Genomic DNA, 54,846 nt, shown 5'->3' with positions numbered 1-54,846 from the left:
TAGCGCATATCCCCTGTGGTATCCTTGAGGTTGCCGAAAGGACATGTTTTTATGCTTTTTGAGGTTGGCGAGACCGTCGTCTATCCGCACCATGGCGCTGCGACCATCATCGAGGTCAAGGAACGCGTCATCAAGGGCGAGACGAAGAAGTACCTGAAGCTCAACGTCACGCAGGGCGATCTCATCATCGAGGTCCCGGCCGAGAATGTCGACCTGGTCGGCGTTCGCGACGTGATCGGCAAGGAGGGCCTCGATCACGTGTTCGAGGTGCTGCGCGCTCCCTTCACGGAGGAGCCCACCAACTGGTCCCGCCGCTACAAGGCGAACCTGGAGAAACTCGCCTCCGGCGATGTCATCAAGGTGAGCGAGGTCGTGCGCGACCTGTGGCGTCGCGACCAGGACCGCGGGCTTTCCGCCGGCGAGAAGCGGATGCTGGCGAAGGCTCGTCAGATCCTCATCTCGGAGCTGGCGCTGGCAGAGAAGATCGACGAGGACAAGGCGGGCACCCTGCTCGACGAGGTCCTCGCCTCCTGACTTCTTCACGACGAAAGGCGGGTGCTGCGGCACCCGCCTTTCGTCGTCTCCGCCGGTAACGTGAAGGCGTGAGCATCGTTCCCGTCCCGCACACCGCGATCATCATCGTCGCCGCCGGCTCCGGCACCCGACTGGAGGCGCGCGCCCCGAAGGCGTTCGTCGGCATCGACAATCGCACGATCCTGCGCCACGCCCTCGACGGGGTGTTCGCGGCGCAGCCCCTGCAGGTCATCGTGGTCGCGCCGGCCGGGCACGAGGGCGATGCGCAGACCGAGCTTCTCGCCGCCGCGGGCGACCGCGCCGATCTCGGCCGCGTGGTCACGGGAGGCGCCACCCGTCAGGAATCCGTCGCCGCGGGGTTGGCGGCTCTCTGGGGAGACGTGACGACGGTGCTCGTCCACGATGCGGCGCGGGCGCTCACCCCGCCGTCCGTCATCGATGCGGTCGCCGCGGCCGTCACGGCGCAGGCGGCCGCGCTTCCGGTGCTTCCCGTCGTCGACACCCTCAAGCGGGTGGACGGCGGCGTCGTGACCGGCACCGTCGACCGCTCCGAGCTCGCCGCGGCGCAGACGCCGCAGGGCTTCCCGCGCGACGCGCTCGAGGCGGCGTACGCGCGTGCCGCCGAGGAGGGCGCGGAGTACACGGACGACGCGGCGCTGTTCGCCGCGGCCGGTCACACGGTCCGCCTCGTCCCTGGTTCGGAACGATCGTTCAAGATCACCACTCCCGACGACCTCGAGCGTGCCAGGGCTCTCCTCGCGACGGCGCCCCCGAGCACGGGTGCTCGGCGAGACCGCGGCGCAGGCGCTCTACCGCGCGTGGGCGTCGGAACCGACGTGCACGCGTTCGGCGGCGAGGGCGACCTGTGGCTCGCCGGGCTGGAGTGGCCGGGCGAACAGCCGCTGTCGGGTCATTCCGACGGCGACGCGGTCGCGCACGCCATCGTCGACGCCCTGCTCGGCGCGGCGGGGCTGGGTGACATCGGCACCCACTTCGGCACGGCGCATCCGGAGTATGCGGGCGCGCACGCCGACGTGTTCCTGTCGGCGACGCGGCGGCTGCTCGCCGAAGCCGGCTTCTCGATCGGGAACGTCTCCGTGCAGTTCCAGGGCAACCGTCCGCGGTTCAGCGCCCGCCGTGTCGAGGCGGAGCGCGCGCTGTCGGCGGCGCTCGGGGACGCTCCCGTGTCGGTCACTGCGACGACGACCGACGCCCTGGGCTTCCCCGGCCGCGGAGAAGGCATCGCGGTCACGGCCGTCGCACTCGTGGTGCCGGTGGACGGCCCGCACCGCTGAGCCGAGCGTATCCGCGACACGATCAGGAGCGCCGCGCGCCCGCCGAGTAGGCTTGACCGGTGACCCTCCGCCTCTACGACACCCGCGCACAGCTGCTGCGCGACTTCGTGCCTCTCGACTCCGAGAACATCACGATGTACGTGTGCGGACCGACGGTGCAGTCCGGACCCCACATCGGTCACGTCAGGGCCGCGCTGAGCTTCGACCTGCTGCGCCGGTGGCTCGAGCACCGCTACGGTCGCGTCACGTTCGTGCGCAACGTCACCGACATCGACGACAAGGTGCTGCAGAACGCCACACCGGAGGAGCCGTGGTGGGCGCTGGCGTATCGGATGGAGCAGGAGTTCACCGCGGCGTATGCGGGCATCGGCATCCTGCCGCCCACCTACGAGCCCCGTGCCACGGCCTCGGTGCCGCAGATGCAGGAGCTGATCACGCGCCTCATCGACCGCGGTCACGCCTATCCCGCGCCCGACGGCTCCGGCGACGTCTACTTCGACGTGCGGTCGTGGGCGCAGTACGGCGCGCTCACGCATCAGTCGGTCGACGCGATGGAGGCGGCGGAGGATGCGGACCCCCGGGGCAAGCGCAATCCGCAGGACTTCGCGCTCTGGAAGGCGTCGAAGCCGGATGAGCCGGCCGACGCCACGTGGCGTTCGCCGTGGGGTCTCGGGCGACCGGGATGGCACATCGAGTGCTCGGCGATGTCGAAGCGCTACCTCGGCGACGAGTTCGACATCCACGGCGGCGGGCTCGACCTCCGCTTCCCTCACCATGAGAACGAGCTCGCGCAGTCGACGGCAGCGGGGGACGGCTTCGCGCGGTACTGGGTGCACAACGGCCTGGTGACGGTGGACGGGCAGAAGATGTCGAAGTCGCTCGGCAACTTCACGCTCGCCCGTGACGTGCTCGACGCGCACGACCCGCTGGTGGTGCGCTATGCGCTCGCCGCCGCGCACTACCGCTCGAGCCTCGACCTGTCGGAGTCCTCGTGGGCGGAGGCGGAGGCGGCCCTCGGTCGTATCCGTACCTTCCTGGAGCGGGCGGCGCGTGTCGCGGAGGTGGACGCCGCCGAGAGTCGCGAAGACCTGCCGTCGGCCTTCGCCGCTGCGATGGACGACGATCTCGGCGTTCCCCAGGCGCTCGCGGTCGTGCACGAGACCGTGCGGGCGGGAAACTCCGCGCTCGACGCGGGAGACCGCGACGCAGCCGCGCAGGCGGCGCGCGCGGTGTCGGCGATGACGTCGGTGCTCGGTCTCCGACCGAGCGACGCCACGGCCGCGGGCGACGCCCGGGCGGCCGCACTGGACGCGCTGGTGCAGGAGATGATCACGCAGCGTGCGCAGGCGCGGGCGGACAAGGATTGGGCGGCGGCGGATCGCATCCGTGATGCGATCGCTGCCGCAGGAATCACGCTGGAGGACACTCCGGCCGGAACTCATTGGAGCATCGATGACTAAGCCAGGGCGCCCCGGCGCGAGCAAGGGCAAGAAGAAGGGCCCCACGAAGGGCACCGGTGGTCTCGGGCGCAAGGCGCTCGAGGGCCGCGGTCCCACCCCGAAGGCGGAGGACCGCGCATGGCACCCGGCCGGGAAGCGCAAGGCCGCGGCCGAGCGCTACGCCGCGGCGGGCGGTAAGGGCAAGCCCGGCGGGCGCCCGTCGGGTGGCAGCCCCAACCGCACGGCCCGTGCCAAGGACAACACCACCGACACCGAGACGGTGACCGGCCGCAACTCGGTGCTGGAGGCGCTGCGGGCCAAGATCCCGGCGTCGGCGATGTACATCGCGCAGCGTGTCGAGATGGACGATCGCGTCAAGGAGATGCTGTCGATCGCGACTCACCGCGACATCCCGGTGCTGGAGGTCACGCGCCAGGAGCTCGACCGCATGGCGGGTTTCGACGGCGTGCACCAGGGCGTCGCGCTGAAGGTGCCGCCGTACGAGTACGCGCACCCGCAGGATCTGCTCGAGCAGGTCATCGACCGCGGGGAGACGCCGCTGTTCGTGGCGCTCGACGGCGTGACCGACCCGCGCAACCTCGGCGCGATCATCCGCTCGACGGCGGCGTTCGGCGGCCACGGCATCATCCTGCCGCAGCGCCGTTCCGCCGGTGTCAACTCGGCGGCGTGGAAGACCAGTGCCGGTGCCGCCGCGCGCATCCCCGTCGCCCTCGCGACGAACCTCACCACGCAGCTCAAGGAGTTCAAGAAGCAGGGCGTGTTCGTGCTGGGGCTCGACGGCGATGGTGACGTGTCGCTGCCCGAGCTGCAGCTCGCGGATCGACCGGTCGTGATCGTCGTCGGCTCCGAGGGCAAGGGCCTGTCGCGTCTGGTGACCGAGACCTGCGACCAGATCGTCTCCATCCCCATCTCGGCGGCGACGGAGTCGCTGAACGCCGGGATCGCCGCGTCGGTCGCCCTGTACCAGGTGGCGACCGTCCGCGCGGCGGACTGACCGCACGAGAAAGGCAGAGCATGGCGCGCATCATCGTCCTCGGAGGAACCGGTTATGCCGGACGGCACATCGTGTCGGAGGCGGTGAGCCGCGATCATGCGGTCGTCGCGATCTCCCGCACGACGCCGTCCGACCCGGTCGCCGGCGCCGCGTACGTGCAGGGATCCGCCCTCGACGCGGCGTCGCTGCGGGAGGCTTTCGCGGGTGCGGATGCCGTGGTGTCCGCGCTGTCGCCCCGCGGTGACATGGAGGATCGGGTGCTCGAGGCCCTCACGAACGTCATCGACCTCCTGGACGGCACCGAAACACGGCTCGGTGTGGTCGGCGGTGCCGGCGGCAGCCTGGTCGCTCCGGAGGGGCCGAGGCTCTTCGACCTCGACTTCCCGGAGGAGTACAAGCACGAGGCACAGGTCGGCATCGACTCGCTCGCGCTGCTCGAGCGGACCGATCTTGCGCTGGACTGGTTCTTCGTGCACCCTGCCGAGGTCTTCGGCCCCTGGGCCGAGGGGGAGCGGACGGGTCGCTACCGCGACGGCGGCGACGTGCTGGTGCGCGACGAGGAGGGGAAGTCGTACATCTCCGGCGCGGACTTCGCCGTGGCCGTCGTGGACGAGATCGAGCAGGGCAACCACCACCGCGAGCGGTTCACGGTCGGCTACTGAGGGCGGCGTTCAGACGAGGTCGCGCCAGTCGACCTCGTCCTCGTCATCGGCGAGCGAGAGCGTGCCGGTGATCACCGGGAGGCTCATGGTCTCGGTCGGCGGTCCCATGATGGTCGCTTCGTCGCGGCGGTGGCGCAGCACGTCGTTGATGTAGCTGGTCAGGACTTCCGCGAGGGGGATCGAGCGGCCCTGCGCCTGCGACAGGTACCAGCGGTGCTCCAACACCTGGTGGAACACCTCGGCGGGCTCCAGCTTGGCGCGCAGGTCGTAGGGGATGGCGCGGACGACGGGCTCGAACACGCGCGTGAGCCACTCATGCGCGTACATCTCCTCGTCCGCCCACTGCTTGGTCGAGCGGGCACGGAACTCGTCGAGGTCGTTGAGCAGGCGTCTCGCCTGGTTCTCCTCCACGTCGAGTCCCGTCAGCCGGATGAGGCGGCGCTGGTGGTGGCCGGCATCCACCACCTTCGGCTGGATCTCGACCACCGTCCCGTCGGCGGTCGTGGACATGGACATCTCGTCGATGTCGAAGCCGAGCGCGTTGAGGCGTTCGACGCGCTCGGTGATGCGCCATGTCTCGGCCGCTGAGAACGACTCCTGCGCCGTGAGCTCCGCCCAGAGCGAGCGGTAGGAGGACACGATGCCGTCGGCGATCGCGACCGCATCCACGCCGTGCTCGAGCCGCCCGCCCGCGGCGAGGTCCATGATCTCGCCCGCGATGTTCGTCCTGGCGAGGTCGAGGTCGTACGCGCGCTGGCCGTCCGTCAGGCCCTCCTCGTGAAGCTCGCCGGTCTCCGCATCCACGAGGTAGGCCGCGAACGCGCCGGCGTCGCGGCGGAAGAGGGTGTTCGACAGCGACACGTCGCCCCAGTAGAAGCCGACGTTGTGGAGTCGTACGAGGAGCAGGGCGAGCGCGTCGACGAGTCGCGTGGCGGTGTCAGGGCGGAGCACGCGCGTGAACAGGGCGCGGTACGGCATGGAGAAGCGGAGGTGCGAGGTGACGAGCGCCGCGGGGAGGGGCTCGCCGGCGGCGTCGGTGCGCCCGGCGATCACGGCGACCCTGGCGACGCAGGGGACGTCGAGGCGGGCGAGGTTGCCGAGCATGTCGTACTCGCGCTGCGCCATCGCGGCGGTGGTCTCCTTGACGGCGACGACCCGACCGGAGAGGTCCGCGAAGCGCACGAGATGCCGGGACAGCCCCTTCGGCAGCGACACGATGTGCTCGGACGGCCACTTGGCGAGGCTGGTCGACCAGGGCAGCGCGAGGAGCCCCGGGTCGACGGTGCTGGCGGTGATGCGCAGCGACTCCTGCATGGATGCTCCTGAGGGGAAACGAGCGCGGCGCGGGCGACCGAAGTCAGCCCGCGCCGCGGATGGTGTGTCCGATCAGGCGGAGACGACCGGCTTGTCGTTCAGGCGGTCGCCCGTCTCCTGGTCGAAGGCGTGCACGTGACCGGCGTTGGCCGCGAGGGTCACGGTCTCGCCGGCGTTCGGGTGGTTGCGGCCGTCCACGCGGGCCACGAGGTCGGCGCGCTTGCCGTTGATCTCGGTGTGGCCGTAGAGGTAGCCGTCGGCGCCGAGCTCCTCGACGAGGTCGACGACGACCGACAGGCCCTTGCCGTCGGCCGGACCCACGGTGATGTCCTCGGGGCGGACGCCGACCGTGACCTGCGAGCCGTTGGCGCGGCCGACCGTGTCGCGGTCGAGCGGGACGACCTCGGTGCCGAAGCGCACGCCGCCGTCGGCGAGGTCCGCCGCGAACAGGTTCATGGCGGGGGAGCCGATGAAGCCGGCGACGAAGACGTTGTTCGGCTTCTCGTACAGGTCGCGCGGCGAGCCGACCTGCTGCAGCAGGCCGTCCTTCAGCACGGCGATCCGGTCGCCCATCGTGAGCGCCTCGGTCTGGTCGTGCGTGACGTAGACCGTGGTGACGCCGAGACGGCGCTGCAGCGACGCGATCTGCGTACGGGTCTGCACGCGGAGCTTGGCGTCGAGGTTCGACAGCGGCTCGTCCATGAGGAACACCTGCGGCTGACGGACGATGGCGCGGCCCATCGCGACGCGCTGACGCTGCCCACCCGACAGGGCCTTCGGCTTGCGGGTCAGGTACTGCTCGAGGTCGAGGAGCTTGGCGGCCTCCAGGACACGGGCGGCGCGCTCCTCCTTGCCGACGCCGGCGATCTTGAGCGCGAAGCCCATGTTCTCGGCGACCGTCATGTGCGGGTACAGGGCGTAGTTCTGGAAGACCATCGCGATGTCGCGGTCCTTCGGCGGCACGTCGGTGACGTCGCGGTCACCGATCAGGATGCGGCCGGAGTTGACCTCTTCGAGGCCGGCGAGCATGCGGAGCGAGGTGGACTTACCACAACCGGAAGGGCCGACGAGGACGAGGAATTCACCGTCGCCCACCTCGAGGTTGAGCTTGTCGACGGCCGGACGGGTTCCGCCGGGGTAGAGGCGGGTGGCCTCGTCGAAAGTCACAGATGCCATCGTGTTTCTCCTTCACCGGCAGGTACGTGCCGGACGATCCGTAGTGAATGAAGCGGCGGAGTGACCCGCCGTGACCCGCCATCGGGTCGGGTTCAGTATGGCACGATCGGCCGTACCTGGGTATTTCTCAGCCTCACTGACTAGCATCGAATCCGGCCGCGTTCTGCGGCGATCGTCGCCGGGCGACGGTCGGGGCCAACCCGGACCCCCCGAGACTCAAGAGGAACGATGTCGAGCGACGAAACGCCGAACGTCCCCGCACCTCGCAATTCCCGCGAGGTCGTGCGGGAGAAGGCCCAGAAGGTGCACGCCCAGCAGTCGAGGGCCCGCCTGATGAGACGGATCATCATCGGCGCGGTCGCGGTGATCGCCGTCGGGGCCATCGGCACCGCGGTGACCATGGCCGTGACGTCGCAGGTATCCAAGCCTCAGCTCAGCCCGAGCGGCATGGAGTCGGACGGCGTCGTGGTGACCGACATCTCGTCGATGGCCACCTCCGCCGAAGCCCCCGCCACGCCGACGCCGACGCCGTCCGAGGCCGGTGCCTCCGCTTCTCCCACGCCGGATCCGACCGCGTCTCAGGCTGTGGACGTGCACGTCTACGTCGACTATCTGTCGCCCGATGCGGGGAAGTTCGAGCGCGCGAACGCGCGACTGCTCGCGCAGTGGATCGAGGACGGCGCGGCGACAGTGAGCTATCACCCCGTCGCGCTGCTGACGGCCAGCTCCAACGGCACGAAGTACTCGCTGCGCTCGGCCGCAGCTGCGGCGTGCGTCGCGACGCACTCGCCCGACCAGTTCTACGCGTTCAATCACGACCTGCTCGACGATCAGCCCGAGGTCGGCAGCGACGGTCTCTCCGATCAGGAGCTGGCGAACCTCGCTGGAGCGGTCGGCGTCGACAACGGGAAGGTCGTCCGCAAGTGCATCGAGGAGGGCGACTTCGTGAACTGGGCGAAGGAAGCGACCACGCGGGCGCTCAAGGGTCCGCTCGCCGGTTCCGACGACCTGGTCCTCACCGCCGCGCCGATGATCGTCGTGAACGGCGAGGCCTATGTGGGGGCGCTCGACGACCCGCAGGAGCTGTCCACGTTCGTGATGTCGGTGGCGAGCGAGGCGTACTACGAGTCCACCTCGACCCCCACTCCGACGCCGTCGGCCACGTCGACGCCCGCGCCGTAATCGAGCGGCGCCTCCGCCATCGCTAAGCTGATGGCACCCGCCGACTTGGCGCAATTGGTAGCGCACCGTACTTGTAATACGGGGGTTACGGGTTCGAGTCCCGTAGTCGGCTCCGGACGGCAACGCCCGCCATCCCTGTATTTCCGGGGGATGGCGGGCGTTGCGTCTCACAGCTCGGCGGGGCTCAGGTAGTGGAACACGGTGCGGATGGCGGTGCCGTCGATGGTGTGAATGGCCAGCCCCGGCATCGCCGTGTCGTCGGCGATCGGATTGAGCCTGCTTCCCAGTCGCATCGTGGAGACGATGCCCGGGGCACCGAGCACCGGTACCCCGGCGAACGACGCGGCGAGGGCGGAGTGCACGTGCCCGGTCAGGACGCCGATGATTCGTGCGTTCCCCACGATCAGCGCCTCCAGGTCGCTCGTGTTCTCGAGATTCCACCCGTCGGCGACATCATGCCCGACGGGCACCGGTGGATGGTGCAGTGCGAGAAGGGCGGTGCCGGGGGCCGAGCTCGCTGCGTGCCGCGCGAAGTCGATCGTGTCCGGCGTGAGGTGGCCTTCGACGCGAGCATCGAGGTGCGAGTCCAGCCCGATGACGCGCACCTCGCCCACGTCGATGAAGCCCGACAGGGCCGGGTTGAGACCGGCCTGGGCCTGGGAGTGGAGCATCGTCTCGCTGTGGTCGTGATTCCCGGGTACGACGATCGTCGGTATGTCCGCCGGGAGGGTCGCGAACAGTTGGGCGTACTCCTCGGCGGCGCCGTGGTCGGCAAGATCGCCGCTGAGGACGATCGCATCGACGTCGGGGAGGGAGGACACCGCTGCGAGCACTGCCTCGAGCCGGCGCAGTCGGTGCGGAGATGTGTCCAGATGCGGGTCGCTGAGGTGCGCGATCAGAGTCATGAGTCGCCCTCCGGTCGCTGGGGTGCGTCCACGAGGCCGAGGAACCCGCGGACGGCGGCGCGCATCATCTGCTCGTCCCCCGTGGCTCGCGACAGGACATACCCGCCCTGGATCACCGCGACCGCGGCCGTAGCCCGGTCGCGCGCGACGCCCCCATCGAGTCCCTGCTCTTCGAAGACGTCGGCGACGAGACCGATGAGGTCGAGGAAGTAGCGGGCGACGGAGGCGCTGAGCTCCTCGTCGGCCGCGACGAAGGGGTCAGCCGTGAGGCGACCGATACGGCACCCCGAGGTCGCCTCGCGGGGACGTTCGAGGTACGCGGCGATCCTCGCTCGCGACTCGGTGTGGGCGTTCAGGGCGTCGGAGGACGATGCCAACGCTTCATCCACCGAACGGCCGACGGCAGCGAGCGCCAGGTCGCGCTTCGAAGGGAAGTGGTGATAGAGGCTCCCGTGTCCCACACCGCTTCGCTCGATGACTTGCCGCGGGGTGGTCGCCGCCACCCCGTTGGCGGCATACAGCTGTTGCGCCGCGCGTAGCAGGGATTCCCTCGCATCTGTGCTCATAGAAGGATCATGCCATACCTAGAGGTAGGTATGGCGAGGTCGTGCACTGCCGCGGCCGCGCCATTTGCGTAACACTTTGGCGAGTGTTATGTTACTTACGTGCAGGTGGCCGGCACCCCGCCCCGGCCACCTGCGCGCATCTGTTCAGGCCTCCTACGGCCGCCCCGTTCGCAGGAGGCTGACGATGGACGTTCCCGAGTGGCAGCAGGGCTACCCGTATTCGGAAAAGCTCTCCCGCGCGGAATACGAGACCGAGAAGCGCCTCCTCCAGATCGAGCTGCTCAAGCTGCAGGCGCATGTGAAGCACAGCGCGGAGCGGGTGTTGGTCCTGTTCGAGGGGCGCGACGCAGCCGGCAAGGGCGGGGCCATCAAGCGCTTCATGGAGCATCTCAACCCTCGCGGGGCCCGGGTCGTCGCTCTCGACAAGCCGACCGACGCCGAGCGCACGCAGTGGTACTTCCAGCGGTACGTGGCCCATCTGCCGTCCGGCGGTGAGATGGTCCTCATGGACCGTTCCTGGTACAACCGCGCCGGGGTCGAGCGCGTCATGGGGTACTGCACCGATGAGGAGTACCAGGAGTTCCTCCGAACCGCTCCGGAATTCGAGCGGATGCTGGTGGGCTCGGGCATCCGGCTGATCAAGCTCTGGTTCTCGGTGGGTGAAGCGGAGCAGCGCCGCCGGTTCGACCGCCGTCGCGAGGATCCGGTGAAGCAGTGGAAGCTGAGCCCCACCGACATCGCGAGCATGGACAGGTGGGCCGACTACACCACGGCGAAGGAAGCGATGTTCTTCCACACGGACACCCCGGTCACGCCGTGGATCGTGGTGCGCTCGAACGACAAGAAGCGCGCGCGGCTCGAGGCCATCCGCTATGTGCTGTCGCGCTTCGAATACGACGGAAAGGACGCGCGGGTCGCACACGCGCCGGACAGCCGTCTTGTCGGGCGTCCGTCGCAGATCTACGACCAGGGCGAGTCCGCCGCGTAACGACGGTGACGGAGCGGCGTCACACGGCGTCACGCGGGAATGCCGAGTATCGCGATCGGGGTTGTGATGAGCATGACCCGCATCGGCAGCAGTGACCTCGACGTCTTCCCCCTCGCCCTCGGTGGCAACGTGTTCGGCTGGACCGCCGATCGCGACGCATCCTTCGCCGTCCTCGACGCCTATGTCGACGGTGGCGGCGACTTCATCGACACAGCGGACTCGTACAGTGCGTGGGTCCCGGGGAATCGGGGCGGGGAGAGTGAGGAGATCATCGGGGAGTGGCTGGCTTCCCGCCGTCCGCGGGGTGTCGTCGTCGCGACCAAGGTGAGCCAGCATCCGGACTTCTCCGGGCTCTCCGCGACCACGGTGCGCGCCGCAGCGGAGGCGTCGCTGACGCGGCTGGGCGTCGACGAGCTGGACCTGTACTACGCGCACTTCGACGACGAGACCGTTCCGCTGGAGGAGACGGTCGCCGCGTTCGGCCAGCTGGTCAGCGACGGCCTCGTGCGACACGTGGGGGTGTCGAACTACTCGGCCGAGCGCATTCGCGAGTGGGTCGACATCGCCGGGCGGCTCGGGGTCGCGCAGCCGATCGCGATCCAGCCGCATTACAACCTCGTGCACCGCAACGTCGTGGAAGACACCATCATCCCGGTCGCCGAGGAGTTCGGACTCGGGCTGGTGCCCTACTACGCCCTGGCGAGTGGGTTCCTCACCGGGAAGTATCGCTCGACCGACGCCAGCGGCGAGGCGTCGCCGAGGGCCGCGGGTGCCGCGCGCTACGCCACCGACCAGGGCCTGCGCGTCCTCGACGCGCTCGGCGAGGTCGCGCACGCCCGCGGAACCTCGATCGCCGCGGTGTCGCTCGCCTGGCTCCGGGCCCAGCCGACCGTGGTCGCCCCGATTGCGAGCGCCCGCTCCGTGGATCAGGTGCCCGACCTGCTGGAGGGCGCACGGCTCGAGCTGTCGTCCGACGAGGTGCACCGTCTGAACGATGTCTCGGCGTGGACGCCGACCTCCGCCGCCTGAGTCGTCAGTCGCCGACGAGTCCGAGCCGATGCGCGAGGATGACCGCGTGGATGCGATCGCGGGCGTCGAGCTTGGCCAGCACCCGGCCCACGTGCGTCTTGACGGTGGACTCGCCCACATAGAGAGCGCGCGCGATCTCGGCATTGGTCAGGCCCTGACCGATCGCCAGGAACACCTCCTGCTCCCGGTCGGTCAGCGAGGCGTAGCGGGACGCATCCGCGCGGTCGGGCTCCGCCGGTGTTCCGGATCCGAGCCGCGGCCCCACGTGCTCGAGCAGCAGGCGGGTGATGCGGGGGGAGAGCGCGGCGTCCCCACGGTGCACGGCCCGCACCGCTGCGAGCATCTCGTGGCGTTGCGCGTCCTTGAGGAGGAACCCGCTCGCGCCGGCGCGGATCGCCCCGAACGCGTACTCGTCCAGGTCGAAGGTCGTGAGCACGAGCACGCGGGTCTCCGGGTGGTCGCGCACGATGGCCGACGTGGCGGCGATGCCGTCGAGTTCGGGCATCCGGATGTCCATGAGCACGAGGTCGGGCGCAAGGGCCGCGCTCTGGGCGATCGCCGCGCGGCCGTCCTTCGCCTCCCCGACGACCACGATGTCGGGTTCGGACTCGAGCACCATCCGGAAGCCGAGGCGGATCAGCTCCTGGTCGTCGACGAGGAGCACGCGGATCGGCGATGTCATGAGGGGTCCTCCGGGGTGGGTGTCGTCGCGGGGACGACCGGGCTGAGGGGCAGTCGGGCGTGCAGGCGCCATCGGCCGGGACCGTCCGGTCCGGAGTGCAGCCGGCCGTGGACATGCGCCGCGCGTTCGGTGAGTCCGCGGAGGCCGAAGCCGCCCGCGCCGACGTCGGTGCCGGAGACGCCGTCGTTGACCACCTCGACGCGGACCTCGTCGTCGGAATAGCCGATCGAGACACCGATCATCGAGACGGCAGGAGCGTGGCGCATGGCGTTCGTCACCCCCTCCTGCACGATCCGGCCCAGTGCGTGGGCGACGGACGGCGGGACGTCGGCGGTGCCCGTCACCGTGAGCGTCACCGGGTACCCCGCGCGCTGGGCGGCTTCGACCGCCTCCCGCGGCTGGGCGGGCTCGACCGGCGCGAGGGGGAGCGGCGAGTCGTCGTCGCGCAGTACGCCCAGCATCGATCGCATCTCCGTCAGCGCGCTCCTGGCCGTCTCGGCAGCGGTCGAGGCTGCCGCGCGGGCCTGCGTGTGATCGGGGGTCGCGGCCGCACCCTCCGACAGGGCGACGATCACCGTCAGCGAGTGCGACACGATGTCGTGCATCTCGCGGGCGATCCGCGCGCGCTCCGCGGCCGCCGCCAGCTGGGCCTGTTGATTGCGTTCGACCAGGAGTTGCCGCGATCGGTCGATCACCGCGTTGATGTATCGCTGGCGATTGCCGACGTTCACGCCGATCAGAGTGCCGATGAGACCGAGGACCACGGTGCTCAGGACCGTGTTGAGGCCCGACTGGAGGGTGACGCCACCGGTCAGCAGCAGCGCGCCGGCGACCGCCGACACCGCGGCGACACCCCAGCCGAAGGCCGCCCAGGCCGCGCGCGACGACCCGTGGACGGCGAGGGAGAAGCCCGCGATCAGGAGCAGCGGGCTGCTGCCCGGAGAACCCGCGAGCAGAAAGAACACGTCGAGTGCATACGCCGCGACCGCCGGGAGCAGCGGGAGCCGCCGCCGCCACAGCAGCGTGGCACAGGCGGCGAGGACGGCCAGGGGCCAGACGATCGCACGGACGACGGCCCACGGCTCCGGCAGAGCGTCCAGACGCGCGGCCGGTGTCAGCGTGAGCAGGACGCAGAGCGCCGTGAGGAGGACGTCGGCGACCACGGGGTGCCGCGCCCAGAAGCGTCGGAACACCCCGGGCGGACGCGGAAGCCGCAGCTCCTCGTCCTCACGGATCGAGTCGCTGCGGCTGCGCGTTCTCCTCACGGGCCGACTCTACGCGTCGCGCGTGCGCAGGACCGCCCATGCGGCAAGCAGCGCTCCGACCACCCAGCAAGCGAGCGTCAGAAAGGCGACGGGGGCCTCGATCGCCGCTCCCTCACCCGGGAGGATCGCGCTCTGCGCGGCCGCCACCGGAAGATAGGTCGCGGCATCCACCACCCACGCCCACGCCTCACCGGCCATCGAGAAGAAGTTCCCGACGATCGGCAGCACGAACAGCAGGCCGACCGTCGCGGCGATCGCGCCGGCGCCCGAGCGCAGGATGAACCCGAACGCGACGCCGATCAGGGCGAACACCGACATCGACAGGGATGCGACCAGGATCGGCAGGAACGACGCCGACGGGTCGGACCAGTCGATGCTCTGATCGCGGGAACCGACGATCATCCCGACCGCCACGGCCGCGACACCGAAGATCACGAGCGAGGACACGAACAGGAACAGCGCCAGCACGAGCGACTTCGCGAGCAGGACGGCCCCGCGCACCGGAACGGCCGTGAGCGTCGAGCGGATCATGCCGGTCGAGTACTCGCCGGTCACCGCGATCGCGCCGATGATGCCCGCCAACAGCATCGTGAACTGGATCGGCATGACCACGGCCTGGATGGGTTCGAACCCCGGAACGTCCACCGCCTGGGCGATCAGCATGGCGATGCCGATCGTGAGGACGGCGGCGATCGCGATGGACCACCACGTGGAGCGCAGCGTGGTGAGCTTGATGGTCTCGCTGCGGACGGCCCGGAAGAAGGTGAGCCGGCGACCGGTGTCGACGCGCGGTGTCGTGGCGACGGGGGCCTGCGTGGTCATGAGAGCTCCTTCGTGCGGTACTCGACGGCGTCGCCGGTGAGAGCGAGGTAGGCGTCCTCGAGAGAGCCGGTGGTGGGCGTGAGTTCGTGCAGGGGGATACCGCGTTCGGCAGCCAGGTCGCCGATGCGTGCGGCCGGGAGACCGACGATGTCGAGCAGATCCGGCGCGGAGCTGACGATCTCGACGTCCGGCGCCCCCACGGCCGCGGCGAGCTCCGCGGGACGCGGCGTGCGCACCCGAACGGTGTTCCTGGTCCACGAACGCACGAGGTCCGCGAGGGGAGCATCGGCGAGGACACGCCCGCGTCCCATCACGATCACGTGGTCGGCGGTCTGCGCCATCTCGCTCATCAGGTGGCTCGACAGCAGCACGGTCCGCCCCTCCGAGGCGGCGTGGCGCACGAACTGCCGCACCCAGCGCACACCCTCGGGGTCGAGACCGTTGACCGGCTCGTCGAGGATCAACGTGTGCGGGTCACCCAGTAGAGCCGAGGCGATCCCGAGGCGCTGGCCCATGCCCAGGGAGAACTTCCCGGCGCGCTTGCGGGCGACGGAGCCGATGCCGGCGAGGTCGATCACCTCGTCGACCCGCGAGTCGGGGATGCCGTGGGTCGCGGCCATCGCCCGCAGATGATTCCTGGCGGTGCGCCCGGTGTGCACGGCCTTCGCGTCGAGGAGCACCCCGACCTCGGTGAGCGGGGCGCGGAGCTTGCGGTATTCGCGCCCGCCGACGGCAGCGCGACCCGAGGTGGGCCGGTCGAGTCCGACGATCAGGCGCATGGTCGTCGACTTCCCGGCACCGTTCGGGCCGAGGAACCCGGTGACCGTGCCCGGCTGGACGGTGAACGACACGTCATCGACGGCCGTCTTGTCTCCGAACCTCTTGGTGAGGCCTTCTGCTGTGATCATGTCGTCCACGCTACGGACGGCGCCCGCCGCGCGCGTCCGCCCGCGGTACCTTTCCGCGCGCTCCGGATCCTCCCCCGGAAGGATGAGTGACCGCTTGCGCGGGGGCGCTGTCCGGGGCCACCATGCTGCGCCGTGAGCACCGTGGGCCGTCGGGTTCCGGGGCTCGGATAGGGTCGACGGGTGACAGACGCCCGTCGACTCCCCGCGCCCCTGGCCCTCGGCGGAGCCGTCGCCATCGGCGTCATGACCGCCATCCAGGCGCGGATCAACGGGGTGCTGGGCGTACGGGTCGACAACGGCATCGTCGCGGGCTTCCTCTCCTTCTCGGTCGGGCTCGTGGCGCTCGCGGTCGTGATCGCGCTCCTGCCGTTCGCCCGTCGCGGTGCCGTACGGCTATGGCGGGGGGTCCGCGGGCGCTCCGTCCCGTTCTGGATGCTCCTCGGCGGCGCGTGCGGGGCCCTCACGGTCTCGACGCAGGGGCTCACAGCGGGCGTCCTCGGCGTCTCGCTGTTCACGGTCGGCGTGGTGGCGGGGCAGACGCTCCACGGCCTGGTGCTGGACCGGATCGGCTTCGGGCCCGCGGGCGTCGTCGCGGTGACCCCCGGTCGCCTGCTCGGTGGGGCGCTGGCGCTCGCCGCGGTCGCGATCTCCCTGTCGGGCGACGTCCTGGCGTCCGCTCCGCTGTGGATGCTGGTGCTGCCGTTCCTCGCGGGAGTGGGCATCGCCTGGCAGGCCGCGACCAACGGGCGTTTGGCGCAGCGCGTGCAGTCGCCCATCGCCGCCACGCTCATGAGCTTCATCGCCGGGACGGTCGTGCTCGCGGTCGCCGCGGCCCTGAGCGTCGCGCTGCGCGGAGCGCCGGACCCCCTCCCGGCCGAGCCGTGGCTCTACCTCGGCGGGTTCCTCGGTGCCGCGTACATCCTGCTCGGCGCGTTCATCGTGGCTCACACGGGAGTGCTGCTGATGGGGCTCGGCTCGGTGCTGGGCCAGCTGGTGACCTCGGTGGTGATCGACGTGCTGTGGCCTGCGGAGGCGGGACCGGCGCTGTGGCAGGTGATCGCGATGGTCGTCGTCGCGGTGGCGTCGGTCGTCGTGGCAGTGCCGCGGCGTCGTGGCCGGTGACTACGCGGGGTTCTCCTTCGCGGCCTTCTTCTTCGCCTTCTTGGCGGCCTTCTTCTTCGCCTTCTTGGCGGACTTCTTCTCCGCGTTCGCCTCGGCCTTCTTCTCGTTCTCGGCGAGCTCGGCGGGCTCGGCGGCGGCGACGGCCGGTTGGGTCGAGGGAAGACGCGTCAGCAGTCTGCGCGCGTCGACGGCCTTGCGTCGGCCCGGCGACTTCCCCGGCGGTTTGTCGCCGACGTACAGCCAGCCCAGCAGCTCCTCGTCGTCGGCGAGGCCGTGCATCGCCGCGACCGGCTGCGACCGCGTGTAATGTCCGGTGCGCCAGATCACACCCCACCCTGCTTCGTCCAGCAGGAGGCTGAGCACGTGGGCGACGCCGGAGGCGACGGCCTCCTGCTCCCACCGCGGCACCTTCTCGCTCGGCTGGTAGCTGGCCACCACCGCGATCAGCAGGGGGGCGCGCAGCGGCTTCGTCGAGGGGGAGTCGTCGCCCTGCGCCTGGGCGATCGCTGCTCCGAGGGCCTCTCGATCGGCGCCGCGCAGCTCGATCAGCCGCCACGGTCGCAGCGAGGAGTGATCGGCGACGCGTCCGGCCGCGGCCACCAGGGCCAGCAGTTCTTCCCGCCCGGGCGCGGTGTCTCCGACCTTCGACCAGGACTGTCGTGCGCGGACGGCGTCGAGCGCGCTCACGACTCGTCTGGCGTGAAGTTCAGCGCGATCGAGTTCATGCAGTAGCGGTCGCCCGTGGGAGTGCCGAAGCCGTCGGGGAACACGTGCCCGAGGTGCGAGCCGCACGTCGCGCAGCGGACCTCGGTGCGCACCATGCCCAGGCTGTCGTCCTCCAGGAGCTCCACGGCGTCGGGCCGGATCGACTCGTAGAAGCTGGGCCACCCGCACCCGGAGTCGAACTTGGTGCCGCTCTTGAACAGCTCGGCGCCGCACGCTCCGCACGTGTACAGGCCGGCGCGCTCCTCGTCGAGCAGTTCTCCGGTCCAGGCGCGCTCGGTCGCGGCCTGGCGCAGCACCGCGTACTGCTCTTCGCCGAGCTCCTTGCGCCACTCGTCTTCGGTCTTGTCCACGCTGTACGACATTGCGTCCTCCTCGGGTCCTCTCCATTCTCCACGCTGCGGCGGTGTCTCGGCGCTGCGCGTCAGAATGGACGCATGACCGACCCGATCCGGGAGCGCTATGCCCGCTTCGCGCGCGACGAGGCCCCCGGGCGCAGCGCCCTGTACGGGGAGTGGGCGGCCGGCGTCAGCGATGACGAGCAGCTGCGCGATGTGCTGCGTCGCATCCCGGAGACGCACCGCCAGCCACCGCTGGTGTTCGCGGTGTCCCGGCTGCTGGGCGCCCCGCTCGAGGACTACGCGGCGTGGCGCGCCTTCGTCCTGGCGCACGCCGACGTGCTCGTGGCCGAGTGCGCGGCGCGGTCCCTGCAGACGAACGAGCCGCTGCGGCTGGCGGCGCTGCTCCCGGTCCTCTCCGAGATCGAGGGGCCGATCGCGCTTCTCGAGCTCGGCGCATCGGCCGGTCTCTGCCTGTACCCAGACCGGTACTCGTATCGCTACGTGACGGCCGAGGGCTCCGAACGGCTCGCCGTCGACCCGCACGACGGTCCCTCCCCGGTCGTGCTGCAGAGTCGGGTGACGGGGACGATGCCGAGTGTTCGCCTGCCCGAGGTCGTGTGGCGGGGCGGCATCGATCTCGCACCGCTCGATGCCGCGGACGACGGAGACCGGCGGTGGCTGCGCGGGCTCGTGTGGCCGGGGGAGTCCGGGCGCGAGCGCCGCATCGAGGCCGCGCTCGACATCGTCGCAGCCGATCCACCGCTGCTGCTCGCCGGCGACGCGGCCGAGAGGCTCGAGGAGCTCCTGGCGATGATGCCTGTGGGTGCCACCCCCGTCGTCACGACGCCCGGGGTGCTCGTCCACATCCCCCGCCGTGCGCGCGAGGCTCTCGTCGCGCAGATCCAGGGGCTGCCGGCGCGATGGATCACGATCGACCCACCCGGACTGCTCGACGTGTGGCGGCCGTCCGTGGACGCGACGACATGGTCCGGCTTCGTGGTCGCGCTCGACGGCAGGGTGCGGGCGGCGGCCGACCCGCTCGGGCTATGGTGGGAGTGGCGCGCGGGCGATGACGTCACCGCGTCCTAACCTGGAGCCATGCTCGGAGACCTCACGGAACGCGACCGCGCGATCCTCGCCCTCGAAGCCGCCTGGCCGCGGCATGGCGGCATGAAGGAAGAGGTCATCCGCAGCACCCTCGGCATGAGCGCGGCGCGCTACTACCAGCTGCTCGGACGACTCATCGACTCGGAGGCGGCCCTGGCGTTCGACCCGGTCCTGGTGCGGCGGCTGCGACGGCTCCGCGACACCCGGGGCACCCGACGGGCGGCGCGCATGCCCGGCTTCGTCGGCTGACGGACCCGCTTCGCTCCGCTCGCTGGCCTCCGTCGCGGATTGCCAGCATCGTGCCGCTAGCATCGAGGGGTGTCCAAGCCCTCCCGTGACCGATTCGATGACGTTCCCCGCGCCTCCGGACGCGTCGGGGCCCACCGCGCGGAGGCTCCGGGCATGAACGGCTGGGTGGTCCTGCTGTGGTCCTTCGTGGCTGCGCTCGTCCTGATCATCGCCGGGATCTTCGGTTCGCTGGTCGTCATGGGGCGCATCGAGCTGTTCCCCGAGGCGGGCCCCAGCGCGGTGCCGACACCGGAGGAGACGGGTGTGGTCGACCCGAGCTACTCGGTCATGATCCTCAACGCGACCCCTGATTCCGGCCTCGACGACCAGATGCGTGACACTCTCATCAATGCCGGCTGGCCGGCGGGGATCGTGTTCGCCACGGACAGCGCGAGCGACGACTTCGCCACGACGACCATCTACTACGTCGACGACGCGGACGAGCAGGCGGCCGTGGGTCTCGCCGGGGTGATCGGCGGCGCTGCGGTGAAGCAGGACGACTTCTACGCCGATCTGAACGAGACGGGCGGCAAGCAGCTCACCGTCGTGATCGGCCTCGATCGCTCAGCGTCGGCGCCGGAGCAGTCCGAGGAGACTCCCGCTCCCTGACGCCCCTCCACAGGCGGGCGACGCGGCTTGCACTCGATGGTGTCGAGTGCCAGAATGGCGTTAGCACTCTCTCACTCTGAGTGCTAAACCCACCGTCTACGTCCAGGAGGGACGACAAAACTCATGGCAAAGATCATCGCCTTCGATGAGGAGGCCCGCCGCGGCCTCGAGCGTGGCCTCAACATCCTCGCCGACGCGGTCAAGGTGACCCTCGGCCCGCGTGGTCGCAACGTCGTGCTCGAGAAGAAGTGGGGCGCCCCCACGATCACGAACGACGGTGTCTCCATCGCCAAGGAGATCGAGCTGGACGACCCGTACGAGAAGATCGGCGCGGAGCTCGTCAAGGAGGTCGCCAAGAAGACCGACGACGTCGCCGGTGACGGCACGACGACCGCCACGGTGCTCGCCCAGGCCCTGGTCCGCGAGGGTCTGCGCAACGTCGCGGCCGGCGCCGACCCCATCTCCCTCAAGCGCGGCATCGAGAAGGCCGTCGCCGCCATCACCGAGGAGCTGCTGAGCAGCGCGAAGGAGATCGACTCCAAGGAGCAGATCGCCGCGACCGCGTCCATCTCGGCGGCAGACCCGGCCATCGGTGAGCTGATCGCCGAGGCGATCGACAAGGTCGGCAAGGAGGGTGTGGTCACCGTCGAGGAGTCGCAGACCTTCGGCACCGAGCTCGAGCTCACCGAGGGCATGCGCTTCGACAAGGGCTACCTGAACCCGTACTTCGTCACGGACCCGGAGCGCCAGGAGGCCGTGTTCGAGGACCCGTACATCCTCATCGCCAACCAGAAGGTCTCGAACATCAAGGACCTCCTGCCCATCGTCGACAAGGTGATCCAGGACGGCAAGGAGCTCGTCATCATCGCCGAGGACGTCGAGGGCGAGGCTCTGGCGACGCTCGTGCTGAACAAGCTCAAGGGCATCTTCAAGTCGGTCGCCGTCAAGGCTCCCGGCTTCGGCGACCGTCGCAAGGCGCAGCTGCAGGACATCGCGATCCTCACCGGCGGCCAGGTCATCACCGAAGAGGTGGGCCTGAAGCTCGAGAACGCGACGCTCGACCTGCTGGGTCGTGCCCGCAAGGTCATCGTCACCAAGGACGAGACCACGATCGTCGAGGGTGCCGGCGAGGCCGACCAGATCGAGGGTCGCGTCACGCAGATCCGTCGCGAGATCGAGAACACCGACAGCGACTACGACCGCGAGAAGCTGCAGGAGCGCCTGGCGAAGCTCGCCGGTGGCGTGGCCGTCATCAAGGCGGGCGCTGCAACCGAGGTCGAGCTCAAGGAGCGCAAGCACCGCATCGAGGACGCCGTGCGCAACGCGAAGGCGGCCGTCGAGGAGGGCATCGTCCCCGGTGGTGGCGTCGCGCTCATCCAGTCCGGCACCAAGGCGCTCGACGCCCTGTCCCTCGAGGGTGACGAGGCGACCGGTGCGAACATCGTCCGCGTGGCGATCGAGGCTCCGCTCAAGCAGATCGCCCTCAACGCCGGTCTCGAGCCGGGTGTCGTCGCCAACAAGGTCTCCGAGCTCCCCGCGGGCCAGGGCCTCAACGCCGCCAGCGGCGAGTACGGCGACATGTTCGCACAGGGCATCATCGACCCGGCGAAGGTCACGCGCTCCGCGCTGCAGAACGCCGCGTCGATCGCCGGCCTGTTCCTGACGACGGAGGCCGTCGTCGCCGACAAGCCGGAGAAGGCTGCCGCTCCCGTGGGTGACCCCTCGGGTGGCATGGACTTCTGATCCCGCTGCATCCACAGAAAGCCCCCGGCTCCGGCCGGGGGCTTTCTGGTGTTCACCGGAAGTGAAGCCGACGCTCAGCGGAACATGCTCGCCGAGTACTGGTCGGCGTCGGCGTACTGCGTCGCGACGGAGCCGAGCGATGTGCCGATGCCGTCGAGCACCTGCTCGACGTGGAGCTGCGCGCCCTGCCACTGCTCGGCACACCCCTGGAACGCATTGGACGCGGTTCCCACCCACGACGACTGCAACTGCCTGAGCTGCGCCATGAGCGTCGATGACTCGGCACGCAGACGCTCGATGGTCGCGCGGGTGGAGGCGTGCGCGGCGTGCATGGCATCGGTGTCGACGGTGAATACGGTCATGAGGAACTCCTTCATCTCGGAGCTTCCGACGGTAGGTGAGGCCACGTCGATGGAGCGGACGGGAGGCGGGTCACCCCTGCGTCCTGGGGACACCTCGTCCGCTCACGACTCCGTGCAGAGCCAGCGCCAGGCGTCGCAGTCAGGGCAGGTCGAGCGGGTCGAGCGGTTGCGTGTCTTCGAGCAGGTGGGCCGGCGTAGCCTGGGCCGGTGCCAGGGGCAGCGTGACCGTGAAGGTCGCTCCGCCCCCCGGGCTCTCGGAGACCGCGATGTCGCCGTTGAGCGCCTTCAGGATGGAGGCCACGATCGCCAGGCCCAGCCCGGATCCGCCGGTCTCCCTCGCCCGCGAAGTGTCCGCTCGCCAGAACCGCTCGAAGATCTGCTCCCGGATCTGCGGCGGCACGCCCTCTCCGTGATCGACGATGGCGATACTCGCCGTTCCCGCCAGGCGATCCGAGTCCACGACGATCTCGATGGGGCTGTCGGCGGGGGAGAAGCGCCGCGCGTTGCCCAAGAGGTTGGTCACGACCTGGCGCACCTTGTTCTCCTCGCCGAGCACGATCGGCGGTGTCCGCACGGGAATGTCCTGCACCTCGCTGAAGTCGATGGCCGGCGGTTCCTCGTTCTGCTTGGCGCGGCGGCGCAGCCGGGACAGCGGTGCGAGCGGCCGCACGCGCGGGGCGGTGCGCTCGGGTTCGATCGGGACGATCGGCGTGCGCACCGGCGCCGTGGGGACGTTCTCCAGCGTCCGGTCGATCACCGAGATCACCCGGCCGGGTGCTGCCGCCCGTACGTCGAGCGCCGCGTCGCGCGCAATCGGCCGGAGGTCGAGCGGCTCGATCGTGGGCTCGCGCTCCTCATCGAGCCGAGCCAGCGCCAGCAGGTCTTCCACCAGCACCCCCATCCGGATCGCTTCCTTCTCGATGCGCTCCATGGCCCTGGCGGTGTCCTCTTCGCCCGTGATCGCGCCCATGCGATAGAGCTCGGCGTAGCCGCGGACACTCACGAGCGGGGTGCGCAGCTCGTGGCTCGCGTCGCCGATGAAGCGTCGCATGTGCTGCACGGTCCGGTCGCGCTGCGCGAGGGAGCGATCGACGCGGTCGAGCATCGTGTTGATCGCGGCATTGAGGCGGCCCACCTCGGTGGTCGGTTCCAGGTCGGTGAGGCGCTGTCGGAAGTCGCCCGCCGCGATCGACATGGCGGTCTGCTCGACCTGCCCCAGCCGCCGGAACGTCAGCGTCACCAGGCCGCGCGTGAGCAATGCGGCGACGAAGATCGTGATCAGCGCGATCGTGATGTAGATGCCGAAGTACTGGCTGATGATGCGATCGGCCTCGGCCAACGGCAGAGCGACCATCTGGATGCTGAGCGGCGTGCCCTCCTGCTGCACCAGGGCGACGGCCCCGTGGTAGACGCTGCCGTTGTCCCCCTCGAGCGCGAGCACCTTGTCCTCGTTCGCCTGTGCCTCCGAGAGCGAGTACTCCGCGGGGAAGAAGGGGGCACGACCCGACGCGCTGGGGGCCGTGGCGCGCAGCGCGCCCTCCGCGTCATACACCGCGAAGGAGAAGTCGCGGGGCTTCTCGTCGCGGGGCGTGTAGGTCGTGACGCCGTCGATCGTCGTGGTGTCGAAGTAGCGCTCGATCAGATCGCTCGTGACGAGGGCAGGAAGTTGCGCGTTGATGTTCTCCACGAGCGCGTTGCGGAGCAGCGGAACCGTGCCGATCCCGGCCACCAGCAGACCGAGCGCGAGCACGGCGACCGTGACGCCGGTGACCTTGGCGCGGAGGCTGATCCGCCGCCACCACGTGGTCACCGCATCCGGCTCGTGCGCCATGCGGCCCTCCCTGCTGTGGCGATCCCGCCGTCGAGGGCGGATCCGTGCGACGTCGTCAGACCGTCTTGCCGACCTTGAGCATGTAGCCGAAGCCGCGCTTCGTTTGGATCAGCGACTCCTCCGTGTGCGGGTCGATCTTCCGACGCAGGTAGGAGATGTAGCTCTCGACGATGCCGGCATCGCCGTTGAAGTCGTACTCCCAGACGTGGTCGAGGATCTGAGCCTTCGAGAGCACCCGGTTGGGGTTGAGCATCAGGTAGCGCAGGAGCTTGAACTCGGTCGGGCTCAGCTCGATCGGCTCCTTGCCGACGTAGACGTCGTGGGTGTCCTGATCCATCGACAGCTCGCCGGCGCGGATGATCGACTCCTCGTCGGCCTGCATGGTGCGACGGAGGATGGCCTGGGCGCGGGCGACGATCTCGTCGAGGCTGAACGGCTTGGTGACATAGTCGTCGCCGCCGGCGTTGAGGCCTTCGATCTTGTCGTCCGTGCCGTCCTTGGCGGTGAGGAACAGGATGGGAGCGGTGAAGCCGGCGCCGCGGAGGCGCTTGGTCACGCTGAAGCCGTTCATGTCCGGCAGCATGACGTCCAGGATGATGAGGTCCGGCTCCTCCTCGAGGACGGCCGAGATCGTGGCGGCGCCGTTGGCGACCGTCTTCACCTGGAACCCGGCGAAGCTGAGACCCGTGGAGAGCAGGTCGCGGATGTTGGGCTCGTCGTCGACGACCAGGATGCGCGCAGCAGTCATGTCCCCATTATGGTGACTTCGGCCATGCGGTTGCTGATTACCTTCGGAGCGCCGGAAGCCGCACCGCCGAGGCTAGGCGGCCGCGGCGATCGCGTCCGCGTCCATGATCGTGTAGCTGTAGCCCTGCTCGGCGAGGAACCGCTGGCGGTTCTGCGCATAGTCTTGGTCGATCGTGTCCCGAGCGACGAGCGTGTAGAAGCTCGCCGTGTGTCCGGACTGCTTGGGACGCAGGAGCCGTCCGAGCCGCTGGGCCTCCTCCTGCCGTGAGCCGAACGAGCCGGACACCTGGATGGCGACAGAGGCCTCGGGCAGGTCGATGGAGAAGTTCGCCACCTTCGACACCACGAGCAGTGAGATGTCGCCCTCGCGGAAGGCGCGGTACAGTTCCTCGCGCTCCTCGACCGGCGTCGATCCGGTGATCTGCGGTGCGTTCAGCGCATCGGACAGCGAGTCGAGCTGATCGAGGTACTGGCCGATCACGAGGATCTGCTCTCCTTCGTGCTTCGCGATCAGCTCGCGGACGGCGTCGATCTTGGCGGGCGCCGACGCGGCGAGGCGGTAGCGTTCGTCATCGGTCGCCGCGGCGTACTCCAGCCGGTCGCTCGGCGGAAGGTCCACGCGCACCTCGTAGCAGACGGCCGGGGAGATGAACCCCTGCGCCTCGATCTGCTTCCAGGGAGCGTCGAAGCGCTTCGGTCCGATCAGGCTGAAGACGTCGCCCTCGCGGCCGTCCTCACGGACGAGCGTCGCGGTCAGGCCGATGCGGCGACGGGCCTGGAGGTCGGCGGTCAGCTTGAACACCGGCGCGGGCAGGAGGTGGACCTCGTCGTACACGATGAGGCCCCAGTCCAAGGCGTCGAGCAGCGCCAGGTGCGCGTACTCGCCCTTCCGCTTGGCGGTGAGGATCTGGTAGGTCGCGATGGTGACCGGCTTGACCTCCTTCGACTGCCCCGAGTACTCGCCGATCTCCTCCGGTGTGAGGCTGGTGCGCTTGAGCAGCTCGTCGCGCCACTGTCGCGCCGAGACCGTGTTGGTCACGAGGATCAGCGTCGTGGTCTTCGTCGCGGCCATGGCTCCGGCCCCGACGATCGTCTTGCCCGCGCCGCAGGGGAGGACCACGACGCCGGAGCCGTCCTTCGCGAAGGCGTCGACCGCGTCCTGCTGGTACGGGCGGATGTGCCAGCCGTCCTCGGCGAGCTCGATCTCGTGCGGAGTGCCGGGCGTGTAGCCCGCGAGGTCCTCCGCGGGCCAGCCGATCTTCAGCAGCTCCTGCTTGATCTGTCCGCGGGCCCACGCGTCGACCACGAAGGTCTCGGGAGTCGGGTGGCCGATCAGCAGCGGCTGGATGCGCTTGTTGTTCGCGACCTGCGCCAGCACGGCGGGATCGGTCGACCGCAGGATCAGCACGCCCTCGTCGTCGCGCTCGATGACGAGCCGTCCGTAGCGGTTGACGGTCTCGCGCAGGTCGACGGCGACCGACGGGGGCACCGGGAAACGCGACCAGCGGTCGAGCGTCTCCAGCATGTCTTCTGCCGTGTGCCCGGCGGCTCGCGCGTTCCACAGTCCCAGGCGGGTGATGCGGTACGTGTGGATGTGCTCCGGCGCGCGTTCCAGCTCGGCGAAGATCGCGAGCTCGTGTCGGGCGCTCTCGGCATCGGCGTGGGCGACCTCGAGCAGCACGGTGCGGTCGCTCTGGACGATCAGGGGGCCATCAGACATAGCTGACCAGTCTACCGGCCGTCCGGAGGGCAGGGCCTCACGGGGCCACGACGGTCGCCGCGCGGATGCTCGACACCGGGAGCGTGCGCTCGACGTCGGCGGCCCTGTCGCGGCCGCGCAGCCGTCCGCCACCGATACCCGTGGCCTCCAGGAGCAGGTCCCGCGTGGATCCGTCCGGCATGCCGACCGTCACACGCAGGACGGCCTTGGCTCGCACCGCGGCTTCGAGCTCCCGGTCGAGCCAGGCGGCATCGGCGTCCGGACCCTGGCGATCGCGCAGCCGGGCGATCAGCGTGTCGTAGTCGTCAGCGGGGTCGTGTCCGTCGGCCGGGGGAGCGGCGGGGTGGCGGTCGCGCACGACGATCGCTCCGTCCTCGTCGACGAGGCTCGCGGGGTAGCGGGCGTCCGTCAGCGCCCAGTACACGGTGTCCTGTGCCACTCGCGTGGTGAGCGAGCCCACGTGGGCTGTGAGCGCGAGCGGTCGGAGCGCCTGATCGACCGCGAGGGCTTCCAACACGTGCGGGTCGCTGCTCTCGATCCGGGTGCGCCCCGTCTCGCCGTCGACGGACACCCGGATGAGGCCGTGCCGTTGGGCGGTCTGCGCCAGCAGGTAGCCCAGCGGCTGGGGTATTCCGGTGAGGGAGATCGCGCCGAGGAAGTCGAGGATGGAGTGTTCGCTCTCCCCGGTGGCGAAGGCGTGGGCCACCGACTCGGCGGTGAACCGGTAGGAGGAGGCCTGTGCAGCGGACTCCCGGACGGCGATCGTGCGCAGTCGCACGTCGAGGGCGGGCTGCAGCGGACCGGGAGCGATGGCCGTGAGGTCGTTCTGGAGGAAGATGCGGTCGACCTCCGCCGGGAGCTGTGCGACGAGGGTGCGGGCGTCGGCGGGCTCTCCGCGTCGGAGCGGCGCGGCCCAGGGGGGCTCGGTGCCGTCGTCGGCGATCAGACCGATCAGCCGGGCCGATTCCGTGAGCTCAGCGGCGTGTTCCGTCCAGGCGGCGTCCCAGGGGTGCGCGAGCGGCCACTGCGACACCGGGATCCACCCGGCAGTCGCCGGGCGAAGACCGCGCGGCAGGGAGTCGCGGAAGGCGGTCGCGAGGAGCGTCCAGCGGGCGGCGACGGAAGAGCGCAGCCACTCCTCGGCGAGCGCGGTCGTCCGCAGCCGACGGTCGACCGGGGCCGCCAGCCGGGCACGGACGGCGAGTCCGGAGAGCAGGTCGATGGCCTCGGTGGGCAGCCCGGCCTCGGCGAGCTGTCGCTTCTCGCCGGCGCTCACCGCTCCGCCGAGCAGGAGGGCGAAGGGCCGCTCCCTGGCGATGAGGAGGAGGTCGGCGAGGCGCGCGACCGTGGTGAAGGCGCGCTCGGCGGCGTGAGCGGACGTGGCCTCGGAGGACGGCGCGGGGGGAGTGGCGTCGATCGGCGTCGGCCGCGCGCGGCCTTCGACCAGCAGGTCCACGGGCGGCTGCGGTGTCCCGTCGGCGCGCAGGAGGGCGAGGGCGACCAGTCGCTCGCGGCCCTCGCCCGGCTGCTCACCGGCGACGGCATCCACGAGGGACGCGGCCTCCGCGGCGGTGAGTGCCGGGAGGACTCGGCTCAGGGAGGACGGTTCCAGCAGGGCCTCAGCCGCATCGAAGAAGTCCTGCCACGTCGCGTCGGGGCGTACGCCGCGGGCGGCGAACAGCTCTCGGAGCTCGGCATCGCTCGCTGCGGCCAGGCGGTCGGCCAGCGGTCGTGCGTGCGTGCTCATCGGCGGGGGCTCAGCGACGCGATTGCGCGCGACCCTTCCGGACGAAGCTCATGATCAGCAGGGTGATGATCAGCACGAACGCGAGTGGCAGCCCCCAGTAGGGGATCGCGGCGACGACCGGCCACGCGCCTTCACCGAACGCGGCGCGGTCCATGCCCGTGGCGGTGCCGATGATGATCGCGAAGAAGCACACCACGGAGGCGGCGGCGATCCCGAGTGCGGTGAACGCCAGGATGCGATCGATCCGGCGGATGGGGACCTCCGGTCCGGGGCTCTGCGTGCTCATCCGCTCCAGACTACTCGCCCCGGCGCGGTCGGTTCCGTTCGCCCCGCGACCGGTAGGCTGGACGCACGCGCACGAGCGCGCTCTGTTCTGCTTTTCGATACCAGCGAGGTTCACCCATGCCCACCGGCAAGGTCAGGTTCTACGACGAAGACAAGGGTTTCGGCTTCATCGCCAGCGATGACGGCCAGGACGTCTTCCTGCACGCCTCCGCGATGCCGGCCGGCACCGCGATCAAGGCGGGTGCGCGCGTGGAGTTCGGCGTCGCCGATGGCAAGCGCGGCCTGCAGGCGCTGTCCGTGCGGGTGCTCGAGGCCCCGCCCAGCCTGGCGAAGGCCAAGCGCAAGCCCGCCGACGACATGGCGATCATCATCGAAGACCTGGTGAAGCTGCTCGACGGCATCGGCGGCGATCTGCGTCGCGGGCGCTACCCGTCCTCCGGTCACGGCCGCAAGATCGCAGCCGTTCTGCGCAAGGTCGCTGATGACCTCGAAGCCTGAGGCTGACGCCCGCCTCGTCGAGGCCCATGATCTCGCGCTCGCAGCGCTGCGCGAGTTCACTCCCGCGTCCACCATCGGGCCGGCCGCCGGATACATCGCAGAGGAAGACGGATCGGTCTCGCTGCGCTTCGAGAACCGGCTGGCCGGATATCCGGGGTGGTACTGGACCGTGACGGTGGCCCGCGTCGACGACGAAGAGCCCACGGTGCTGGAGGCCGAGCTCCTGCCGGGCGACGGCGCACTCCTCGCGCCCGAATGGGTGCCCTGGGCCGAGCGCCTGGCGGAGTATCGCGCGCACCAGGCCGAGCTCGCCGACGCGGCTGCGGCGGCAACGGACGGCGATGACGGCGACCGGTCAGACGGAGCCGCGGACGTCGAACTCGACGATGTCCTGGACGACGAGCTCGACGAGGATGACGACGAGGCGTCCGACATCCTTCACGCCGGCGACCTCGACGGCGTCGACATCGACGAGCTCGACGACTCCGCATCCGACGACGAACTCGACGACTCCGCATCCGACGACGCGGAGGACGACGACGCGGATGTCGAAGACGACGCCGAAGACGACGACGCCGAAGACGACGACGCCGACGTCCGCGGTGCGGACGCCGGCGAGGTCGACGAGGAGGAGTGAGTCCCGGCGCTCAGCCGCCGAGGTTCTCCAGCACGTAGTCGATCGAGCGCGTGAGCTGACGGATGTCGTCGGGCTCGATGGAGACGAACGTCGCGACGCGCAGCTGATTGCGTCCGAGCTTGCGGTACGGCTCGGTGTCGACGATGCCGTTGGCGCGCAGCGTCTTCGCGATCGCTGCCGCGTCGATGCTGTCGTCGAAGTCGATCGTCGCGACGACCGGCGAGCGGTGTGCCGGGTCGGACACGAACGGCGTCGCCACGGTGGAGGCCTCGGCCCAGTCGTACAGCACGGAGGACGACTCCGCGGTGCGCGCCGCAGCCCAGGCGAGGCCGCCGTTGTCGAGGATCCACTGCAGCTGGCTGTCGAGCAGGTGCAGCGTGGTCAGCGCCGGGGTGTTGAGGGTCTGGTTGAGTCGGGAGTTGTCGACCGCCTGCTTGAGGCTGAGGAACTCGGGGATGTAGCGGCCCGAAGCGGCGATGCGCTCGATGCGGTCGACCGCGGCGGGCGAGACGGCCGCGAACCACAGTCCGCCGTCCGACCCGAGGTTCTTCTGCGGGGCGAAGTAGTACACATCGGCCTGCGCGACGTCGAAGTCGATGCCGCCCGCCGCGCTCGTCGCATCGATCACGGTCAGGGCCCCGTCGGCGTCGACGCGCGACACCGGAGCGCTCACGCCGGTCGAGGTCTCGTTGTGCGGCCACGCGTACACGTCGATCCCGTCGACGAATGCGGCCTGCGTGCGGGATCCCGGCTCCGCTCTGCGCACGTCGGGGGCCTCGAGCCACGGGGCCCCGGCGGCGGCGGCGAACTTGCCGCCGAACTCGCCGAACACGAGGTTCTGGCTACGACGCTCGATGAGGCCGAACGCCGCGGCATCCCAGAACGCGGTGGAGCCGCCGTTGCCGAGCAGGATCTCGTATCCGTCCGGGATGCGGAACAGCGCGGCGAGCCGCTCGCGCACGCTGCCGACGAGGTTCTTCACGGGCGCCTGACGATGCGAGGTGCCGAGGATCGACGAGCCGGAGGAGAGCAGCGCCTCCAGCTGTGCGGGCCGCACCTTCGAGGGGCCGCAGCCGAAGCGCCCGTCAGCGGGCAGGAGGTCACCGGGAATCTCGATCGCCATGGGTCGATTCTAGGGGGAGCGCACGGGGCCGCCCCGCCTGCTGTCGATCCGATGTCCCCGCGGGAATGTAGGCTTGCCTAAGAACTTCGGAGGGCCCGCACATGACCGATCTGATCGACACCACGGAGATGTATCTCCGCACCATCCTCGAACTCGAGGAGGAGAACATCGTGCCGCTGCGCGCGCGCATCTCCGAGCGGCTCGGCCACTCCGGACCGACCGTGTCGCAGACGGTCGGGCGGATGGAGCGCGACGGGCTCGTCGTGGTCTCCGAGGATCGTACGCTCGAGCTCACCGACGCCGGTCGCCGCAAGGCGGTCGACGTGATGCGCAAGCACCGTCTCGCCGAGCGCCTGCTGTCGGATGTGATCGGACTCGACTGGGCGTTCGTGCACGAAGAGGCCTGCCGCTGGGAGCACGTGATGAGCGAGCAGGTGGAGCGCCGCCTCGTCGAGCTGCTCGGGCATCCCACGGAGTCGCCCTACGGCAATCCGATCCCCGGTCTGGATCAGCTCGGCGACCTCCCGGCCCGCACGTTCGATGAGGGCGTCGTCGGTCTGGTGCAGCGTCTGAACGCGGCGGGCGAGCCCGTCGAGGGCACGGTGCGTCGTCTGGCCGAGCCCGCGCAGGTCGACCCCGAGCTGCTGGAGCAGCTGCGCGATGCGGGCGTCGTACCGGGGGCGCGCGGTGACTTCCGGTTCAACGAGGGCTACGTCCTCATCCAGATGGACGGCAAGGACGAGGGGCTCGAGCTTCCCGTCGAGCTCGCGTCGCACATCTTCCTGGTGGGCGAACCGGCCTGATCGCGCCGCAGAATCGCGGTTCGTCGCGCACCGTCTCGGGGCGTCGGACGGCCTCACCGAGGATTGCCAGTTTCCCAGGGTGACATGATCGTTATCTTCCGGTAACCTCGGTCAGGTCCTCAGCGAAGAAGCCCGTTGGGGATGGACCGCGAAGATACGCCTTCAGGCTCATCGTCTTCTCGGCACGGATGACTCTCGTACCCGATTCCCCATCCGCGCCATCGAGGAGAGCGCCGATGAGCCAGCACACCCGAGGTGCGAAGGCCCAGGAGGACCACGTTTTGGCCGCAGACATCGAACCGACCGAGAAGACACCTGAAGATCGAGTTCCGGCTCGCCGCACCCCACCGAAGGTGACGGCGCGAAAGGTGGTCAAGCCTCTCCGGTCGGTGGCGATCTTCGGTGCCGTCGGTGCACTGGTCGCCGCCGTCGCGCTTCCCGCCTACGCCGCGTCCAAGCCGGCCGATGCCGCCACCACGACGGTGCAGCAGCTCGCCGCGGTCGACGCGCAGTCGCTGGTCGTCGCTTCCGAGGCGACCTCCGCTCCCGTCGTGCGCGGCACCTTCAGCGCGACGACTCCCGACGAGATCGCGAAGAAGAAGGCCGAGGAGGCCGCTGCCGCTCGCGCCGCGGCCGCCGCCACCGCTGCGGCTTCGTCGTCGGGCGGTCGCTTCAACACGGCCGGCTACGCGCTCACCGCGCCGGGCTCCGGCGAGGTGCGCTATCCGCTGCCGCTCGGCTCGTGGCACGTCAGCCGCACGATCGGCGGCGGTCACAACGGCATCGACATGCTCGCACCCGCGGGCACCCCGATCTACGCGGCTGCGGCCGGCGTCGTCCGGGCTTCGGCCGAGAACATCGGCGGCTACGGCGTCTGCGTCATGCTCGACAGCGTCATCGGCGGCCAGCGCGTGCAGACCACGTACGGCCACATGCTCTACGGCTCGCGTCAGGTGCAGGCCGGCCAGAGCGTCGCGGCCGGTCAGCTCATCGGCTACGTCGGCAGCACGGGACGTTCGACCGCGAACCACCTGCACTTCGAGGTGTGGATCAACGGCGGCCTGGTGGAGCCGGGCAACTGGCTCTCGATCAACGCCGGCTGACGGACACACCTGCGATCGTTCACCCGCTGTTGCGCCCTGCCCCCTGTGGGATGGGTTAGCCTGAACCCGTCGTCGAACAGGCGGGAGAGGCTGATGGAGCGAATACCGACCATCCGAACCATGGATGCCCTCGGTCGTCACGTCCTTCAGCATCGCCCGCAGGGATGCCGCGGTCCTGCCGCGCGCGAAAGGCGCTGTCTCTAGACAGCGCCTTTTTTCGTCCCTGCGTGCACTCCACCACCTGTGCGATGCCGTGTGAGTCGAGAGTGCCGGGAAGCCGTCCCGGCGGATCGAGAGGATGACGAATGCGCACACTGGTCCTGAACGCCGGGTACGAGCCGCTGGCGATCGTGTCGTTCAAGCGAGCACTGGTCCTGGTCATGAATGAGAAAGCGACCGTGATCGAGCGCGTCGAAGACGACCCCGTCTGGGGGACGCACGGTGTCTACGACCGGCCAGCCGTGATCATCCTGTCCCGCTACGTGCGGGTGCCGACCGGGCGACGTGTTCCGGTCACCCGGCGCGGGGTGCTCCGCCGCGACGACCACCGCTGCGGCTACTGCGGCAAGTCGGCATCGACCATCGACCACGTCCTGCCCCGGTCGCGCGGGGGAGCGGACTCGTGGGAGAACCTCGTCGCGTGCTGCCTGCGGTGCAACAACCTCAAGAGCAATCGCACGCCGCAGGAGATGCGGTGGCAGCTGCGGTTCACGCCGCGCCCACCCCACGGCACCGCCTGGACGGTGCGGGGGTCCGAGCGGAGCGACCCGCGGTGGGAGCCGTACCTCGCCCTCGCGGCCTGACCCTGAGCGGCCGAGGGCGCGCATCCCGGTCCCGTAGACTGGGGTGCGCGCCCTCGTAGCTCAGCAGGATAGAGCAGCCCTCTCCTAAAGGGCAGGTCGCAGGTTCGAATCCTGTCGAGGGCACCCTTCCCGCGATCCCGTCGTCACGGCTTCCCGCGGCGCCACAGCGCGGACGGCCACCAGATGGCCTTCCCGATGTCGTACGTGAGAGCGGGCACGAGCAGCGAGCGCACGACGAACGTGTCGAGCAGGACGCCGAACGCGACGATGAACGCGAGCTGCACGAGGAACAGGATCGGGATCACCGAGAGGGCGGCGAACGTCGCGGCGAGCACGAGGCCGGCAGAGGTGATGACGCCCCCGGTGATCGAGAGCCCGCGCAGGATGCCCTCGCGTGTTCCGTGCTGCTTCGACTCCTCGCGCACGCGGGTCATCAGGAAGATGTTGTAGTCGATGCCCAGGGCCACGAGGAACACGAAGCCGTAGAGCGGGACGGCCGGGTCGGCGCCGGGGAACGCGAAGATCCCGTTGAACACGAGCGCGGACACGCCGAGCGCGGTTCCGAACGACAGCACCGTGGTCAGGATCAGCAGCACCGGGGCGAGGATCGACCGGAGCAGCAGCATCAGGATCAGCATGATCACGAGCAGGATCACCGGGATGATGAGGTTGCGGTCGTGGATCGAGGCATCGTTCGTGTCGACCGATGTGGCCGTGACGCCGCCCACGATCGCACCGAGGTCGTCGAGCTCGACGCGCAGCTCCCGCACCGTCGCGGCAGCCTCGGCGGAGTCCGCTGCGTCGGTCAGGGTCCCCTGCAGCAGCACCTGACCGTCCACGACCGTGGGATCCGGCGCGGGGGTTCCCGGAGGGCCGACCGCCGTGATCCCGTCCTCGTCGATCGGCGCGGAGCCGCTCGGGGAGTCGGCGGCGGTCACCGTGACCCCGTCGATCCCGTCGTTGGACAGGAGCACGTCCGCCGCGTCTTGCATGCGCTCCTCGTCGACCACGACCGACACCGGGCTGCCCGACCCGCCGGGGAAGTGCTCGCCCAGCGCGACCTGCCCGTCGCGCGCCTCAGAGGCTCCGAGTACGAGGTCGGACTGCGGCACTCCCACCGCGTCGAGCTGGGTGACTCCGGCGGCTCCGGCCAGGAGCACGAGCGTCGTCACGATCCAGATCACCCGGGGGCGCTTCTTCACCGCGCCGGCGAGGCGAGCCCACAGCCCGGTGGTGCGCATGCCGTGCTCCTCCGCGACGACCTCGGGCTCGAAACGGGGCCGGCGGGGCCAGAACACCGCGCGCCCGAAGAGCAGCAGCAACGACGGGAGCAGTGTGAGCGCCGACAGCATCGCGAACACGATGCCGATCGCGGCGACCGGCCCCAGTGTGCTGTTCGACTTCAGGTCGCTGAGCAGCAGGCACAGCAGTCCGGCGATCACGGTGCCGCCTGACGCGACGATCGGCTCGACCGAGCCCTTCCACGCGGCCCGCAGCGCGACGCCCTTGTCCTGCGCGACGCGCAGCTCTTCACGGAAGCGGGCGACGAGGAGCAGCGCATAGTCGGTCGCGGCGCCGATCACGAGGATGAACAGGATGCCCTGGGTCTGTCCGCTCAGCAGCAGGATCTCCCACTTCGCCAGCCACCACACCACCAGGAGCGCGACGCACAGCGCGAACAGACTCGTGGACAGCACGACGAGGGGCAGCAGGAACGACCGGTAGACCAGGACGAGGATCACGAGGACCGCCAGCAGCGCCACCCCGAGCAGGAGGCCGTCGATCCCCGAGAAGCCGGCGACCAGGTCGGCGCTGAAACCGGCCGGTCCGGTGATGTAGACCGTGACCCCGTCGGGGACCGCCGCGCGCAACTCCTCGCCGAGCGCCGTGGTGGTATCGGCGAGTTCCGCGTCGCCCTCGATCGGGATGAACGCCTGCACGGCCTTCCCGTCGTCGGACGGGAGCGCGGGCGAGACGTCGTCCGCGACGCCCTCGACCGACGGAGCGTCGGCGACCGCATCGCTGATCGCGTCGAGCTCGGTCTGCGTCAGCTCCTGGTCCGAGGTGAACACCGCGATGGCCGGGATCGCGTCGCTGTCGTTGAACTCGCCCAGGAGCTGTTGCACGGTGGTCGCGTCGGCCGATTCGGGCAGGTACGTGGTCTGGTCGTTCGAGGAGACCTCGTCGACCTTGCCGAACAGGGGACCACCGAACGACGCCCCGGCCAGCCACACCAGAATCAGCAGGACCGGGAGGAAGACCCGCAGCCACGAGTGGCGACGGACGCGCTCTCGGGACGGCGGGGTCGGCGTTTCGGCGGGGCGGGACATCGGGTTCCTTTCGGGAGGAGGTGGGTTCGTCGCGGGGGCGTCGGAGTCAGGAGACCCAGGCGAGGATGAGGATCATCGTGGCGAGGAAGCCGGCGATGTAGTTGAGGGCGATGAAGCGGCGCCAGGCGCGGTTGGTCCTGCCGGAGGTGTCATCGGTGACGTTCCACCACGGTGCGGCGTTCACGATGTAGGGCACGGCGAGTACCGCCGCGAGGGGGCCGGGCCAGGGCGTGAGGAGCATCGCGACCCCCGCCACCGCCCAGAGGCCGATCGCGAGGCGCACGGTGGCTCGGGCACCGATCACGGTGGCGATGGACGAGATGCCGCCCTCGCGGTCCGGCCCCACGTCCTGCACAGCGCCGAACGCGTGCGCCGCCATGCCCCACAGGAAGAACGCGCCGAGCGTGACCACGGTCGCCGCCGAGACCGGAGCTCCCGCGAGGGCGAGGCCGACGATGGCCGGGCTGACGAAGTGGGTGCTCGACGTGATCGAGTCGAGGAACGGCCGTTCCTTGAAGCGCAGCACCGGCGCGGAGTAGGCGATCACCGCGAACACGCTCACCGCGAGCCACCACCACGACGCAGGGTTGCCGACCGCGAACAGGTAGACGAGGAACGGCACGTTGGTCGCGGCAGCGGCCCACAGGGTGGCGCGGTGGATGCGCGGCGACAGCAGTGCTCCCTCGATCCCGCCCTTGCGCGGGTTCGCCAGGTCGGACGCGTAGTCGAACACGTCGTTGATGCCGTACATCGCCAGGTTGTAGGGGATGAGGAAGTACAGCGTGCCGATGACGAACGTGGGGTCGATCTCGCGCGTGCTGAGCAGGTAGGCGGCGGCGAACGGGAAGGCGGTGTTGATCCAGCTGATAGGCCGCGACGACAGGAGGATCTGCGCGATGTCGTGTCCGACTCCCGTGCGCGGCACGGACGCCCGGCTCATGCGCGCTCCTCCCGTTCGGTGGCGGCTGCGGTCGCTGCGGCCGAGGTTCCCCTACGGGAACGTCGCGCCCGCAGGGCGGTCCACACGGCGGGCAGCAGCAGCACCGCGGCGACCGGGTAGGCGAAGTCCTCCAGCGGCGCGAGACCGATGTGCACGCCGACGAGATGTGCGGGGGAGTAGTGGAAGAGCCCGGTCGCGATCATGACGGTGTCGAACACGGCCGTGAGCGCCAGGAGGGTCAGGGCGGTGGCGGCCAGAGCGCCGGCGTGGGGAGCGCGCCGGGTCACGAGCGCGGCGACGAGGCCGCCCGTCGCGGCGACGGCCAGGAACACGGCGGACAGCTGCAGATACGTCATCGGGCGACCTCCGCGCGGGGCGACCGTGCGCGGCGGCGCTCCATGATCCGCACGGCACCGCCGTACAGGACCATGGTGCACACGACCAGGAACACCAGGAAGACCGGCTCCTCGATCGGCAGCTCCGGGGCGAGGACGATGCCCGTCGCGATCACCGCATCACCGCGGAAGAAGATCCCGGCGGCGATGCCCGCCACGTCCCAGACGAGGAAGAACGCGACCCCGAGCACCGTCACGACGGCCGCGGCGAACACGTCGCGCCAGAAGAACAGGCGGAAGCGCCAGTCCAGCAGCAGCATGCACCCGAGCGACACCAGCAGGGCGCCGAGGTAGATCGCGCCGGTCACGGCCGGGCCGTCCGTTCCGAGGGCGCCGGCTCCGGGAGGGGACCGGGCGAGTGGTCGCCGCGGATGCGCTTGAGCACCAGCTCCGCGCTGATCAGGCACATCGGCACGCCGACCCCGGGCGCCGTCGTGGCGCCCGCGTAGTACAGCCCGCGGACTCGGCGCGACGCGTTCTGCGCGCGGAACATCGCGCTCTGCGACAGGGTGTGCGCCGGGCCCAGCATTCCGCCGCGCCAGGAGTGGTAGTCGTCGTGGAAGTCGGCAGGTCCCACGGTCTCGCGCACCACGATGCGTTCGCGCAGGTCCGGGATCCCCGCCCACGAGGAGATCATGTCGATCGCGGCGTCGGCGGCCGCTTCGATCTGCGGCGAGCCGGATCCGTCCGATCCGCCATGGCCGAGGTCGACATCGGCGGGCACCGGGACGAGGACGAAGAGGTTCTCGTGGTCGGGGGGCGCGACGTCGGCGTCGGTCGCGCTCGGGCGGCACACGTACGTCGATGCCGGTGCGGGGATCTGCGGGGTGCGCCCGAAGATCGCGTCGAAGTTCGCGTCCCAGTCGTCGGTGAAGAACAGGGAGTGGTGCGGCAGCTGCGGCAGCGATCCCCGTACCCCGAGCATGACCAGCACCCCGCCGGGCCCGCTTGTCCGCCGCGCCCACCACGACTCGGGGTACGACTGCAGCGACGGCGGCAGCAGCGCGGTCTCCGTGTGGTGCAGGTCGGCGCCGGACACCACGATGTCCGCCTCTTCCACGTGCTGGTCTCCGTTGGGGTCCGTCCACCCCACGCCCCACACGTGCGTCCCGGCGCTGTCGTCCCGCGTGAGGATGCCGGTGACCTCGGCTCCCGTCACGATGCGGACGCCCGAGTCCTCGGCCAGGGCCGCGATCCGCTCGACCACGCGCCAGAATCCGCCCTGCGGGTACAGCACGCCCTGATCGAGGTCGAGCGCGCTCATGAGGTGGTACATCGCGGGGGCGCTGCGCGGATCGGTGCCGAGGAAGACCGCCGGGTAGCCCAGGATCTGCCGGAGCACGGGGTGGCGGAAGCGCCGGGCGGCGAACGACTGGAGTCGGGTTCCCAGGAGGGAGAACAGGCGGGGGAGGGCACGCAGCACTTCCGGGGCCGCGAGGGAGCGCGTGCGGGTGAACGGGTTGTAGAGGAAGTAGCGCTGCGCCATGGTGCCCGCGTGGTACGCCGAGTCGAGGTAGCGGTCGAGCGTGGCAGCGGAGCCCGGCTCGAGGTCGTCGAACAGTCGTCGGACGGCATCGCGGCCCGCGGGAACGGTGACAGCGCCCTCCGCCGACTCCGGTGCGCGGAAGACGCGGTACCCGGGGTCGAGCAGCGTCAGGTCGAGCTGCTCCTCGGTGCTGGTGCCCATCATCCGGAAGAAGTGGTCGAACACCTCCGGCATCAGGTACCACGAGGGGCCGGAGTCGAAGCGGAAGCCCTCGCGTTCGAGCGTTCCGGCGCGTCCGCCCACCCGGTCGTTGCGCTCCAGCACCACGACCTCGTGTCCGTCGCGGGCGAGGAGCCCCGCGGTCGCGAGCCCCGCGACACCGGCACCGATCACGACGACGCGGCTCATCGGTCACGCTCCCACGCGGTGGTCGCGACGGCCCGTGCCGCGAGCAGCGCCTTCACCGGGTCCGGCACGCGCACACGGCGGCGGTAGAGTTCGGCGGCGGGGGTCTTCGCGACGCGGCGGGTGAGTGCGGCGAACAGCGCCAGCGCGCTGCGGACGGCCGCCCTCGCGTCCTTCGGCAGGAGGGGGATCGCGGCGCGGGCGTCGGCCAGCTGGCGTTCGACCGTGGCGACCCAGGCGTCGCGGTCGGCGTCCGTGAGCCGTTCGGTGCCACCGAGGTAGCCGCGCTGCAGGCGGTCGGTGTCGTCGGCGAGGTCGCGCAGGAAGTTGACGTTCTGGAACGCGGCTCCGAGCCGCCGGGCTCCCCGGTGCAGGATCTCCCGCTCCTCCGGGGTGCGGTCGGCATCGCGGAGGAACACCTGCAGGCACATGAGCCCGACGACCTCGGCCGAGCCGTAGACGTAGGCGGCGTGGGCGTCCGCGTCGTAGGCGGTGAACCCGGCGTCGCGGGAGATGTCGGCACGCATGGAGTCGAAGAACGGCCCCGTCAGGTCCTCGCCGATGGCGCACTCCCTCGCGGTGCGGGCGAACGCGTGCAGGATCAAGTCGCTGCTGTACCCGGTGCGCATCGAGCGGTGGGTCTCGGCGATGTACGAGTCCAGTGCCGCGGCCTGCGCCGAGGCGTCTAACCCGGCCTCGGCCGCGACCCCGTCCACGATCTCGTCGGCGATACGCACCATGGCGTAGATGTTGCGCACGTGCTGGCGATGCCGCGTGCCGAGAAGCCGGGTGGCGAGACCGAACGAGGTGGAGTAGGTGCGGATGACGTCGGTGGTGGCGATCTCGGCGGTGCGACTGAAGCGGCGCAGGGCGGCGGGATCCGGGCGTTCGACGGGGCGGGGGCTCATCGGCGGCGGCCCTCGATGCGGTCGGCGATCGCCAGGATCGTGCGCCCGGCCGCGGGGCTGAGCGTGCCGGACTCCTCCGCCTCGGCGAGCACGGTCGACACGGCGGTGAGCTGCTCCTGCACGAGTCCGCGGACGAAGCGCTCGGCGCCGCACTCGCGCAGACGGTCGCGGATGTCGCCGGCGTCGGACGCGCTGAGGTCGGCCGTGCCGAAGCGCAGCTCGATGCTCGGCCAGTGGCTCGTCATGCGCGCGTACGCGATGATCGCGGTCTCCTTGCCCTCTCGGAGGTCGGAGAAGGCGTCCTTGCCGTGTGCGTGCGGGTCGCCGAACACCGAGAGGAGGTCGTCCTGCAGCTGGTAGGCCAGTCCGAGGTGGGTGCCGATCTGGGTGAGCTGCTCCTCGGCTTCCGCGCTGGCTCCGGCGAGGACGGCAGCGGCGCGCAGCGGCAGCACGAAAGAATAGGTCGCGGTCTTGGACGCGCTCGTGGCGAGGATGGTCCGCAGGTCGGGCGTGACGATGCCATCGCTGAGGGCGACGTCGGCGTGCTCACCCGCGACGGTCTCGAACACGGTGGTGTCGAGCAGGGCCAGCAGCCGCTCGCGGCCGTCGGCGCTCACCTCGGCGCGGGCGAAGCCGAGCACTGCGGTCGACAGGAGCAGATCGCCGAGGAGGATCGCGCTCGCGCGTCCCCAGTGCAGGGCGGCGGCCGCGGTCTCGTCGGGGCGCCGCGCCACGAGCGAGCCGATGAGGTTGGGCCGCCCGCGCCGCGTGAGGTCGCCGTCGATCACGTCGTCGTGCAGCAGGAACGCGAAGTGCAACAGCTCGACGTGCGCGGCCACGTCGATCGCGCCCTCGGTCTCGCGTCGGGTGGGCACGGTCGTCGCCAGCGCGGGGAAGAGCTCCATCAGCATGAGCGGACGCAGGAGCTTGCCGCCGAGGGCGTGCTGGGCGGCCTCGTTCCAGAGCGCGGCGAACTCGGCCCCGTGATGCTCGGCGGCCACGGCGCGCTCGGCGAAGCGCCGCCGCAGGACCTCCTCGATCCGAGTACCGAGGTCTTCGTGCGTGATGGTCGTGCTCATGGCTCAGACCTCACCGAGGCTGCGGAGGCGTGGCAGTTGCTCGACGATCCACGGGCTGAACGCGAACGGAGCGAGGGCCACGGCCTCGGCCAGCGCCCCCGGGTCGACCCAGGCCCATTCCGACACCTCCTGCGGGTTGGCGACGGGATCGTGATCGAGCACGGCGACGTGCACGGGGCAGATCTCGTTCTCGACGATGCCGCTCGCATCCACGGCGCGATAGCGGTAGTCGGGGAGGACGAGGCGGACCTGGTCGACCCGGAGGCCGAGCTCGTGCAGGCCGTGCCGCCGCACCGCGTCTGCCATGTCCTCGCCGGGCTGAGGGTGTCCGCAGAAGCTGTTGGTCCAGACGCCGGGCCAGGTGCGCTTGGTCAGGGCGCGCCGCGTGACGAGGACGCGCCCGGACGGGTCGAGGACGTAACACGAGAAGGCCAGATGGAGGGGGGTGTCGAACGTGTGGACCTCGTGCTTGGGAAGGACGCCGACGGCTGTCCCGTCTTCCGCGAGGAGCGTGACCTGTTGCATGACTTCCCCGTCCTTTAGCTAACTTGGTGAAATATCAACTTAGCATGAATCTGTTCGTGTGTAACATGATCGCATGGACACCGAGCCCCGCACCACCCTGCGCTCCGGGGCGGCTGTGGCCGCGGACTCCTCCGCTGAATCGGCCTCGACGGAGAGCGCCGACGGGCTGAGTCACGGATCGATCTACCACGTCGACGCGAGCGACCCGCGCAGCACACTGATCGATCGCACCGGGGTGCCCCCGGAGGATCTGCGTCAGATCGCTCTCGTCATGGAGGCGCTGAGCGATCTTCGAGACGCCGAGCAGCGGCTGTCGCAGGCCTCGCGGCGATACATGCAGCTCAACGAGACCGACATGCGCGCGCTGCACTATCTGATCGTGTGTGCCAACCGTGCGATGGTCGCGACCCCCAGCGGCATCGCGCATCACCTGGGCGTGTCCACGGCGGCGACCACCAAGCTCCTCGACCGGCTGGAGAAGGGCGGGCACATCCGGCGGTCGCCCCATCCGACCGATCGTCGTGCGCTCGCCATCACCATCACGCCGGAGACGCGGCACGCCGCGATGGAGACCGTCGGCCGACAGCAGGCGAAGCGCTTCTATGCAGCCGCTCGGCTGTCTTCGGCCGAGCGTGATGTCGTGATCCGCTTCCTGAAGGACATGACGGAGGAGATCACCCTCCGCGATGAGCCGTGGGCGACGGCGGGCGCAAAAGAAGATCCCGCCCGACCGTGAGGTGGGGCGGGACCGTGTCACTGGGCCGCTTTGTAGGCTTCGAGGATGGGGGCGGGAATCCTCCCGCGTTCTGAGAGCGTGTAGCCGTTCTCATTCGCCCACGCGCGGATTGCCGCGACTTCGGGGTTGCGTGCCGGCCGTTTCCGGGTGGAACTCGAGCGCGACGGCGCGGATGATCCGCTCCCGGCGCGGCGGCCCGCGGAGATATACGGCTCGAGTGCGGCGCGCAATTCCTCCGCGTGCGCCGCGTTCAGATCGATCTCGTAGGACGTTCCGTTCAACGAGAAATGCACGGTCTCGCCTTCACCGACCTCCAGGACGCTGCCGTCGATATCGTCGACCAGTTGATGCACAATTCTTCTCGCCATGAATGCGACTGTACCTGCGGCACGCAAACGCAGCAATAATTCACGGTCGCTCGGCCGGAGAGAGAAGCAGTTCAGGGGAGAAGACCGGCGCGGCGTGCCTTCGTCACGGCGGCGTGCCTCGTCGAAGCATCGAGCTTCGACATCGCGGTCCCCAGATATGCCTTGACCGTTCCCTCTCTCAGGCCGAGCTGCGCGGCGATCTCGGCATTCGTCGCGCCGAGCGCCGCGCACGCGAGCACATCCGTCTCCCGAGGGGAGAGGTGCACCACCGGCACCGGGGCGGTGGTGGGCGGCACGGTCTCACCGGCAAGGGTGAGCAGACGCCGCTCCACCTGAGCCAGACGCGCGCGCACGCCGACGTCCTCGACCGCGGCGGCGATGCTGCGCAGTTCGGCGAAGCTCTCACGCAGCTCCTCGCGCTGCGGCGCCGCGACGGTCGGCGGCGTTTCCGTCGCCGCACGGAGCCTCCGCTGCACCTCGTCCCTGATGCGGAGCTCGTCCGCCACCGACTGCGCCACCTGCATGGCGGGCGCCGTGGTCACCCCGCCGACCTGCGCGTGGTCCCAGGCGCCGGCGTACAGAACGCCGCGCGAGCGTCCCTGCACCACGATGGGCAGGGCCAGAAGCGTGCGCAGCCCCTCGCCGAGGACGAAGACGTCGTAGTCGTGCGTGATCTGCCGTGACGAGCCGTAGTCGCTGGTCATGCGCGGCCGCAACTCCATCATGGCGCGCCCGCCGAGACCCCGTTCCGGTCGGACGCGCAGCCCGTCGAGCGACCGGGTGCGGGCCCCGACGATGCTGGTGACGCTCACCACGCCCTCTTCCACGAGACCGCCGAAGGCCACGGGGAACCGTGTGCGTCGTGCGAGCTCGCGCACCGCATTGGCGACGAGATCCGCCTCGGTCTCAGCGGCGATCGGAGAGGTCACGGAATACCTACTTTCGGGGGTGACGGCGCCGTTCCCCGTTTCGTAGCGTCGACCCTACCATTCGGGCGGATCGAGCCGCGCGAGCACGGGACATGTGGCAAGGAGGCCCCATGAACGACCATCAACCGACCCCTCAGAGCGGAGCGATCGACTACGTCGCCGTCGAACAGTCTCCGCGATTCGTCCGGCTGAAGCGAACGCAGAGATCGTTCATCTTCCCGTTGGCCGCTTTCTTCCTGGTCTGGTACTTCGTCTATGTGCTGCTGGCCGCATTCGCGCGCGACTTCATGGCGCAGCGGGTGTGGGGCGATATCACGGTCGGTCTGCTCTTCGGACTGGGACAATTCGTCACGACATTCGCGATCACCATGGCATATGTCGCATTTGCAAATCGCAGGCTCGATCCGCTGGCGACCGAGATCAGGGATGAACTGGAGAAGGCGCAGGCCGACGCATGATCGGTATTCGGACGGCTACCGACACCGTCGCCCTCGAGATCAATCCGGTCTTCAACATCTCGATCTTCTTGGCCTTCGTGGCGGTGACCCTGTTCATCGTCATCCGCGCGAGCAGGAACAACAAGACGGCGGCGGACTACTATGCGGCGGGGCGTTCGTTCACGGGGCCGCAGAACGGGTTCGCGATCGCCGGCGACTATCTGTCCGCCGCGTCTTTCCTCGGCATCTGCGGTGCGATCGCCATCAACGGGTACGACGGCTTCCTCTATTCGATCGGGTTCCTCGTGGCCTGGCTTGTCGCGCTCCTGCTGGTGGCCGAGCTCATGCGCAACACCGGGAAGTTCACGATGGCGGATGTGCTGTCGTTCCGCTTGAAGCAGCGCCCGGTGCGCATGGCGGCGGCCATCACCACCCTGGCGGTGTGCTTCTTCTACCTGCTCGCGCAGATGGCCGGCGCCGGCGGGCTCGTCTCGCTGCTGCTCGGCATCGACGGGCGCGTCGGACAGTCGATCGTGATCGCGGTGGTCGGCATCCTCATGATCGTGTACGTCCTGATCGGGGGGATGAAGGGAACCACGTGGGTGCAGATCGTGAAGGCGGTCCTGCTCATCGGCGGCGCTCTCGGGATGACGATCTGGGTGCTCGCGCTCAACGGGTTCAGCCTCAACACGCTGCTTGAGGCTGCGGTCGCCAACTCCGAGAAGGGTGACGCGGTGCTCGCGCCCGGGTTGCAGTACGGGGCGAATCCGTGGGACTTCCTCTCCCTCGGCATGGCCCTGGTGCTCGGTACCGCCGGTCTGCCGCATGTGCTCATGCGGTTCTATACGGTGCCGACGGCCAAGGAGGCGCGGCGGTCTGTGGTGTGGGCCATCTGGCTCATCGGCGGTTTCTACCTGCTGACGTTGGTACTGGGCTACGGCGCCGGCGCGCTCGTCGGAGCGGATGTGATCGCGGCAGCACCCGGTGGGGTGAACTCGGCGGCACCGCTCCTGGCGCTGCAGCTCGGCGGCCCCGTGCTGCTCGGTTTCATCTCGGCCGTCGCGTTCGCCACGATCCTCGCGGTGGTCGCCGGGCTGACCATCACGGCTGCGGCGTCGTTCGCCCATGACATCTATGCCAATGTGATCCAGAAGGGACGCAAGGATGCCGCGGGGAACCCGGTCGAGGCCGATCCGAACGGCGAGGTGCGCGTCGCCCGTCGCACGGTCATCGTGATCGGCATCCTCGCGATCGTGGGCGGTATCGGCGCTCAGGGGCAGAACATCGCGTTCCTGGTGGCGCTCGCCTTCGCCGTCGCGGCGTCGGCGAACCTGCCGACGATCCTCTACTCGTTGTTCTGGCGGAGGTTCACCACGCGTGGCGCGGTGTGGAGCATGTACGGCGGCCTGGGCTCGGCGATCCTGCTGATCGTCCTGTCTCCGGTCTTCTCTGGGACGCCGACGTCGATGATCCCCGGCATCGACATCGCGGTGTGGCCACTCAACAATCCGGGAATCGTCTCCATCCCGTTGGGCTTCCTCCTCGGCTGGCTCGGCACGGTCACGAGCACCCGACGCGAGTCGCCCGAGCTCGCTGCGGAGATGGAGGTCCGTTCCCTCACCGGCTTCGGTGCCGAGAAGGCGGTGGACCACTAGAGACCCCGTCGCCTCGGCGGAACAGGGAGGTGGACCCGGCGGCCTACTCGCCGGGTCCACTTCTCTGCGGGGTCGGGTGCGTGGGGTCGGGAGGCTCAGTGCGACTCGAGGTCGAGGAGGAATCGTTTGCGGTCGGGGTGTGCGCCGTACTGGCCCGGTGATCCGTCGGACCGCACCACACGATGGACCGGGACGATGATGGAGAAGGGCGTGACGCGGCAGGCGGTGCCGACCGCTCTGGCCGCTCCGGGGTGGCCGGCGAGGATTGCGACCTCCCCATAGCTCATGGTCTGCCCCCACTCGATCTCGCAGATGGTCTGCAGCGCTCGCCGCGCGAAGCCGTCCGTGAGTCGCCAGTCGATGCGCAGGTGCGTGTCGAACCGCACCGGACCGCCGTCGAAGTAGTCGAGGAGCAGCTGCGCCAGTTCGTCGGCGGCGCCGGGGGCAGGGGCGGGAACGGCGCCCAGCTGCCGAGACACCCCCTCCAGCAGCCAGGGGACGCTCGGGTCTTCCGACTCGGAGAGGTCGAAGCGCACGATGCCCTCGTCGGAGAACACGGCGAGGGCATCGCCGAACGGCGTCGGGGCGAAGTCGTAGCGGAAGCTCATGGCACCATCCTGGTGGGCGCGGCCGATGAGGACGATGCTGCGCTCGTCGCGTTTCACGGACCGTGGAGAACCTGAGCCGAGGCCTTGGCGGGGGAGGGAGGGTGAACGCCGGACGGACGCGCGGATTTTCGGCGGAAACCCGCCAGGGATACCGGCCTCCGGCGGTCGCGCGCCTAGGGTGTGAGTGTGTGGCGACGTGAAGGGAAGTCTGCGGACGGCACGGCGGCGGAGACCGTTGTGCCTCTCGGCGACCTCCACGAGACCTCGACCGGCGTGGACATCGCGCATGCCGCCGAGGCCGAGCGGACGAGGCTGAAGGCGGAGGCGGCTGATCTCGGAGGTCCCTCCCCGCTCACCAGTTTCCGTGACGGGCCGGAGTCCGGCATCGACATCTCCAAGGCCCACCCCGGCAGCCTCCCGCAGTTCATCACCGGCAAGTCCACGCTGCTGTCCAATCTCTTCCGCGACGAGGTGGGACTGCGCACCGCCCGACTCGCGGCCGAGCGCATCACCGCGAAGAACACCGAGCTGCGCACGGTCCGTGGCATCGAGGCCGTGCACCTGGCGGTCGGTGTCGCGCGATGGCGGATCGGTGGCGCGTGGTTCGCCGCGCCCGTGCTGCTGCGGCCGCTCGCGATCCGCCGTCACCATACCGACTTCGAGCTCAAGCTCCAGGGCGCCTTCGAGGTGAACCCCGAGCTCGTGCGCATCGCGAGGGAGCACTTCGGTCTCACGATCGATGCCGATGCCCTCGCTGCTCTCGCGTACGACGGCGGCATCTTCAAGCCGCAGCCCGTGATCGACAGTCTCCGCGCGCTCACGCGATCGATCGACACCTTCTCCGTCGAGCCGCGTCTCGTCGTATCGACCTTCGCCGACGTCGGTTCCGCCATGTCCCGCGATGGCGCAACCCTCGACCACACCGTGCTCAACGCTCTCGGCGGCCACGTCGGGGATCGCGAACAGCTCGCTGCGCCCCGGGCGGTGCCGCATCACACGGGCCCGGACGATCGTGCCCCCGCGTCGGACAACCTTCTTCTGGATGCCGACGCCGAACAGGAGGCGGTGCTCGCACGCATCGCGGCCGGGCACTCGTTGACCGTGGCGACGCTTCCGGGGACCGGGGGCACGCAGACCGTCATCAACGCCATGGGCGAGCTGGTCCGGGCGGGCAAGCGCGTGCTCGTGGTGTCAGCGCGACGGTCCACTCTCGACGGCGTGCGCCACCGTCTCGCCGGCATCGGGCTGGACAGCCTCGCCGTGTCGCCCGCCAGCGTGCGACGCGACCTCGTGAAGGCGATCGGCCGCAACGAGAAGGCGACGGCGCCGAAGGTGAGCGAGGTCGACGACGCACTCGTCCGGCTCCGCACTGTGCTGCGCGACTACCGTGAGGCACTGACGTCACCCGTGCCGGGGCTCGACGCCTCGGTCCTCGACGCCACGCGCCATCTCACCCGCCTCGCCTCCCTTCCGGTTCCGCCCTCGACCACAGCGAGGCTGGGGATCGACGCGCTCCGGCGACTCGCCGCCGATCGGACGGACGCGGCCGAGGCCCTCGCGCACGCGGCTCGTCTCGGCGAGTTCCGCGTCGGGCCCAACGACTCTCCCTGGTACGGCGTCACGTTCGCCAGCACCGAGGCCGCCCGTGCCGCACACGAGCTCGCCGGGCGACTGCACGCGACGAGCGTCCCGGCCCTCCTGGAGCGCGGCTACGAGCTGATCGCACAGACGCATATGCGCCCCTTCGCCACGATCGACGAGCTTGGCGAGTACCTCCGCCTGCTGCAGGGCATCCGCGACACGCTCGATCGCTTCAGCCCGACCGTGTTCGAGCGGCCGCTCGGCGAGCTCATCCAGGCGCACGGCTCACGACGCGATGCGCCGGGGATGTCCGGCGCGAACCGTCGTCGGCTGCGACGGCTGGCGAAGGAGTACGTGCGTCCGGGTGTGCACGTGACCGAGATGCACGAGGCGCTGCTGCGCATCCAGACGCAGCGCACGCAGTGGCAGCGCTATGTCGATGCGGGCGTCGCTCCGGAGATCCCGCTCGGGCTCGCCGACGTCTACGTGGCCTGGCAGCGGGTCGAGGCGGAGCTGGCGGAACTGGATGCGGCCCTGGGGCGCCGTGAGCCTCTGTCTTCCCTCCCGGTCGCGCGGCTGGTGCGGATGCTGGCGGGTCTCGCGGCGAAGTCCGAGGTGTTCGAGAACCTCGTGGAGCGCGCGCAGCTGCGCGACAAGCTGGCTCTCCTCGGGCTGGAGCCGCTGCTCACTGAGCTCTCGGTGCGACATGTGTCCGAGGCCCAGGTGGGGGAGGAGCTCGAGTTCGCGTGGTGGCAGTCGCTGCTGGAGCGGGCGCTGCAGGACAACCGGTCCCTGCTGGGTGCGAACACGGCCGTCGTCGACCGGCTCGAGCGCGACTTCCGGCTGGTGGATGAGGCGCATGCGGCGATGGCGGGACCGTTGCTGGCGTGGCAGCTGGCCAACCAGTGGCGTATCGCGATCGTCGACGAGCCGCAGCAGTCGCAGCATCTGCGCCGTGCGCTGACCCAGCCGTCGACCACGACCGCGGAGGTCGTGAGCGCGGCGCCGACCCTGGTCGACGTGCTCGCCCCGGTGTGGATCTCGTCGCCGTACCTCGTGCCGGAGATCCCTGACTCGGTGGAGTTCGACACCGTGCTGCTGGTCGACGCCGCTGCCATCAATCTCGCGGAGGCCGCCCCGGCGATCCGTCGCGCGCGCCAGGTGGTTGCGTTCGGTGATCCGGTGACACAGCGGCCCACGCCGTTCCACATCGCCGTCGATCCGTCCGAGGAGTGGGAGGCCGAGGTCCCGTTCGACGAGGTGTCGGTCTTCGAGCGCCTGTCCGAGCTGCTGCCCGTGATGACCCTCACCCGGAGCTATCGCGCGGGCGGTGAGGACCTCGCGGAGCTCATCAATGACGCGTTCTACGGCGGGGAGATCGTCTCCCTCCCGTGGGCCGGGTCCTATCTCGGCCGCGGCAGCCTCACGGTCGACTACGTGGAGGGGGGAACGGGCACTCCCGACCCCGTCTCCGGAGCGGTCGAGAGCCCGGACGCCGAGGTCGCGCGGGTGGTCACGCTCGTGGTGGAGCATGCCGTCCACCGTCCCGCCGAGTCGCTCATGGTCGTCACGGCGAGCACGCGCCACGCCGAGCGGGTGCGCGCGGCGGTGACCTCCGCGTTCGCCGGCCGCTCGGATGTCGCTGACTTCGTGGGCCGTGACACCGCCGAACCGTTCGCGGTCCTGACGCTCGAGGAGTCGGTGGCGGAGAGCCGCGACCGCGTGATCTTCTCGCTCGGATTCGGTCTGACAAAGCACGGACGGGTGCTCAGCGACTTCGGCGACCTGTCGACCCCGGACGGCGAGCGTCTGCTCACCGTGGGCATGACCAGGGCGCGCCGGTCGATGGTCCTGGTGTCGTCGATTCGGCCGTCGGCGTTCGACGACGGTCGGCTGGAGCACGGCGCCGCCACCCTCATGTCGATCCTGGGCGGTCTGGCCACGCGCGCGCGTGACGCACGTCTGGAGGATCTCGCCGATCCGCTGACGCTGGCACTCGCGCGGGAGCTGCGACGACTCGGAGCCTCGGTCGACGTGGACTACCGGGGACTGCTTCCGCTCGTGGCGCAGCATCGGGGCAAGGCGGTCGTGATCGAGTCCGACCCGGAGTCGCGGGGCGAATCGTTGCGCGAGACGCTGCGCCTGCGCCCGCACGTGCTCCGCCGCCTCGGGTGGCACTATGTGCGCGTGCACGCGTTCGACCTGTACAGCGACCCGCGCACCGTGGCGACGCGCATCGCGTCCGTGCTCGGCATCGCGGAGTCGACGGCTCGGGCCGAGAACGACACGCAGCCCATCGACCTCGGCGACCGCGGGCGTGAGTGACAGCGGCGACGCGGAGCCTCGGCAGCGCGTGGTTCGGGTGCCCGGGGCTCGCCGGGCCCGGTTGACACCGGTTCCCGGGAGCGACACGGCCCCTGAGGCGGCGACCACCGCGACCGGCGACGAACGCCGGACCGCTCCCGCGGGCGCCAAGGGCCCGAACGACGAGCAACTCCTGCGCGACGTGCCGCCGCACTACTGACACGGCAGTGCCCTGCACAAGAAAGACGCACGGCCCTCGGGAGGGCCGTGCGTCGTGAGTTCTGTGCCGCGTGGGGGCGCGGCCCGGTGTCAGGCGCCGCGCTGCTGCTTCTGCAGCAGGTCGCGGATCTCCGCGAGGAGTTCGGTCTCGCTGGCCTGGGCGGCCTCCTCGACGACCGGGTTCTTCTTCGCGCGACGCTCCTTGTAGATGTTCATCGGCATCACGAAGGCGAAGTACACCACGATGGCGACCGCGAGGAAGCTGATGATCGCGGTGATCAGGTCACCGATCGGGAAGGTGACCTCCTGCCCGTACAGGCCGGTGATCTTCGGGCCGAACTTCCCCGCTGCGTCCGCGACGAAGAACAGCGACACCAGCGGATTGATGATGCTGGCGACGATCGCGTTGACGACGGCGGTGAACGCACCGCCGATCACGACGGCGACCGCGAGGTCGATGACGTTGCCGCGCAGAATGAACTCTTTGAATCCCTTGATCACGGGAAACCCCCAAATATCGTGCGACCTCAGTTCGAGGCCGGGGTCGATGCGGCGGTCGTTTTGGCCCCCGTCGTCGAACCCGCCTTCGATGATGCCGAACCCGTCGCGGATGTGCCACTTCCGGCACGCGAGTCCGTGCGGTAGAAGCCGGAGCCGTTGAAGGTCACACCGATGGAGCCGTACTGCTTGCGCAGCGGGCCGCCGCACTCGGGGCAGACCGTGAGCGCGTCGTCGGAGAAGCTCTGGACAGCGTCGAACTGGTGCCCGCACGTCGTGCAGGCATAGGCGTAGGTGGGCATGGGGTCCTTGCGGTTCAGCGTCGCCGGGGCGACAGGTTCAGGGTCTGCGTCGGGGTGACGATGCCGTCCACCGGCTGATCGTGCACCTCCCGCGGCAGTGCGTCGAGTATCTCGGAATCATAGATGACGGCATACACGGGCGGGCACTTCTCCATGGAGCCGATCGTCTTGTCGAAGTAGCCGCGTCCCCAGCCCATGCGCATGCCGGAGCGGTCGACGGCGGCGGCGGGGACGATCATGAGGTCCACGTCGTTCACCGCGATCGGGCCGAGCACCTCGCCGGTCGGCTCCGGCAGTCCGTGCAGACCCTCGGCGACCTCGTCGGTGTCGTCGGCGACCGCCCAGTCGAGCAGCCCGTCGGCGCGCGTGACGGGCAGCAGCACGCGGATCCCCCGCCGCACAGCTCGGGTCACGAAGTCGCGCGTCCCGGGCTCGGTGGTGGTCGAGAGGAAGCAGGAGATCGACCGTGCGCCGAGCTCATCCACCAGCGCGTCGAGGCGTTCGCCGATCGCGTTCGCCGCCGCCTCACGCTGCGGGTCGGAGAGGAGTTGACGCCGTTCACGCAGGTCTGCCCGAAGGGCTCGCTTGGCGTGCTCGACGTCTTTCCACATGCTCCGAGTCTAGGGCGGGGCCCGGCGGTAGGCTGTGGGGATGGGTAACGAGAAGATCAAGGCCGTCATTCCCGCCGCAGGACTGGGGACCCGCTTCCTGCCAGCGACGAAGGCGATGCCGAAGGAGATGCTCCCCGTCGTGGACAAGCCGGCGATCCAGTACGTGGTCGAGGAGGCTGCCGATGCCGGCATCGAGGACATCCTGGTGATCATCGGGCGGAACAAGAACGCGATCTCCAACCACTTCGACTCGGTACCCGAACTCGAGGTCAAGCTCATGGAGAAGGGCGACACCGGTCGGCTCGAGCGCGTGATGAAGTCGAGCGATCTGGCCGACATCCACTTCGTGCGTCAGGGCGAGCCCAAGGGGCTCGGGCACGCGGTGCTGCGTGCCCGCACGCACGTCGGTGACAGTTCGTTCGCCGTGCTGCTGGGTGATGACCTGATCGACGAGCGCGACCCGCTGCTCACGGAGATGATCGCCCAGCACGAACGCACGGGCGCGGCCGTCATCGCGCTCATGGAGGTCGACCCGGACAGCATCCACATGTACGGCGCCGCTGCCGTCGAGCCGATCGAGGGATCCGACGCGGTGCGGGTCACCGGTCTCGTCGAGAAGCCCGCCAAGGAGGATGCGCCGTCGAACCTCGCGATCATCGGCCGCTACGTGCTCCCCGCGTCCGTCTTCGAGATCCTCGAGCGGACCGAGCCGGGCAAGGGCGGCGAGATCCAGCTCACCGACGCGCTGCAGGAGCTCGCGACGGCCGAGGGCGGTCCCGGCGTCGTCGGCGTGGTGTTCGGCGGGCGCCGCTACGACACGGGTGACCGTGTGGACTACATCAAGGCGATCGTGCAGCTGGCGACCGACCGCGATGATCTCGGAGCCGAGCTCCGCCCCTGGCTGAAGGACTTCGCGGAGCGCCTCTAGGCGATCGCGCGGGCGGTCGGGGTGCGGCATGGAGATGATGGCGGGGATGCGGCACGGGCCGGTTGAGCTGCGTCTGATCAGGACCAAGGACGCCAGGCCGCTTCAGCACGAGCTGCTGACGAACCGGTCGTGGCTGCAGCCGTGGGAGGCGACAGTGCCGCATGGCGCCGTGTCGTTCGACATGCGCCTCAGCATCCGGCGCCTGCTTCAGCAGTACCGTGACGGCGGTGGCTATCCGTTCGTCATGGAGTGCGACGGTGAGATCGCGGGGCAGCTGAACGTGTGGGGAGTGGCGCGGGGATCCCTGTGCTCCGCGACCATCGGCTACTGGGTCAGCGAGCGGTTCGCCGGGCGGGGGATCACTCCGACCGCTGTCGCCCTCGCGACCGACGCCTGCTTCACGGAGTACGGTCTGCATCGGATGGAGATCTGCATCCGACCCGAGAACGCCGCGAGTCTCCGCGTCGTGCAGAAGCTCGGCTTCCGGTACGAGGGCCTTCGTCGCCGGTACATCCACATCGATGGCGACTGGCGCGATCATTACGCTTTCGCACTCACCCGGGAAGACGTGCCCCAGGGTGTGCTCGCCCGCTGGCTGAGCGGTCAGGTCCCGCCTGAGGCCGCGGCCGTCCCTCCTTCGGACCGCATCTCGCTCTGATCCAGTCCTATTCCGCCCGGACACACCGCGACACGCGCCCGGCTGCACGGCGGCGCCACCCCGCTGCCCTTACCGTTGTCGTTATGGACGGGCCGGTGCTGAGCGGGGGAGTGATCGTGCTCGTCGCCGTGCTCCTGTGGATGCTCTATCTCCTGCCGTCCTGGCGCGGACGCTTCCAGTACAACGCCGCGGAGCGCAACGCCGTGCGGCTGAACCAGGCCCTCCGCGTGCTGGCAGAGACCAGTGAGACGCCGAGCGAGGTGCACGTCGAGCTCAATGCACGGACGGTGCTCGCTCAGCAGAAGCTCGCGAAGCGCGTGCAGTCGCAGCGCGAGGCGGCCGAGCTCGAGGCGTTGCGCGAGCAGCTCGCTGCCACCAAGGCGGACCCGGCGGTCCGGCGTGCACGCGCGCGTCGGCGCACGCGGATGCTTGCGACGTCCACGCTTCTGCTCGGCCTCGTCGCCGCCGGGTTCGGCGTATGGCAGCTCCTTGCCGCCGGATCCTCCGTGCTCCTGTGGGTGGGCGGCGCGCTCACCTTCACCGCCGCACTGATCCTGCAGCGCATGGCGTCGGTGGCGGTACGCGCGGCTCGCCGACCCCGGGTCGCGGTGCCGGCGGAAGCGCGGCGCGTCGCTCCGGAGCTTCACGACCAGGGGCGGGCGACCTGGACGCCGCGCCCGCTTCCCGAGCCGATGGTCTCGGTCACCGGCTCGCGAGCGCACGTCGCGCGTGCCGAGATGGATGCGCAGGAGGCGCGACGTGACGCCGTGCGACGCGCCGAGCTGCGGGAGCGCGCCGAGCGCCTCGCTCCCGCTCCCCCCGTCGCGATCCCCGCACCCGCGGCGGATTCTCCGTACGCGCGGATGGGTTTCGTGGACGACGCCGAGATCGAGGCGCACGTTCGCGAGCTTCTCGCACGGCGAGCGGCCGGTTGACTGCGCCGACACGAGCACCCCGCGCATCGTGATAACGTAGAACTCGTTCACGGGCCTATGGCGCAGTTGGTAGCGCGCCTCGTTCGCATCGAGGAGGTCAGGGGTTCGAATCCCCTTAGGTCCACAACAACACATGGAGAAAGCCGCCGGGTCACCGGCGGCTTTCTTCGTCTCCGCCCGGGGCTTCCGTTCCGTCCGCAGCATCATCTCGGCGCGAATGGTTCGATGCCGCAGCAGAGCGTGTGCGCGCGTCGCGGACCCGTCGGCCGGCGTCCGCTCCGCAGGATCCGAGCCGGAATCCACCGGGTGGGGGTGCGACACGCCCGGGCGGATGGGGCGATTTGCCCGACCCCCGGAATCCACGTAAGTTATTACCTGTTCGCCCCAAACGGTTGAGCGGAGGTCCTCGGACCGGCTCCCGTCAAGCATCGAACACCTCCCGATTCCAGAACAGCTCGTTAGAGCAATCCGGATGAAGGTGCTGACTCGTTCCCTCGAGCAGGTCGCCGGACGGCGATTTGACAACGGAAACGAGATCGGTAAGATAGAGAAGTTGCCCTGCGGGCCTGGTTGTGATGGCTGGGTCGTGGGAGCATCCGATCCTTGAGAACTCAACAGCGTGCACTTGTCAAATG

56 protein-coding genes, 3 tRNA genes and 1 pseudogene are annotated in these 54,846 nt (G+C 69.9%); 28 read left to right on the top strand and 32 right to left on the bottom strand.

Annotation, left to right across the window (positions count from 1 at the left end; all coding sequences use genetic code 11):
- Window positions 1–51: 51 nt before the first annotated feature.
- The 5 genes from ACWH95_RS00300 (at window position 52) to ACWH95_RS00280 (ending at window position 4,945) form a co-directional block, all read left to right on the top strand.
- Complete coding sequence (locus ACWH95_RS00300) at window positions 52–534, top strand: CarD family transcriptional regulator (protein WP_136031496.1); 483 nt, start codon at window positions 52–54, stop codon at window positions 532–534.
- A gap of 68 nt (window positions 535–602) precedes the next feature.
- Window positions 603–1,829, top strand: coding sequence for a 2-C-methyl-D-erythritol 4-phosphate cytidylyltransferase (gene ispD / locus ACWH95_RS00295; RefSeq protein ID WP_454119980.1), 1,227 nt, complete (start codon window positions 603–605; stop codon window positions 1,827–1,829).
- A gap of 59 nt (window positions 1,830–1,888) precedes the next feature.
- Entirely contained in the window at window positions 1,889–3,289 is a 1,401-nt protein-coding gene (cysS, locus tag ACWH95_RS00290) for a cysteine--tRNA ligase (protein WP_136031500.1), read from the top strand.
- The gene (gene rlmB / locus ACWH95_RS00285) at window positions 3,282–4,283 is read left to right on the top strand and encodes a 23S rRNA (guanosine(2251)-2'-O)-methyltransferase RlmB (protein ID WP_247982018.1); all 1,002 of its coding nucleotides are present in this window, start codon (window positions 3,282–3,284) and stop codon (window positions 4,281–4,283) included. The genes cysS and rlmB overlap by 8 nt, the downstream gene beginning before the upstream one ends.
- Window positions 4,284–4,303: 20 nt before the next feature.
- Window positions 4,304–4,945 carry an NAD(P)-dependent oxidoreductase gene (locus tag ACWH95_RS00280; RefSeq protein WP_454119979.1) on the top strand — a complete coding sequence of 214 codons (642 nt, stop codon included), beginning with the start codon at window positions 4,304–4,306 and terminating at the stop codon, window positions 4,943–4,945.
- A 9-nt stretch (window positions 4,946–4,954) separates the two neighbouring features.
- Here the strand turns inward: ACWH95_RS00280 and ACWH95_RS00275 are convergent, their stop codons facing one another.
- Both ACWH95_RS00275 and ACWH95_RS00270 read right to left on the bottom strand, forming a co-directional pair.
- Complete coding sequence (locus tag ACWH95_RS00275) at window positions 4,955–6,259, bottom strand: DUF4032 domain-containing protein (protein WP_136031506.1); 1,305 nt, start codon at window positions 6,257–6,259, stop codon at window positions 4,955–4,957.
- Window positions 6,260–6,331: 72 nt separating this feature from the next.
- Window positions 6,332–7,435 carry an ABC transporter ATP-binding protein gene (locus ACWH95_RS00270; RefSeq protein WP_136031508.1) on the bottom strand — a complete coding sequence of 368 codons (1,104 nt, stop codon included), beginning with the start codon at window positions 7,433–7,435 and terminating at the stop codon, window positions 6,332–6,334.
- A gap of 228 nt (window positions 7,436–7,663) precedes the next feature.
- Here ACWH95_RS00270 and ACWH95_RS00265 point away from each other — a divergent pair, with 228 nt between their 5' ends.
- Both ACWH95_RS00265 and ACWH95_RS00260 read left to right on the top strand, forming a co-directional pair.
- The gene (locus ACWH95_RS00265; protein ID WP_136031511.1) at window positions 7,664–8,617 is read left to right on the top strand and encodes a DsbA family protein; all 954 of its coding nucleotides are present in this window, start codon (window positions 7,664–7,666) and stop codon (window positions 8,615–8,617) included.
- A gap of 39 nt (window positions 8,618–8,656) precedes the next feature.
- Window positions 8,657–8,729 (top strand) — tRNA-Thr (locus tag ACWH95_RS00260).
- 55 nt (window positions 8,730–8,784) lie between these two features.
- Here the strand turns inward: ACWH95_RS00260 and ACWH95_RS00255 are convergent.
- The 3 genes and pseudogenes from ACWH95_RS00255 to ACWH95_RS00245 all read right to left on the bottom strand — a co-directional run.
- Window positions 8,785–9,522: a metallophosphoesterase gene (locus tag ACWH95_RS00255; protein WP_447653113.1), complete on the bottom strand. Its 738-nt coding sequence runs from the start codon at window positions 9,520–9,522 to the stop codon at window positions 8,785–8,787.
- The gene (locus ACWH95_RS00250; RefSeq protein WP_447653443.1) at window positions 9,519–9,899 is read right to left on the bottom strand and encodes an LmrA/YxaF family transcription factor; all 381 of its coding nucleotides are present in this window, start codon (window positions 9,897–9,899) and stop codon (window positions 9,519–9,521) included. The genes ACWH95_RS00255 and ACWH95_RS00250 overlap by 4 nt, the downstream gene beginning before the upstream one ends.
- A 36-nt stretch (window positions 9,900–9,935) precedes the next feature.
- Window positions 9,936–10,088, bottom strand: a pseudogene (locus ACWH95_RS00245) (TetR/AcrR family transcriptional regulator); the annotation flags it as partial.
- Between the two features lie 184 nt (window positions 10,089–10,272).
- Between ACWH95_RS00245 and ppk2 the strand changes: the two are divergent.
- Window positions 10,273–11,076, top strand: a complete 804-nt coding sequence (ppk2, locus tag ACWH95_RS00240; protein ID WP_206252979.1) for a polyphosphate kinase 2 — start codon at window positions 10,273–10,275, stop codon at window positions 11,074–11,076.
- A 72-nt stretch (window positions 11,077–11,148) separates the two neighbouring features.
- Window positions 11,149–12,105 carry an aldo/keto reductase gene (locus ACWH95_RS00235; RefSeq protein WP_247638848.1) on the top strand — a complete coding sequence of 319 codons (957 nt, stop codon included), beginning with the start codon at window positions 11,149–11,151 and terminating at the stop codon, window positions 12,103–12,105.
- A gap of 4 nt (window positions 12,106–12,109) precedes the next feature.
- Here ACWH95_RS00235 and ACWH95_RS00230 read toward each other — a convergent pair whose 3' ends face one another.
- The 4 genes from ACWH95_RS00230 to ACWH95_RS00215 are packed head-to-tail and all read right to left on the bottom strand — an operon-like array spanning window position 12,110 to window position 15,782.
- Window positions 12,110–12,787: a response regulator gene (locus ACWH95_RS00230; RefSeq protein ID WP_136031517.1), complete on the bottom strand. Its 678-nt coding sequence runs from the start codon at window positions 12,785–12,787 to the stop codon at window positions 12,110–12,112.
- Window positions 12,784–14,052, bottom strand: a complete 1,269-nt coding sequence (locus ACWH95_RS00225; RefSeq protein WP_454119978.1) for a sensor histidine kinase — start codon at window positions 14,050–14,052, stop codon at window positions 12,784–12,786. The genes ACWH95_RS00230 and ACWH95_RS00225 overlap by 4 nt, the downstream gene beginning before the upstream one ends.
- 9 nt (window positions 14,053–14,061) lie before the next feature.
- Window positions 14,062–14,874: an ABC transporter permease gene (locus tag ACWH95_RS00220; RefSeq protein WP_247637592.1), complete on the bottom strand. Its 813-nt coding sequence runs from the start codon at window positions 14,872–14,874 to the stop codon at window positions 14,062–14,064.
- Window positions 14,871–15,782, bottom strand: a complete 912-nt coding sequence (locus ACWH95_RS00215; RefSeq protein WP_136046258.1) for an ABC transporter ATP-binding protein — start codon at window positions 15,780–15,782, stop codon at window positions 14,871–14,873. Before ACWH95_RS00215 ends, ACWH95_RS00220 begins: the two co-directional genes overlap by 4 nt.
- Before the next feature lie 210 nt (window positions 15,783–15,992).
- Between ACWH95_RS00215 and ACWH95_RS00210 the strand changes: the two genes are divergently transcribed.
- On the top strand, window positions 15,993–16,904 hold the full coding sequence (locus ACWH95_RS00210; RefSeq protein ID WP_247638847.1) for a DMT family transporter: 912 nt from the start codon (window positions 15,993–15,995) through the stop codon (window positions 16,902–16,904).
- On the opposite strand, the gene ACWH95_RS00205 is transcribed toward ACWH95_RS00210, so the two are convergent.
- A complete protein-coding gene (locus ACWH95_RS00205) occupies window positions 16,905–17,591 on the bottom strand; it encodes a nitroreductase family protein (RefSeq protein ID WP_454119977.1) in 687 nt (228 codons plus the stop codon). It lies immediately after the preceding gene.
- Entirely contained in the window at window positions 17,588–17,992 is a 405-nt protein-coding gene (gene msrB / locus ACWH95_RS00200; RefSeq protein WP_136037075.1) for a peptide-methionine (R)-S-oxide reductase MsrB, read from the bottom strand. Before msrB ends, ACWH95_RS00205 begins: the two co-directional genes overlap by 4 nt.
- A 72-nt stretch (window positions 17,993–18,064) precedes the next feature.
- Between msrB and ACWH95_RS00195 the strand changes: the two genes are divergently transcribed.
- The 4 genes from ACWH95_RS00195 to groL all read left to right on the top strand — a co-directional run bounded on the left by ACWH95_RS00195 (window position 18,065) and on the right by groL (window position 21,715).
- Window positions 18,065–19,057, top strand: a complete 993-nt coding sequence (locus ACWH95_RS00195; RefSeq protein ID WP_247637590.1) for a DUF2332 domain-containing protein — start codon at window positions 18,065–18,067, stop codon at window positions 19,055–19,057.
- A gap of 9 nt (window positions 19,058–19,066) precedes the next feature.
- Entirely contained in the window at window positions 19,067–19,324 is a 258-nt protein-coding gene (locus ACWH95_RS00190; protein WP_136031532.1) for a DUF3263 domain-containing protein, read from the top strand.
- Between the two features lie 69 nt (window positions 19,325–19,393).
- Window positions 19,394–19,972 carry a LytR C-terminal domain-containing protein gene (locus tag ACWH95_RS00185; RefSeq protein ID WP_308194328.1) on the top strand — a complete coding sequence of 193 codons (579 nt, stop codon included), beginning with the start codon at window positions 19,394–19,396 and terminating at the stop codon, window positions 19,970–19,972.
- A gap of 123 nt (window positions 19,973–20,095) precedes the next feature.
- Window positions 20,096–21,715, top strand: a complete 1,620-nt coding sequence (gene groL, locus ACWH95_RS00180; protein ID WP_136037073.1) for a chaperonin GroEL — start codon at window positions 20,096–20,098, stop codon at window positions 21,713–21,715.
- 74 nt (window positions 21,716–21,789) lie between these two features.
- Here groL and ACWH95_RS00175 read toward each other — a convergent pair whose 3' ends face one another.
- The 6 genes from ACWH95_RS00175 to ACWH95_RS00150 form a co-directional block, all read right to left on the bottom strand.
- Window positions 21,790–22,077 (bottom strand): WXG100 family type VII secretion target, encoded by a 288-nt coding sequence (locus tag ACWH95_RS00175; RefSeq protein WP_136031536.1) that lies wholly within the window; start codon window positions 22,075–22,077, stop codon window positions 21,790–21,792.
- Between the two features lie 139 nt (window positions 22,078–22,216).
- Window positions 22,217–23,908 carry a sensor histidine kinase gene (locus ACWH95_RS00170; RefSeq protein WP_454119976.1) on the bottom strand — a complete coding sequence of 564 codons (1,692 nt, stop codon included), beginning with the start codon at window positions 23,906–23,908 and terminating at the stop codon, window positions 22,217–22,219.
- 55 nt (window positions 23,909–23,963) lie between these two features.
- Window positions 23,964–24,656, bottom strand: coding sequence for a response regulator transcription factor (locus ACWH95_RS00165; RefSeq protein ID WP_136031539.1), 693 nt, complete (start codon window positions 24,654–24,656; stop codon window positions 23,964–23,966).
- A 72-nt stretch (window positions 24,657–24,728) separates the two neighbouring features.
- A complete protein-coding gene (locus tag ACWH95_RS00160; RefSeq protein ID WP_136046254.1) occupies window positions 24,729–26,375 on the bottom strand; it encodes a DNA repair helicase XPB in 1,647 nt (548 codons plus the stop codon).
- Window positions 26,376–26,412: 37 nt separating this feature from the next.
- Window positions 26,413–28,122: a helicase-associated domain-containing protein gene (locus tag ACWH95_RS00155; protein WP_454119975.1), complete on the bottom strand. Its 1,710-nt coding sequence runs from the start codon at window positions 28,120–28,122 to the stop codon at window positions 26,413–26,415.
- A gap of 10 nt (window positions 28,123–28,132) precedes the next feature.
- Window positions 28,133–28,408 (bottom strand): multidrug ABC transporter ATPase, encoded by a 276-nt coding sequence (locus tag ACWH95_RS00150; RefSeq protein WP_136031545.1) that lies wholly within the window; start codon window positions 28,406–28,408, stop codon window positions 28,133–28,135.
- Window positions 28,409–28,524: 116 nt separating this feature from the next.
- On the opposite strand from ACWH95_RS00150, the gene ACWH95_RS00145 reads away from it, so the two are divergent.
- On the top strand, window positions 28,525–28,905 hold the full coding sequence (locus tag ACWH95_RS00145) for a cold-shock protein (protein WP_136031547.1): 381 nt from the start codon (window positions 28,525–28,527) through the stop codon (window positions 28,903–28,905).
- Complete coding sequence (locus tag ACWH95_RS00140) at window positions 28,889–29,542, top strand: DUF3027 domain-containing protein (RefSeq protein WP_247637588.1); 654 nt, start codon at window positions 28,889–28,891, stop codon at window positions 29,540–29,542. Before ACWH95_RS00145 ends, ACWH95_RS00140 begins: the two co-directional genes overlap by 17 nt.
- 10 nt (window positions 29,543–29,552) lie before the next feature.
- On the opposite strand, the gene serC is transcribed toward ACWH95_RS00140, so the two are convergent.
- Window positions 29,553–30,665, bottom strand: a complete 1,113-nt coding sequence (gene serC / locus ACWH95_RS00135; RefSeq protein WP_136037069.1) for a phosphoserine transaminase — start codon at window positions 30,663–30,665, stop codon at window positions 29,553–29,555.
- Window positions 30,666–30,766: 101 nt separating this feature from the next.
- Here serC and ACWH95_RS00130 point away from each other — a divergent pair, with 101 nt between their 5' ends.
- The 4 genes from ACWH95_RS00130 to ACWH95_RS00115 all read left to right on the top strand — a co-directional run bounded on the left by ACWH95_RS00130 (window position 30,767) and on the right by ACWH95_RS00115 (window position 33,497).
- Window positions 30,767–31,468 (top strand): metal-dependent transcriptional regulator, encoded by a 702-nt coding sequence (locus ACWH95_RS00130; RefSeq protein WP_136031553.1) that lies wholly within the window; start codon window positions 30,767–30,769, stop codon window positions 31,466–31,468.
- 368 nt (window positions 31,469–31,836) lie between these two features.
- Complete coding sequence (locus ACWH95_RS00125) at window positions 31,837–32,571, top strand: M23 family metallopeptidase (protein WP_240744570.1); 735 nt, start codon at window positions 31,837–31,839, stop codon at window positions 32,569–32,571.
- Window positions 32,572–32,876: 305 nt separating this feature from the next.
- On the top strand, window positions 32,877–33,374 hold the full coding sequence (locus ACWH95_RS00120) for an HNH endonuclease (RefSeq protein WP_136031557.1): 498 nt from the start codon (window positions 32,877–32,879) through the stop codon (window positions 33,372–33,374).
- A 49-nt stretch (window positions 33,375–33,423) separates the two neighbouring features.
- Window positions 33,424–33,497, top strand: a tRNA-Arg gene (locus ACWH95_RS00115).
- 20 nt (window positions 33,498–33,517) lie between these two features.
- On the opposite strand, the gene ACWH95_RS00110 is transcribed toward ACWH95_RS00115, so the two are convergent.
- The 8 genes from ACWH95_RS00110 to idi are packed head-to-tail and all read right to left on the bottom strand — an operon-like array spanning window position 33,518 to window position 41,442.
- Window positions 33,518–35,704, bottom strand: coding sequence for an MMPL family transporter (locus tag ACWH95_RS00110; protein ID WP_136046250.1), 2,187 nt, complete (start codon window positions 35,702–35,704; stop codon window positions 33,518–33,520).
- Window positions 35,705–35,750: 46 nt separating this feature from the next.
- Window positions 35,751–36,644 (bottom strand): prenyltransferase, encoded by an 894-nt coding sequence (locus ACWH95_RS00105; protein ID WP_136031561.1) that lies wholly within the window; start codon window positions 36,642–36,644, stop codon window positions 35,751–35,753.
- Complete coding sequence (locus ACWH95_RS00100) at window positions 36,641–37,000, bottom strand: lycopene cyclase domain-containing protein (protein ID WP_454119974.1); 360 nt, start codon at window positions 36,998–37,000, stop codon at window positions 36,641–36,643. Before ACWH95_RS00100 ends, ACWH95_RS00105 begins: the two co-directional genes overlap by 4 nt.
- Window positions 36,997–37,299, bottom strand: a complete 303-nt coding sequence (locus ACWH95_RS00095; protein ID WP_206253531.1) for a lycopene cyclase domain-containing protein — start codon at window positions 37,297–37,299, stop codon at window positions 36,997–36,999. Before ACWH95_RS00095 ends, ACWH95_RS00100 begins: the two co-directional genes overlap by 4 nt.
- 44 nt (window positions 37,300–37,343) lie before the next feature.
- Window positions 37,344–38,933, bottom strand: a complete 1,590-nt coding sequence (gene crtI / locus ACWH95_RS00090; RefSeq protein ID WP_136046247.1) for a phytoene desaturase family protein — start codon at window positions 38,931–38,933, stop codon at window positions 37,344–37,346.
- Window positions 38,930–39,838, bottom strand: a complete 909-nt coding sequence (locus tag ACWH95_RS00085) for a phytoene/squalene synthase family protein (protein WP_136031568.1) — start codon at window positions 39,836–39,838, stop codon at window positions 38,930–38,932. The genes crtI and ACWH95_RS00085 overlap by 4 nt, the downstream gene beginning before the upstream one ends.
- Window positions 39,835–40,917, bottom strand: coding sequence for a polyprenyl synthetase family protein (locus ACWH95_RS00080; protein ID WP_136031569.1), 1,083 nt, complete (start codon window positions 40,915–40,917; stop codon window positions 39,835–39,837). The genes ACWH95_RS00085 and ACWH95_RS00080 overlap by 4 nt, the downstream gene beginning before the upstream one ends.
- A 3-nt stretch (window positions 40,918–40,920) precedes the next feature.
- The gene (gene idi, locus ACWH95_RS00075) at window positions 40,921–41,442 is read right to left on the bottom strand and encodes an isopentenyl-diphosphate Delta-isomerase (RefSeq protein WP_136031571.1); all 522 of its coding nucleotides are present in this window, start codon (window positions 41,440–41,442) and stop codon (window positions 40,921–40,923) included.
- Window positions 41,443–41,515: 73 nt separating this feature from the next.
- Between idi and ACWH95_RS00070 the strand changes: the two genes are divergently transcribed.
- Window positions 41,516–42,178, top strand: a complete 663-nt coding sequence (locus ACWH95_RS00070) for a MarR family winged helix-turn-helix transcriptional regulator (RefSeq protein WP_247637583.1) — start codon at window positions 41,516–41,518, stop codon at window positions 42,176–42,178.
- Between the two features lie 17 nt (window positions 42,179–42,195).
- On the opposite strand, the gene ACWH95_RS00065 is transcribed toward ACWH95_RS00070, so the two are convergent.
- Both ACWH95_RS00065 and ACWH95_RS00060 read right to left on the bottom strand, forming a co-directional pair.
- A complete protein-coding gene (locus ACWH95_RS00065; protein WP_136031573.1) occupies window positions 42,196–42,546 on the bottom strand; it encodes a histone-like nucleoid-structuring protein Lsr2 in 351 nt (116 codons plus the stop codon).
- Window positions 42,547–42,617: 71 nt separating this feature from the next.
- Complete coding sequence (locus tag ACWH95_RS00060) at window positions 42,618–43,475, bottom strand: LuxR C-terminal-related transcriptional regulator (protein WP_247982009.1); 858 nt, start codon at window positions 43,473–43,475, stop codon at window positions 42,618–42,620.
- 110 nt (window positions 43,476–43,585) lie between these two features.
- Here ACWH95_RS00060 and ACWH95_RS00055 point away from each other — a divergent pair, with 110 nt between their 5' ends.
- Window positions 43,586–43,933, top strand: coding sequence for a DUF485 domain-containing protein (locus ACWH95_RS00055; RefSeq protein WP_136037065.1), 348 nt, complete (start codon window positions 43,586–43,588; stop codon window positions 43,931–43,933).
- Window positions 43,930–45,567 carry a solute symporter family protein gene (locus ACWH95_RS00050; protein ID WP_454119973.1) on the top strand — a complete coding sequence of 546 codons (1,638 nt, stop codon included), beginning with the start codon at window positions 43,930–43,932 and terminating at the stop codon, window positions 45,565–45,567. Before ACWH95_RS00055 ends, ACWH95_RS00050 begins: the two co-directional genes overlap by 4 nt.
- Window positions 45,568–45,662: 95 nt before the next feature.
- On the opposite strand, the gene ACWH95_RS00045 is transcribed toward ACWH95_RS00050, so the two are convergent.
- Window positions 45,663–46,175 (bottom strand): methylated-DNA--[protein]-cysteine S-methyltransferase, encoded by a 513-nt coding sequence (locus tag ACWH95_RS00045; protein WP_454120648.1) that lies wholly within the window; start codon window positions 46,173–46,175, stop codon window positions 45,663–45,665.
- Window positions 46,176–46,412: 237 nt separating this feature from the next.
- Here ACWH95_RS00045 and ACWH95_RS00040 point away from each other — a divergent pair, with 237 nt between their 5' ends.
- Window positions 46,413–50,081, top strand: a complete 3,669-nt coding sequence (locus ACWH95_RS00040; RefSeq protein WP_136031583.1) for an ATP-binding protein — start codon at window positions 46,413–46,415, stop codon at window positions 50,079–50,081.
- A 288-nt stretch (window positions 50,082–50,369) separates the two neighbouring features.
- Here ACWH95_RS00040 and mscL read toward each other — a convergent pair whose 3' ends face one another.
- Genes mscL through ACWH95_RS00025 form a run of 3 tightly spaced genes read right to left on the bottom strand, consistent with a single transcriptional unit; the run spans window position 50,370 to window position 51,690 of the window.
- Window positions 50,370–50,780: a large conductance mechanosensitive channel protein MscL gene (gene mscL / locus ACWH95_RS00035; RefSeq protein WP_136031587.1), complete on the bottom strand. Its 411-nt coding sequence runs from the start codon at window positions 50,778–50,780 to the stop codon at window positions 50,370–50,372.
- Window positions 50,781–50,806: 26 nt separating this feature from the next.
- A complete protein-coding gene (locus tag ACWH95_RS00030; RefSeq protein WP_136031589.1) occupies window positions 50,807–51,079 on the bottom strand; it encodes an FmdB family zinc ribbon protein in 273 nt (90 codons plus the stop codon).
- A 14-nt stretch (window positions 51,080–51,093) separates the two neighbouring features.
- Window positions 51,094–51,690, bottom strand: coding sequence for a 5-formyltetrahydrofolate cyclo-ligase (locus tag ACWH95_RS00025; RefSeq protein WP_136031591.1), 597 nt, complete (start codon window positions 51,688–51,690; stop codon window positions 51,094–51,096).
- Between the two features lie 40 nt (window positions 51,691–51,730).
- Between ACWH95_RS00025 and galU the strand changes: the two genes are divergently transcribed.
- From galU to ACWH95_RS00005, 4 genes are all read left to right on the top strand, one after another.
- A complete protein-coding gene (galU, locus tag ACWH95_RS00020) occupies window positions 51,731–52,618 on the top strand; it encodes a UTP--glucose-1-phosphate uridylyltransferase GalU (protein ID WP_136031593.1) in 888 nt (295 codons plus the stop codon).
- A gap of 46 nt (window positions 52,619–52,664) precedes the next feature.
- Window positions 52,665–53,276, top strand: a complete 612-nt coding sequence (locus tag ACWH95_RS00015; RefSeq protein ID WP_136031613.1) for a GNAT family N-acetyltransferase — start codon at window positions 52,665–52,667, stop codon at window positions 53,274–53,276.
- Window positions 53,277–53,359: 83 nt separating this feature from the next.
- Window positions 53,360–54,211, top strand: coding sequence for a hypothetical protein (locus ACWH95_RS00010; RefSeq protein ID WP_454119971.1), 852 nt, complete (start codon window positions 53,360–53,362; stop codon window positions 54,209–54,211).
- Window positions 54,212–54,262: 51 nt separating this feature from the next.
- Window positions 54,263–54,335: transfer RNA gene (locus ACWH95_RS00005), tRNA-Ala, on the top strand.
- Window positions 54,336–54,846: the final 511 nt, after the last annotated feature.

The organism is Microbacterium sp. NPDC055502 (assembly GCF_053643635.1).
This window is presented reverse-complemented; position numbering and strand designations above follow the sequence as displayed.

Coding starts and splice junctions, on each gene's coding strand:
- ACWH95_RS00160 (WP_136046254.1), bottom strand. CDS start 26,375: ATGTCTGATGGCCCCCTGATCGTCCAGAGCGACCGCACCGTGCTGCTC.
- ACWH95_RS00275 (WP_136031506.1), bottom strand. CDS start 6,259: ATGCAGGAGTCGCTGCGCATCACCGCCAGCACCGTCGACCCGGGGCTC.
- msrB (WP_136037075.1), bottom strand. CDS start 17,992: ATGTCGTACAGCGTGGACAAGACCGAAGACGAGTGGCGCAAGGAGCTC.
- rlmB (WP_247982018.1), top strand. CDS start 3,282: ATGACTAAGCCAGGGCGCCCCGGCGCGAGCAAGGGCAAGAAGAAGGGC.
- galU (WP_136031593.1), top strand. CDS start 51,731: ATGGGTAACGAGAAGATCAAGGCCGTCATTCCCGCCGCAGGACTGGGG.
- ACWH95_RS00230 (WP_136031517.1), bottom strand. CDS start 12,787: ATGACATCGCCGATCCGCGTGCTCCTCGTCGACGACCAGGAGCTGATC.
- ACWH95_RS00280 (WP_454119979.1), top strand. CDS start 4,304: ATGGCGCGCATCATCGTCCTCGGAGGAACCGGTTATGCCGGACGGCAC.
- ACWH95_RS00130 (WP_136031553.1), top strand. CDS start 30,767: ATGACCGATCTGATCGACACCACGGAGATGTATCTCCGCACCATCCTC.
- ACWH95_RS00105 (WP_136031561.1), bottom strand. CDS start 36,644: ATGAGCCGGGCGTCCGTGCCGCGCACGGGAGTCGGACACGACATCGCG.
- ACWH95_RS00095 (WP_206253531.1), bottom strand. CDS start 37,299: ATGCTGCTGCTGGACTGGCGCTTCCGCCTGTTCTTCTGGCGCGACGTG.
- ACWH95_RS00140 (WP_247637588.1), top strand. CDS start 28,889: ATGACCTCGAAGCCTGAGGCTGACGCCCGCCTCGTCGAGGCCCATGAT.
- ACWH95_RS00085 (WP_136031568.1), bottom strand. CDS start 39,838: ATGAGCCCCCGCCCCGTCGAACGCCCGGATCCCGCCGCCCTGCGCCGC.
- ACWH95_RS00015 (WP_136031613.1), top strand. CDS start 52,665: ATGCGGCACGGGCCGGTTGAGCTGCGTCTGATCAGGACCAAGGACGCC.
- ACWH95_RS00165 (WP_136031539.1), bottom strand. CDS start 24,656: ATGACTGCTGCGCGCATCCTGGTCGTCGACGACGAGCCCAACATCCGC.
- idi (WP_136031571.1), bottom strand. CDS start 41,442: ATGCAACAGGTCACGCTCCTCGCGGAAGACGGGACAGCCGTCGGCGTC.
- ACWH95_RS00055 (WP_136037065.1), top strand. CDS start 43,586: ATGAACGACCATCAACCGACCCCTCAGAGCGGAGCGATCGACTACGTC.
- ACWH95_RS00155 (WP_454119975.1), bottom strand. CDS start 28,122: ATGAGCACGCACGCACGACCGCTGGCCGACCGCCTGGCCGCAGCGAGC.
- ppk2 (WP_206252979.1), top strand. CDS start 10,273: ATGGACGTTCCCGAGTGGCAGCAGGGCTACCCGTATTCGGAAAAGCTC.
- ACWH95_RS00070 (WP_247637583.1), top strand. CDS start 41,516: ATGGACACCGAGCCCCGCACCACCCTGCGCTCCGGGGCGGCTGTGGCC.
- serC (WP_136037069.1), bottom strand. CDS start 30,665: ATGGCGATCGAGATTCCCGGTGACCTCCTGCCCGCTGACGGGCGCTTC.
- ACWH95_RS00045 (WP_454120648.1), bottom strand. CDS start 46,175: ATGAGCTTCCGCTACGACTTCGCCCCGACGCCGTTCGGCGATGCCCTC.
- ACWH95_RS00170 (WP_454119976.1), bottom strand. CDS start 23,908: ATGGCGCACGAGCCGGATGCGGTGACCACGTGGTGGCGGCGGATCAGC.
- ACWH95_RS00080 (WP_136031569.1), bottom strand. CDS start 40,917: ATGAGCACGACCATCACGCACGAAGACCTCGGTACTCGGATCGAGGAG.
- ACWH95_RS00050 (WP_454119973.1), top strand. CDS start 43,930: ATGATCGGTATTCGGACGGCTACCGACACCGTCGCCCTCGAGATCAAT.
- ACWH95_RS00190 (WP_136031532.1), top strand. CDS start 19,067: ATGCTCGGAGACCTCACGGAACGCGACCGCGCGATCCTCGCCCTCGAA.
- ACWH95_RS00235 (WP_247638848.1), top strand. CDS start 11,149: ATGACCCGCATCGGCAGCAGTGACCTCGACGTCTTCCCCCTCGCCCTC.
- ACWH95_RS00195 (WP_247637590.1), top strand. CDS start 18,065: ATGACCGACCCGATCCGGGAGCGCTATGCCCGCTTCGCGCGCGACGAG.
- crtI (WP_136046247.1), bottom strand. CDS start 38,933: ATGAGCCGCGTCGTCGTGATCGGTGCCGGTGTCGCGGGGCTCGCGACC.
- ACWH95_RS00265 (WP_136031511.1), top strand. CDS start 7,664: ATGTCGAGCGACGAAACGCCGAACGTCCCCGCACCTCGCAATTCCCGC.
- ACWH95_RS00175 (WP_136031536.1), bottom strand. CDS start 22,077: ATGACCGTATTCACCGTCGACACCGATGCCATGCACGCCGCGCACGCC.
- ACWH95_RS00150 (WP_136031545.1), bottom strand. CDS start 28,408: ATGAGCACGCAGAGCCCCGGACCGGAGGTCCCCATCCGCCGGATCGAT.
- ACWH95_RS00220 (WP_247637592.1), bottom strand. CDS start 14,874: ATGACCACGCAGGCCCCCGTCGCCACGACACCGCGCGTCGACACCGGT.
- ACWH95_RS00010 (WP_454119971.1), top strand. CDS start 53,360: ATGGACGGGCCGGTGCTGAGCGGGGGAGTGATCGTGCTCGTCGCCGTG.
- ACWH95_RS00030 (WP_136031589.1), bottom strand. CDS start 51,079: ATGCCCACCTACGCCTATGCCTGCACGACGTGCGGGCACCAGTTCGAC.
- ACWH95_RS00120 (WP_136031557.1), top strand. CDS start 32,877: ATGCGCACACTGGTCCTGAACGCCGGGTACGAGCCGCTGGCGATCGTG.
- ACWH95_RS00270 (WP_136031508.1), bottom strand. CDS start 7,435: ATGGCATCTGTGACTTTCGACGAGGCCACCCGCCTCTACCCCGGCGGA.
- groL (WP_136037073.1), top strand. CDS start 20,096: ATGGCAAAGATCATCGCCTTCGATGAGGAGGCCCGCCGCGGCCTCGAG.
- ACWH95_RS00145 (WP_136031547.1), top strand. CDS start 28,525: ATGCCCACCGGCAAGGTCAGGTTCTACGACGAAGACAAGGGTTTCGGC.
- ACWH95_RS00065 (WP_136031573.1), bottom strand. CDS start 42,546: ATGGCGAGAAGAATTGTGCATCAACTGGTCGACGATATCGACGGCAGC.
- ACWH95_RS00300 (WP_136031496.1), top strand. CDS start 52: ATGCTTTTTGAGGTTGGCGAGACCGTCGTCTATCCGCACCATGGCGCT.
- ACWH95_RS00255 (WP_447653113.1), bottom strand. CDS start 9,522: ATGACTCTGATCGCGCACCTCAGCGACCCGCATCTGGACACATCTCCG.
- ACWH95_RS00100 (WP_454119974.1), bottom strand. CDS start 37,000: ATGACGTATCTGCAGCTGTCCGCCGTGTTCCTGGCCGTCGCCGCGACG.
- ACWH95_RS00215 (WP_136046258.1), bottom strand. CDS start 15,782: ATGATCACAGCAGAAGGCCTCACCAAGAGGTTCGGAGACAAGACGGCC.
- ACWH95_RS00110 (WP_136046250.1), bottom strand. CDS start 35,704: ATGTCCCGCCCCGCCGAAACGCCGACCCCGCCGTCCCGAGAGCGCGTC.
- ACWH95_RS00025 (WP_136031591.1), bottom strand. CDS start 51,690: ATGTGGAAAGACGTCGAGCACGCCAAGCGAGCCCTTCGGGCAGACCTG.